The following is a 56,427-nucleotide window of genomic DNA, read 5'->3' as shown; positions in this document are numbered from 1 at the left end:
GCCACGACACCAATGGGCTGTTTGACAGTGATGATCCGCTTGTCCGGCGCATGACCGGGGGTGACATCACCGTAAGCACGACGCGCCTCTTCGGCGAACCACTCAATAAAACTGGCACCATAGGCGATCTCACCCTTCGCTTCGGCCAGCGGCTTGCCTTGTTCGGCGGTCAGGATGGTACCCAGATCATCCTGATTTTCCATCATCAGATCGTACCAGCGACGCAAGACTTGGCTGCGCTCTTTCGCGGTGCGTTTGGCCCAGTCTTTCTGGGCGCGCTGCGCATCGGCAATCGCCTCGGCCGTTTCTGCAGCACCTAGATTGGGCACCCGGCCAATCACCTCACCCGTTGCCGGGTTGGTTACGTCAATCGCGCTTTCAGCCTCGGTGGCATCCACCCATCTGGACCCGACCCGCGCCATTTCGGCAAGCAGGCTAGAATCGTTGAGACGCAGTTCAGTCATTCGAATTTTCCTGTCACCCCGGCCTTACACCGAGAAGCTGATATTGGTCTGACCCGTTCCGGAACTTCCGAAATACGGGGTGTAGATGTCGATCTTGCCCTTGTAACTGCCCCATCCAAGGGCGCCGAACAGCAAGGCAGTATCGTTCATGGCACATTCGCCGGCGCATTTCTTGGCGTAGTCGGGCAGGAGTTCCAGGAACTCTTCAAAACGGCCCTGTTCCCACAGGTCCAACACCCGCATGTCCATCTGTCGGTTGAACTCTCCATTCACCGAATTCAGACCATCGACCGAGCGTTCGTTGGGCGTGAAATCATGGCTCAGCGACCCCGAGGCCAGGATCGAGACGTTCCGGTCAGACCGTCGGATGCCTTCGGCAATTGCCTCACCCCAAACCCGGTTTTCGGCAATCGACGAAAACTGGTTGACTGCCACAGGCAGAACCCGCGCGTTCACGCCATCGTTGATAAAGTGCATCGGCAGCAAGGTACCGTATTCCATCCCCATATCGGGATGCGAATGACCAAGGGCCCGTTCACCACGCTCGCGCAGAACGTCAAGGATCGTTTCGCCCAGCTCGTGATCGCCGCGATAGTCAAACTCCATATCCGCCAGCATGTGCGGCAGTTCGTGGCTGATGAAACGGCCCTTGTGGTGCTCTTTCGTGTTCAGGTGGAAACCCTGATTGGTGATCCAATGGGTGTCGAAGATGACGAAGGTATCGACCTTGCGATCGATCGCGTCCTGACGCAGGCGCGCATAGCCATCAATGGCAGGCTGGCGGATGCCCTTGTATTTCGGCATCGTGTGGGACATCCAGATGCTTGGCACATGCGTAATCTTCGCGGCCTGTACAATCTTTCCCATGATCGACTCCTTTCCAAAGTGCGTTGCGCGCCTGTCAGCCCGTTCAGGTCACCGGGAAGATCACGTTTGTCTGCCCGGTGCCGGAGGATGGGAAATACTCGGTCACAACCTCGCATTTCTTGTCGTACGCATCCCACCCCAATGCACCATACAGCATCGATGTGTCGTGCATCGAACCTTCGCCGCAGCAAAAGTTAGCGTAATCACCCAGCATCTTGAGGAAGGTAGCGTGGTCGCCGCTCTTCCACATATCCAGAACGTGCAGATCCACTTGGCGGTTGAACTCCGAACTGATGGTGAATGTACCATTGTTTGCGGCGTAGTCCTTGTTCGCCCAAATCTTGTGCGACAGCGAACCCGACGCAACCAGCAGGACCTTTTCATCGCTGGCCTCGACCGCTTCGCGGATCGCCTCGCCCACAATGCGGCTTTCGTCGTGGCTGTGCACCGTGGCCCATGCCGCGACCGATACGACTTTCATATCATGCTCACGGCTCATGAATCGCATTGGAACCAGCGTGCCGTATTCCAGCTCGAGGCTGTCGAGGTGATGCGCCAGCGTATGGGCGCCCTTGTCCGACGCGATTTTGGCAATCGCATCGCCAATCTCGGGGTTGCCTTTGTAGGAATAAGGCAGGTCCTGAATGAACTGCGGGAATTCGTTCGAGGTGAACAAACCCTCGAACTTGTCATTGGCGTTGATGTGAAAGCCCGCGTTGATCACCCAGTGGGTATCGCAAATGATCGCCGTTGTAGCGCCGAGTTTTTTGGCGCGACGGGCGATTTCCCGGTGACCATCTATTGCTGCCTGGCGCTTTCCTTTGATCGGCCCCTCCTGTTCAGACATGAGCAACGTAGGCACGTGGGTCATTTTGGCGGCGAGTACTATTTCTCCCATAGTCTCCTCCTGGAGTTAGAGTTTTTCGCACGTTTTTTTGAGCCCGTCGGGATTATTTGCCCAACTGCATGATCTTGTGCTGACCGGTGGCAAAGCCGATGTGTTTTTGTTCCATATAGAACTCGAACGACCAGTCGCCGCCATCCCGACCGATGCCCGAGGCCTTGACCCCACCAAACGGCGTGGGCAGGTGACGTACATTCTCTGAGTTCACCCAGATCATTCCGGCTTCAAGCTTGTCGGTAAAGCGAAGTGCCCGTGTCAGATCGTTGGTCCACACATAACCGGTCAGACCATACGGCGTGTCATTGGCGATCTGCAGCGCTTCTTCCTCGGTCGAGAACGGGATCGAGGTCAGGACCGGGCCAAAGATCTCCTCACGCGCGATGCGCATCTGGTTGTTGGCGTCGGTGAACAGGGTCGGACGGATAAAGTATCCCTCATCGCCCAGTTTTACACCACCCGCCGCGATGGTCGCGCCGTCCTCTCTGGCGATGTCGAAATAGCTGGTGACCTTGTTGTAATGCTCTTCGGTCACCAGCGGGCCGATTTCGGTCGCCGGGTCCAGCGGGTGGCCAACTTTGATGTTGTTGACGCGCTCGATCAGCTTGGCTTCGAATTCATCCTTGATGCTGTCCTGCACCAGTAGGCGCGAGGACGAGGTGCAACGCTCGCCGTTGATCGAGTAGATCATGAAGATCACTGCATCCAGCGCCCGATCCAGATCGGCGTCATCGAACACGATGACCGGGTTTTTGCCGCCCAGTTCCAAGTGCATCCGCTTCAAGGTGTCTGCGCCCTGCTTGGTGATTATGCTACCGGTGCGGCTTTCGCCGACAAACGCGATGGCCTTGATCAGCGGATGTTCGGTCAGCGCCTTGCCCGCATCCAGGCCAAAGCCGTTCACGGTGTTCAGCACACCTTTGGGCAGACCGGCTTCTTCGGCGATTTCGACCAGCAGGCGGGCTGACAGCGGCGAATCTTCGGCGGGTTTGTGAACCACCGTGCAACCAGCGGCCAGAGCGGGCGCAATTTTCCAGGTCGACAGCATGAACGGCGTGTTCCACGGGGTGATCACGCCAACCGGGCCAATCGGCACCCGGGTTGTGACATTCATCAGAGTCGGCGATTTCAGATGCTGCCCGTCCCGCGCCTGCACCACCTGATCCGCAAAAAAGCGGAAGTTCTCGGCCCCACGCAGGGCCGCCTTGGACATGAAACGCAGGGTCTGGCCTGTGTCCCAGCATTCGCACAGCGCAATTTCCTCGGCGCGCGCCTCAATCGCATCGGCCACGTTCAACAATATGCGGCGGCGTTCGGTGGCGGGCATGTCGCGCCATTCGGTAAAGGCCGAATTGGCCGCTTTAGCTGCGGTGTCGATGTCATCCGCCGTGCCGTGGGCGACGTCGCAGATCACCGACTTGTCGACCGGCGATGTGGATTGAAACACACCGGCAGACCCGGCAACGTCTCTACCCGCGATGCGGTTTTTGATGCCCGTCTTTTTGAACCGCGCCAGAAATCCAGCCAGTTTTTCGATGTTTGTGTTCAGTGCGCTCATGCGTCAGGTCTCCTGCGTGGACGCGCCAAGGTGATTGCGGATTGTACCGGTCTTGGGCGAAAGCTTCGGGTCGATGTCACGCATCTCAAGCGAGAGCGCGATGGAATATTGCGAGAAGGCGAGGGCAAGATATGCTCTGACCGCCTCAAATATGCGCTGTGTGGCATCCTGCTTGACGTCGTCTGGCCGACCTGCGCGCAGGCGGATCGAGATGTCGATAAAGCCATGCGCCGGATTGCCGTCTGCAATGGCATAATGATCAACCCGAACGGCTCGGACGCGAATGCCCGGCTTCGGAAAGGTATCAATCTCGGCAGCCGTGGCCCGGATGCACTCGCACAGGCCACCCATGTCGACCTTGTCCTCCAGGTTCCCGGAATATTCGACGTGAAAATGTGGCATGCGTCCTCCCTTATTGCTTAACATGTTTACTATTTTGTAATCACGCTGTCAAGAACTTGCCTTGTTAATCTTTGCAATTTCAAAACTGGCGCTTTAGAAGGCGGCATGAGCACGCAAAGCCACACAAAAAGTACGTCCCGTTCCCTTCCGATTGCGCTATTGCGCGCACGGGAAACCGTCATGGCACCGATCCGGGATATGCTTCATGACATTCAGCTGACCGAACAAAAGTGGCGCATCCTGAGGGTTCTGGACGAGCTGGGCGAGATTGAACAAAGCGCTATCGCCCACGAGGCCTGCCTGCTGCTGCCCAGCCTCACCCGCATTCTGCGCACGATGGAAGCTGAAGGCCAGATCACCCGCCGCCAGGACAACGAAGACAAGCGCCGTACAATGGTTCGCATCACCGATGCGGGGCGCGCGGTACTGGAAGACAACCTTGCCACGTCGCTGGCGATTTCAAACAATATTGAGTCACAGATGGGCCGCGAGAAACTGGATCAATTGCTGGACCTGCTCGAAGAGTTGCAGGCGGTCAAAGTTTGACTTGGCTTCAGGCTCACTGAAGGATCTGATGCGGCCCTGCCCGTAGCGGTCTGTGCTATTTATGTGCTCACAGAGTTGCTAGACCAGTATCCAGTGCCGACAGAATCTTGGCTACATCTTCGGACGTGATGATAAGGGGCGGTGACAGGATGATGTTGTTCCCGGACACGCGCACCATCACACCGTCTTCGTAAGCCGCTTTCTGAACCTGCAGCGGCAGGTGCTTGGCTATAGGTGCCTTGGTCGCACGGTCTGAGACCAGCTCCAGCGCACACATCAACCCCTCGCCACCGCGCACATCTCCGATCACGTCGTATTTCTCAGCCAGCTTTTGCAGCCCGGCAAACAACTCATCCCCGCGCGCGGCGGCATTTTCCCAAACGCGCAGGCGCTTGATCTCGGACAGCGCAGCCAGAGCCGCCGCTGCACCAACCGGGTGACCGGAATAGGTATAGCCTTGATCCACCGACGCCTTGCCGGTTTGGTCTTTTTCGAATACCTCGGCGACCGCACCCGAGATCATCACCGCTCCAAAGGGGAAATAGCCGTTGGTGATCGCCTTGGCCGTGGTCATGATATCGGGCTGCACACCCCAATGCCGCGCACCGCTTTCGCTGCCTGTGCGACCAAAGGCTGTGATGATCTCGTCCGAGATCAGCAGAATACCGTGTTTCGAGCAAACCTCTCGTACCATGGGCATGAAGCTCTTGTGCGGTGGGATAACCCCCCCTGCCCCCAGAACCGGCTCCATGATAAAGGCGGCAACGGTATTTGCCCCCTGAAATGCGATCTCGGCCTCAAGCGCTTTGACGCAGAGCTGCGCCAGACGTTCAGGGTCAGTCTCATCAAACGGGTTGCGATAGGTCCAGGGGGCGGGCACATGAAAGCAACCTGGCATCATCGGCTCATAGATTGCGCGGAACTTTTGATTTCCGTTGACCGAGGCCGCGGCGAAATGGGTGCCATGATAACCCTGCTTCAAGCTGATGAACTTGGTTCGCCCGGCCTCGCCGCGCACCTTGTGGTACTGCCGCGCCAGTTTCAGAGCTATTTCAACCGAATCCGAGCCACCCGAGGTAAAGAATGCACGAGTCAGGCCGTCGGGTTCGAAGAACTGTGCCAGTTCATAAGATAGCTCAATCGCCTTGTCATTGCTGGTACCGCGAAAGGTCGAATAGTAGGGCAGTGCATTCAGCTGATCAGCGATGGCCTGTTTCACCGGTTCGCAGGAATAGCCCAGATTGACGTTCCAAAGTCCCCCGACCGCGTCCAGCGCCTTGTGACCATCGACATCGATAATGCTTACACTTTCACCACCGTTCAGAATGATCGGCGGGTTCTTCTGACTGTCAGCGGGGTGCGCCATCGGGTGCCAGAAGTAACGCGCGTTGTTTTCTTTCAGAAAGTTCGAGTCTTTCATGTCTCGGGTCTCCGGGGTTTGTGTACACCCGCTCAAGGGTGGAATTCGGTTGGAAATGTATCGGGAAGCTGACCGCCAAAACTTGCGGTCAGGTCAGTCGAGAGGGCATGCAGGGCGGTCAGGATTTCGGGCAGCCGTTCGTCGCCGGCACGGCCTTCGGGAACGGCAATCGCAATGGTTCCCAACGCCACCTGATCAATTCCGAATATGGGGGCCGCATAACCATAGACGCCATTTTCATAGCTTCCACTGCTGTTCGCCCAACCGACTTGGCTGATTGTCACGACCCGCTCTTTGATCTTGGCCGGGTCGGTCAGCGTAGTGTCCGTGTATCGCACTTGCTCTTCCTGCCCGAGACGCTCCAGCAAGAAGGATGGCCCAAAGCTAAGCATACAAAGACCAGATGCGGTCGCATTGATCGGAAGAACCTCGCTGGGGTCGAGGCTGACCCGTACGCTGTGGCGGTTCGTTTCGACCACCAGCGCGGTTTGAAGCGAATCCTTTTCAAGCAGCGAAAGATGCAGGCTTTCGCCAACGTCCTGCATCGCGACCTGCATTCTTTGGCGGGCACTCTCGATGCCGGGACGGGCGATCTGGCGCAACGCCGCCAGACGTAGCGCGGCCGGCCCAACCGCGTAGGACTTGGTCATAGGGTTCTGTTCGATCAACCCGTATTCCTCTAGCGCCCGAAGGTGGCGCAGTGCGGTGGCTTTGTTCAATCCGGACAACCGCGCAAACTGACTCAGCCCGATCTCCGGCCGAGCGTTTGAAAAGTAGTTAAGCATTTTCAAGGCGTTCAGGGCAGCACCCATATGACTCACATCCTCCCGTTAAGGTAATACTTGACAGAACACGCTTAACAAAGCAACATTATTCTTGTTAACGCGGATCAAATAATGAACCACTGACGGGAGGTGTCAATGAAGAAAGTTCTAACAGCCGCAGCACTTGTTGTTTCTGCAACCGCCGCACTGGCCGACTATCCAGAGAAGCCAGTCTCTTTTGTCGTTCCGTGGCCCCCGGGTGACCTGGAAGACGTGTTGACGCGTCTCATCGCTGACGAGTTCCAAGCCATGTACGGCGTACCCGCCGCAGTCGTGAACAAGCCCGGCGGCGGTGGTGGCCCCTTCCCTGGCGCTGTTGAGGTCGCAACTGCTCCGGCGGATGGCTACACGATCGGTTCTTTCGTCATCGGTGTGCCGGTCATAGGCCCGGAAATTGGCATTCCTGAGCTCAACCCCAACCCGTTCGAACCGATTGGCATCTTTCTGACCTATCCCTTCGTCATCGCCTCCAGCAAAGACGCGCCTTTCTCGACCTGGGAGGAACTGGTGGAACATGGTAAGGAGAACGACGTAGCGCTCGGTCATTTCGGTACGGTTCTACCGCCCACACAAGTGACCTTCGCGGCTGCGGTAAGCAGCGGATTTGATTTCGCCAGCGAAGCCGCCTTTGACGCGTTGGACTGCAACACCTTGGCTTCGGGCGACGTGGACGTGATCAACACAACGCTTCAGCTCGTACTTCCTTGCTTGGATCAGGTGAATGTTCTGGCCAGCATCGGCGGTGAGCGGATTTCGCTGGTCCCAGACACGCCGACCGTTGTCGAGCTTAACCCCGAACTGCCTTTGGCGCTGTGGAATGGGCTGTTTGTCCACAAAGACACCCCGGCAGAGGCGCGCGAAAAGATCACGGCGGCTGCACAGAAAGCGATAAACTCTGACAAGGCCACGAAACTTGCCGCAGAAACCGGAGCGCTGATCTACTGGCAGGACCCGGATGCCTCGAACGCGCAAATCGAACAGGACAAAGCCTCCTTCTCCAAAATCGAAGAGATTCTAGGCGAATAAAGCGAAACTGGCCCGGCACATTTAGATGGTGTCGGGCCTTTTTCTATCCAACAGGAGGCCAAAATGATCGCAAAGACATTGCAAGACATGTTCAAACGATACCGCCGACCCGGCGATGTTGTTTTTGCTTTAGCTTTTCTGGTTTTTGCCATTTTCCTTCTGACCCAATTGGATACACAGACCGAGGTTGTCAAACGCACCAAGTGGTTTGCGCAACCCGGCTTCTGGCCGAAAGTCTCGCTTTGGGCAATGTTCCTATTTGCCTTTCTGCACTGGCTCAGTTCGGCCATGTCAGACCGTATTCCGGGTCGCTGGCCCGAAGTCGCGTTCTGGTTTCGGTCTATTGAATACGTCGCTTATTTTCTGGTTTATGTCGCGGTCGTCCCGCTTTTGGGATATTTACCGTCGACCGTTCTGTTCGCGGTTTTCCTTGCGGTTCGAACCGGGTTCCGAACTGCCGGCGCCATTGGCCTTGCGGTGGCGTTCGGTGTTGCGGTGACGATCATCTTCCGTGCCTTTCTGCAGGTCAAAATTCCGGCAGGCGCCGTCTATGAATACCTGCCGGATTCCGTGCGCGCCTTTGCGCTGACTTATCTCTGAGGTTCGCTATGGAAACGCTTCTGTCCGGTCTTTCTATTCTGACACAATGGCAGGTGATCGCCGCTCTTCTGATCGGCTCGATCGGTGGGGTCATCATCGGTGCGCTGCCCGGTGTGGGAGCTGCGGTGGCCATCGCCATCCTATTGCCAGCTACATTCGCCTTTGAACCCATTGTCGGTCTGACGCTGTTGCTGGGTATCTATGGCTCGTCCATGTATGGCGGCGCTATTCCGGCCATTCTGATCAACACGCCGGGTACCGCGGTAAACGCGTTGACCACATATGACGGCTATCCGATGACCAAACGCGGACAGGGGCATCGCGCATTGTCGCTGGCCTATTCCGCATCTTTCTTTGGAGGAGTTTTTGCCATCATCTGCCTGATGATCCTGTCACCGATTCTGGCATTGGTCGCACCGCATTTCGGGAGCCGCGAGATTTTCCTGGCCGCCCTTCTGGGGATCATACTGGTGATCCTGGCCCATCGTGGACAGATTTTTGCTGCTGGCATGCTGGCGGCCTTCGGGATTTTCCTGAACACCGTCGGGCTTGAGCCTGTCAAATACACCCGCCGCTTTACATTTGACCAAAGCTGGCTGGCCTCGGGTGTCGATCTGATCGTTGTGGTGCTGGGCCTGTTTGCAATCAGTCAGGCGCTGCTGCTGTTACTGGAAAAGAACCATGCACCGGGCGAAGCGCACGTCAGCGGCAGCATTTTCGCCGGTCTCAGGGAACTATTGGGTATAAAACGTGTTGCCACCGTGTCCTCCAGCATCGGTGTGTTCATGGGTATGGTGCCGGGCACCGGCGAGTTCACCTCGCAATTCCTGTCCTACACCTATGCACAGAAGACCTCGAAAGACCCCGACAAATTCGGTGACGGCTCGCCCGAGGGGCTGGTGGCCTCCGAGGCCGCCAACAACGCCGTTCCTGGCGCTGCCATGATCCCGCTGCTGGCGCTGGGTATCCCGGGTGAAGCGCTGACCGCGATGATGCTGTCGGTGTTCTACGTGCACAACGTCATCCCCGGCCCGCAGCTGTTCGAAAACCAGATGGACTTTGTGATGGCGCTGTATATGGCGCTGATCCTGCTGAACGTCATCGTTCTGGTATTCCTGCTGTTCTCGACCAACTTGCTGCTGAAGATCATCCAGATCCCGACCCGGTTTCTGGGCATCATGATCCTGATCCTGGCCTTTGTTGGCGTCTACAGCCTGCGCAACTCGATCACCGATTGCGCCATTGCCGCCGGGTTTGGGGTGTTCGGCCTGATCCTCAAACGGCTGGACCTGCCGATTGTGCCGATCATCCTGGGCATGGTTCTGGGCGGCATCATGGAGGTCAAACTGCGCAGCGCCATGGCGCGGGTCAAATCACCTCTCGATTTCGTCGACCGCCCGATTGCGGCGATCCTGACAGCGCTGATCGTACTGATCCTGCTGCTTCATTTCCGCACGCTGTACTTTGAATTCCGCAACAAGCTGAAACCCCAGCCGACCGCGCTACCGGTCGATTCCGATCACCCCAATCAGCAAGGGTAACCCTGCCATGAACCAATCCGATATTGACGCCCTGCGATCTCAGGTTCTGTCCCCCCGTTCGCACTTCATCGGGGGACGCTGGGTCGATGCCTCGCAAGGCGGTCACCGGGATGTTCTATCACCGATTGATGGCACTGTTCTGACCCGGATTGCCGAAGGTACACCGGCGGATATGGAGGCAGCGATTGCCGCCGCACGAACAGCGTTCGAAGATGGCCGCTGGTCGCGCCGCCCCCCGGCTGAGCGCAAGAAAGTACTGCTGAAACTGGCCGAACTGATCGAAAAACACGCCCTTGAACTGGCAGTTCTGGGTGTGCGCGACAATGGCACCGAGATTACCATGGCCATGAAAGCCGAACCGATGTCTGCGGCCGGTACGTTCCGCTATTACGCCGAGGCGATCGACAAGGTTTATGGCCAGATCGCCCCCACTGCGGACAGCGTACTGGGTCTGATCCATCACGCGCCCGTTGGTGTGGTTGGCGCGATTGTACCCTGGAACATGCCGCTGATGATCGGCGCGTGGAAGCTGGCCCCGGCACTGGCCACCGGCAACTCTGTGGTACTGAAACCGGCCGAAAGCGCATCCTTGTCGCTGTTGAAACTGGCCGAACTGGCGGCCGAGGCCGGAATGCCCGACGGCGTGCTGAACGTCGTGACCGGTTCGGGCCGGGTGGTGGGTGAAACGCTGGCGTTATCGATGGATGTAGACATCATGGTGTTCACCGGCTCGGGCGCGACAGGTCGGCGGCTGCTGGAATACTCGGCGCGGTCGAATATGAAGCGATGCTATCTGGAACTGGGCGGCAAATCCCCCAACATCGTCTTCAACGACGCCCCGGACCTGAGCGAGGCCGCCAAAGTGTCAGCGGGCGGCATCTTCCGCAACGCCGGCCAGATTTGCATCGCCGGATCGCGCCTGCTCGTACAAGAGGATATTCACGACGATTTCGTTGACGAGCTGGTCAAACATGCCGAGGCGATGCGCGTCGGCAACCCGCTGGATCTGGACACGCAAATCGGCGCGGTTCATTCACTGCCCGAACTGGACTCTAATCTGGAATTCGTCGCCAGGGCCGAGGCAGAGGGCGCCGAGCGCCGTACCGGCGGAGGCCGCATTCTTGAGGAAACCGGCGGCTATTATATGGCGCCGACGGTGATGACCGGAGTGAAACCCACCGACAACCTGTTCCAGAACGAGGTGTTTGGCCCGGTCCTCGCCGTGACGCCTTTCAAGGACGAGGACGAGGCAATCCGGCTGGCCAATGACTCGGTCTATGGTCTTTCCTCAGGCGTGTGGACGTCGAACCTGAGCCGCGCGCACCGCATGATCGCAGGTATCCGCGCAGGTGTCGTTCACGTGAATACCTATGGCGGGTCTGACTTGACCGTACCGCTGGGCGGTGTGCGCCAGTCGGGCAACGGGCATGACAAGTCTTTGCACGCGCTCGAGAAATATCTCGACTTGAAAACCGCATGGATAAAACTCTTACCAAGGGCGACCGCATGACGCTTCCCCCGAAATCCGCCGCGCTTGTTGAACGCCGGGCCAAGCTGCTGGGCCCGAATGTTTCGACTTTCTACGATGAGCCGCTTCATATCGTGAAGGGCGACGGTGTCTGGCTGTGGAATGCGGACGGGCGCAAATATCTGGATTGCTACAACAACGTGCCGCATGTCGGTCACTGCAACCCGCGCGTGGTCGACGCGATCTGCCGTCAGGCGTCGACGCTCAACACCCATACCCGCTATCTGCACGACGGTATTCTGGACTATGTCGAAAAGCTGACCGGCACGATGGACGCCTCGCTGGACACCGCCATCCTGACCTGCACCGGGTCCGAGGCGAACGACATCGCCCTGCGCATGGCCGAGGGCATGACCGGTAAACGAGGGATCATTGCCACGGATGCGACTTATCACGGCAACACGTCTCTGGTCAGCCAGTTGAGCAAGTCGAACGTGCCGACGGTTGGCTTCGGCTTGGATCAGTATTTCCTATTTGTGGAAGCCCCAGACAGCTATCGCAATCCGGACCCGGACGGCACCAAATTCGCCGATGCCGTGGCCGAGCAGATTGCCGAGCATGAAAAGTCCGGCATCGGCTTTGCCGCTTTGGTGGTCTGCCCGTATTTCCTGAACGAAGGCTTCCCCGACCATCAAGACGGCTGGCTGAAACCTGTGGCCGAAGTGGTGCGCAAGGCCGGTGGCCTACTGATCTGTGATGAGGTGCAATCCGGCTTTGGCCGCACCGGCACCCATATGTGGGCACACCAGAAAATGGGTGTGGTGCCGGATGTCATGACGATGGGCAAACCGATGGCCAATGGCCATCCGGTCGGCGGAGTTGTGACGCGCAGCGAAATCCTGACCACCTTCCGCAATGGCTATCGGTATTTCAATACCTTCGGCGGCAACCCGGTCTCCTGCGCTGCGGCAATGGCGGTGCTGGAAGAGATTGAGGACAAGAACCTTGTCACCAATGCCAAAACGGTCGGCGATCATGCCCGCGCGCGCTTGGTAGCGTTGCAGCAGAAGTACGATTGCATCGGCGACGTGCGCGGCTCGGGCCTGATCTTCGGGGCCGAGATGGTGCTGGATCGGCAAAGCAAGGAACCGGCCAGCGAGTTCACCGACCGGGTAATCAACACGATGCGGCACCGGGGGATAATTCATTCGAAACTGGGACGTCACAAGAATACGCTCAAGATCCGCCCCCCCATGCCGTTCTCGAAAGAGAATGCCGATCTGTTGTTTGACACACTGGACGAGGTTTTGGCCGAAACCCCGCTGACCTTATGACCCGGATTGTCGAGCAAGCCCTGACCCTTTGGGGCATAGAAGATGCTGAGTGGTCGCTGGTCGCCGCCCGTGAAAACCATGTCTACCGGGTTCAGGCGGGTACAAAAAGCTTTGCCCTGCGTCTGCATCGCAAAGACTTGCACTCGGATGCTGCTCTGCGGTCCGAGTTGCTGTGGATTGCCGAGCTTGGCGCAAAGGGCGTCGGTGTACCCACGCCAGTACCGGCCACAGATGGTTGTTTACTGCATCTACTGGACGGGGTTCAGGTCGATATGCTGGACTGGTTGCCCGGTCGCCCACTGGGTTCGACAGGCGGTGGAATTGATCACGAAGACCGAACAGGGGTTTTTCGGGTCCTCGGGCGTGAGATGGCGCGGCTGCATAAGATCAGCGATGCCTGGGTCCGGCCAGTTGACTTCATGCGCTGGTCTTGGGACCGCACAGGGCTGCTGGGCGATGCCCCGCTGTGGGATCGTTTTTGGGAAAACGCCACGCTCACGGATGAGGACCGCGCCCTGTTCATCATGTTCCGCGAAACAGCAAACCGTGATCTGCAACACATCGAAAACAAGCTGGATTTTGGCTTGATCCACGCCGATCTGGTGCGTGAAAACGTGATGGTCCTAGGCGACAAGGTTTGGTTGATAGATTTCGACGATGCCGGGCTCGGATTCCGCCTGTTCGACATCGCGACGACTTTGCTGAAAAACCTGCACGAACCGGACTATGACGCTCTGCGAGGATCCCTGCTTGAGGGATACCGCACGGAACGGGCGCTCGATACCGGGCATCTCGATCTGTTCATGGCCCTGCGTGCGGTGACATATGTCGGCTGGATATCGTCCCGGATGGACGAAGATGGATCAGAGGCACGCAATATGCGGTTCGTCGATACCGCCCGGGGTCTGCTGACGCGTTACCTCGGAAAAAAAGTACAGACAGGAGAAAACCAATGACCAAGAAAACGATCCTGCTGATTGGGACATACGACACAAAAGAGCCCGAGATGCGGTTCATCGAAGACGCCGTGCGGGCGCAGGGAGCGGCTGTGCTGACGATGGACGTGTCTGTTCTGGGCAATCCGGAAACGCCGACCGATGTTTCGAAACACGACGTCGCCGCCGCTGAAAGAATGGCCATCGATGATGTGATCGCGCTGGGGGATGAAAACAAGGCGTTCCGCGTCATGTCCGCCGGAGCGGCGAAGGTTGTAGCAAAAGCTTATGCCGAAAACCGGTTTGATGGGATGCTAGCCACCGGCGGCACCATGGGCACCGACCTTGCGCTGGATTGTGCGCAAGCGCTGCCAATGGGAGTGCCGAAGTATATCGTCTCGACCGTCAGCTTCTCGCCGCTGATCCCGCCGCATCGGTTGGCCCCGGACATTCAGATGATCCTGTGGGCCGGCGGTCTGTATGGTATGAATTCGATCTGCCGGTCCTCACTGGCACAGGCCGCAGGGGCCGTGGTTGGCGCGACCAAAGCCGCAATCGCGCCGGATCGCGGCAGACCCCTGATTGGCATGACCAGCCTTGGGTCGTCCTGCCTGCGCTACATGAAAACCCTGAAACCTGCACTCGAAGAGCGTGGCTTTGAAGTGGCCGTGTTTCATTCGACAGGTATGGGCGGTATGGCCTTCGAGAAACTGGCTGCAGAGGGCGCTTTTTCCTGCGTGATGGATTTCTGCATGCAAGAATTCGGCAATATGCTGGCAGGCTCCGTTGTCTCTAGCGGAGAAGATCGCCTGACCAATGCCGGTTGCGTTGGCACGCCACAAATGGTCGCCCCGGGCGCACTTGACCTTTTGGACTTTGCCGGCTGGCAAGAAGTCCCGGACCAATATGCAGATCGCCCCTTTCACGAACATAACCGCCTGATCAAAAGCTCGGTTTTCAATGGCGAGGAACGCCGTGCCTGGATCCGAGAACTGGCGAACCGGCTGGAAGCTGCAACCGGGCCCGTTCACTTCTTCCTGCCGGTTCAAGGCGTCGAGGCATGGGACAAAGAAGGCGAGGAAGCTCATGATCCCAAAGCGCTTTCAGATATGGTTGACGAAGCCCGCAAAATCATGCCGGGCCGGGTGCCGATGACCGAATTGGATGTCCACATCAACGACACTGCATTTTGCGATGCGGTCTTGGCTCAATTTGATGAGTGGGTTGAAAGTGGGCTTGTAAGCCGCGACTAGCGATAATGGTGCTACGGGCAAAGCGGAAGCTGCCCAGATTGCATCCCCGCAACTGCAGCCTGCGGCTCAACTGCAAGTCTGTGTTAGGCGGGCGTTGCTGGATCGCAAGTAGCTACAGCTTTTGCGGTACAGCGAGGTTGATCCGGCGCTGTACTCCCGGCTGAAGATATTCGAGATCGAAATCAAACAGCGCCGCGTTCTGGAAGATGATCAGAGCGCAGATGCGTTGATGCAAGTACGGATGCGGGTATCCACTTTTCCAATTGGCATTCTGCGCCCTCCCTTCGCAATGAAGACCGAGATGATTTCCTGCATTGGCACGTGGAGTCGGATTCCCCTGATCTTCAAGGATGCATGAGGAAGAAAATTCAATTCCGCTGGACGCCAGAAAACTACGAACCGACTGTTTAGACATCTTACCAGCCGCACTTAATACCCGATCGAAGCTGTAACGGCGTGCCGCAAACTCCGGCTGAATACTTGTTGCAACGACTCAAGCTCACCCAAGCGAGCATCTAAAGGGGTCAGGCAAGTCATTGATAACAAGGGGATGGGCACCCCTGCATCATTTAGAGTCGGTTTATCGTTGACTTTCGTTTCAAATGAAACGAGATTGTTGCAAATGTAACGATGTAGCCGAATCCGCAAAAAACGAACCGAATTCCAGCTGCATCGCGTCTTTGGAGGATACTCATGGCCAAGGCATTCGCGTCCCAGGGGGACATGTCGGAAAAGAAAATATCGTTCACCGAGGTTGGCGAAGGGTTGTATGCCTTCACCGCCGAGGGCGATCCGAATTCAGGCGTTATTATCGGCGATGACAGTGTGATGATCGTCGAGGCGCAGGCCACGCCGCGTTTGGCCAACAAGGTGATCGAATGTGTGCGCTCCGTCACCGACAAACCGATCACCCATGTGGCGCTGACCCATTATCACGCGGTCCGCGTTCTGGGCGCCAGCGCCTTTGGCGCGCAACAGATCCTGATGTCGGACATGGCCCGCGCGATGGTCGTGGAACGGGGCAAAGAAGACTGGGACAGCGAATTCCAACGCTTCCCCCGCCTGTTCGAAGGGCATGAGAGCATCCCCGGCCTGACCTGGCCCACCACCACCTTCAGCGACACGATGACCGTTTATCTGGGCAATCGCCGGATCGATCTGATGCATCTTGGCCGCGCACATACCGCAGGCGATATCGTCATTCACGTGCCCGATCAGAACGTCATGTTCACCGGTGACATCGTGGAATACCACTCGGCCTGCTATTGCGGTGACGGGCATTTCAATGATTGGGGCGACACGCTGGACCAGATCAAATGGTTCGACGTCGATGCCATCGCACCGGGTCGTGGGGATGCTCTGGTCGGCAAGGACATGGTGAATGCCGCCATCGAAAACACGCGTGATTTCGTCGAAAGCACCTATCGACCAGCGTCACAGGTTGCGGCCCGTGGCGGGTCTTTGAAAGAGGCCTGGGACGCCGTGCGTGCCGAATGCGATCCGAAATTCGCCGACTATGCGATTTACGAGCATTGCCTGCCCTTCAATGTCGCCCGCGCCTATGACGAGGCCCGCGGCATCGACACCCCACGCATCTGGACCGCTCAGCGCGACCTTGAGATGTGGGAGGCCCTGCAGGGTTAAAACTGTCGGCCCGGCCATTCGGTCGGACGCCCAATCAAAGTGAAACGCGCGCAGCCAGAGGAAAAAACCGATGTTCGATGACAGATACACGCTTGCCTACAAGCGTTATCCCTATGAGAAATCGACCGATCAAGACGCCGTGTCACCGGTCCGTCATCCCGTCGTGGTGATGGGCGGGGGACCGATTGGCGTGGCCACCGCGCTTGATCTTGGGCGGCAGGGCATTCCGACACTGGTGCTGGACGACCACGAAGGTGTCGGCATGGGATCGCGCGCGATCTGTTTTGCTAAACGCTGTCTAGAGGTTGCTGGCCGCTATGGCTGTGGCAAGCCGATGGTTGACAAAGGGGTGGTTTGGAACCTCGGCAAGGTCTTTCACAAAGACGACCAAGTTTTCGAGTTTAACCTGCTGCCTGAGGAAGGCCATGAATATCCCGCCTTCATCAACATGCAGCAGCCCTATTACGAAAGTTACCAGCTCGACCGCTTTGAGGAGTTGCAGGCGCAAGGAGCTCCGATTGAAATCCGCGGCAAGAACCGCGTGGATGCCGTCGAAGTGCACGATGATCACGTCACCCTTTCCATCATGACACCGGATGGCCCCTATACGCTCGAAGCGGACTGGCTGATCGGGTGTGATGGGGCCTCGTCGCCGTTGCGCACGATGCTGGATCTGGATTTCACCGGCAAAGTTTTCCAGGACAGTTTCCTGATTGCCGACATCAAGATGAAAAACGACAGCTTTCCGACCGAACGCTGGTTCTGGTTCGAACCGACCCACGGGTCGGGTGCGTCCACCCTGCTGCACAAGCAACCCGACGACGTCTGGCGCGTGGATTTCCAGATCGGCTGGGATGTCGACCGGGCCGAAGAGATGAAAGAGGAGAACATCCGCCGCCGTCTCGACGCGTTCCTGGGCAAAGGTGTTGAATATGACATGGTCTGGTCGTCAATCTATACGTTCCAGTGCAAGCGCATGGACAGTTTCCGCCACGGTCGCGTGTTCTTTGCTGGGGACGCAGCGCATCAGGTTTCACCTTTTGGCGCACGCGGAGCCAACTCGGGCATGCAGGATGTCGACAATCTCGGCTGGAAATTGGGCATGGTGATGCGCGGTGAAGCCACAGAAAGCTTGCTGGACACTTACGACGTTGAACGCATCCATGGCGCGGATGAAAACATCCTGAATTCGACCCGTTCGACGGATTTCATCACTCCAAAGTCCGAAACGAGCCGCATTCTGCGCGACGCCGTGCTTTCGCTGTCCGAAAAGTACGAATTTGCGCGCCCCATGGTGAATTCCGGTCGCCTGTCGGTGCCTTGCACCTATGACGGGTCGCCGCTCAACTCTGCAGATGCCCTGAACGGCCCCGCACAATCGCGCCCCGGATCGGTTTGCCCTGATGCGCCGCTGGCCGACGATTTCCTGTTGTCCAAACTCGGCGACGAATTCATCCTTTTGACCATCGACGCCGATGCCCCTGACATGATCGAGGAAGACGGTGTTCAGGTCACGCGCCTGGCGCTTTCGGTCAAGGATGACAAAACCGGCGCTCTAAAAAAGCGGTATCTGGGCGAGGCCGACAGCGCGGTTTACCTGATCCGCCCTGATCAACACGTGGCCTCTCGCCGGCCTGGCTTTGACGAAAATGCAATCCGCGCTTCGATCCGGCGCGCGGTCGGCAAGGAGTAAGCCCCATGACTGATTTGATCCTGACCCCTAACATTGATGGCGTCGATGATTTCTACGCCGAGCTTCTGGCCGCTCATGACGGGCTGGAAAAAGACCAAAGCGACGCATTAAGCGCCCGCCTGATCCTGATACTGGCTAACCACATCGGCGAACGCTCGGTTCTGACCGAAGCGATCAAAGCTGCTGAAATCTGACACTTCATAGGGAGGAAACTATGAAACTGAACCTGAAAACCCGCGCCCTCGCCTGCGTCGGCGCAACTTCCATCGCCCTGTCGCTCGCATCGAGCGCGATGGCCGACACCACTCTGGCCCTGTCCAGCTGGCTACCACCGCGCCACCCGATCGTGACTGGCGCGATCAAACCCTGGGCCAAGCAGGTCGAAGAAGTCACCGACGGGCGCGTGACGGTCCGTGTATTGGCCAAACCGCTGGGCCCGCCGCCCGCGCATTACGACATGGCAGCCGACGGTATTGCCGACATCACCTATGGTCTGCACTCGTTCACCACCGATGACCGTTTCACCCGGTCGCGCATCGGCCAGTTTTCGTTCATCGGCGATGACGCCGTGGCTGGTTCCAAAGCGTTCTGGAACGTGTATTCCGGTCCGCTGGAAGCCCAGAAAGAGCATGAAGGCACCAAGCTTCTGGGTCTGTTCGTGCACGGCCCGGGCATGTTGCACAACAACGTCCGTCAAATTGAAACCGCCGACGATTTTGCTGGTCTGAAGATCCGCGTCCCCGGTGGCTATATTTCCGATCTGATGTCGGGCATGGGCTCAACAACGCTCTTCATGTCCTCGGGCGAGGTCTATGAGAAGCTGTCGCGCGGCGTGATCGACGGGGTCACCTTCCCCTATGATGCCTTGGCCGCGTTCAAGCTGACCGAAGACGTCAAATACACGATGAAAGTGCCCGGCGGTCTCTATAACACAACCTGGTTCATGGTCATGAACGAAGACAAGTGGAACGAGATTTCCGCAGAGGACCAGGCCGCGATCGAAGCGATCTCGGGCGAGGCTTTTGCCACGCTGGTTGGCGAGGCCTGGATCGGAGCCGACGAAAAAGGCAGCGCAGCTGCTGAAAAAGCTGGGATCACGGTTTACGAAGCTCCGGCTGCCGTGGTTGATGCGATCAAGTCCCGGGCGGCTGACGCCGAAGTTGCATGGTCCGAGGCAATCTCGGCTGATGGCTATGACGGAGCGGCAGCCCTCGAAGAACTGCGCAAGCAGGCTGGTGTGGATTTCTGATCCATGGAGCGGCTTCGCCATCGTTTCCCCGACCAGCCCCCGGAAGAGGGGCTGGACATCGGGCTGCTGCTTGACAGGACGCTTGGTGCCGGCGCCGCTCTGATCCTGTTCTGCCTCATTCTCATCACCTGTGTGGATGTGATCGGGCGCTACTTTCTGAATGCACCACTATCCGGTGCATTCGAACTTACCGAAATTCTGCTTGCAGCCCTTGTTTTTCTGGCTTTGCCGCTGACAACAGAGCGGCGCGAGCATATCGAGGTCGACTTGCTGAACATGGTTCTCGGCAAGCATACCCAACGTCTGCTTTCCGCCTTTGCCGGGCTGTTTTCCGCCGCCCTTCTGGCCACCTTCGCCTGGCGGCTGTTTACCCATGCGGCCAAGGCGGCCCATGACGGCGCGGTCAGTAACGCGCTGGAGATCCCGCTGGCCCCCTTTGGATATCTGGCGGGCGTGTCCTGCATGGTCTCGGCCTTCATCGCCTTTTTGCGCGGCCTGCAACCGCCGAAAGAGCGCAATTCCGATCAAGCGCCTCCGGAGGCTTTGCCATGATTGAATCACTCATCGGTTTTGCCGTCCTTCTGGGGTTGATCCTGTTGCGGGTGCCGATTGCCTTTGCCATGGCGGCGGTTGGTGGATTCGGCTTTGCCTATATGCGCGGCTGGGAACCGGCTTGGGCGATGACCGGCCAAGTGGCTTTCGATACCGCACTGTCCTACAGCCTGTCAGTCATTCCGCTTTTTATCTTCATGGGCAACGTGCTGGCTGGATCCGGCGTCGCACATGGCCTGTTTGCGGGTGCTGACCGGCTATTTGGCAAACTGCGCGGCGGCCTTGCCATGGCGTCCGTCTTCTCTTGCGGGGGCTTTTCCGCGGTGTGCGGGTCTTCACTGGCGACCGCTGCGACCATGTCCAAGGTCGCGATGCCCTCGATGCGCAAGTTTGGCTATGATGACCGCCTTGCAACCGGCTCCATCGCGGCTGGCGGCACGCTGGGTATCCTAATCCCGCCCTCGGTGATCCTGATCATCTATGGACTGCTGACCGAGACCAACATCGCCAAACTGTTCATTGCTGGCATCATACCAGGCATCATCGGTGTGCTCCTGTATCTTGGCGCGGTCATGGTTGCGGTGCGTGTAAACCCTGCGCTGGCGCCCGAAGAAGAAAACACCGAACCGATGAGCCGGACCGACCTGGTTGGCGTCTTCTGTGTGCTGGGCCTGTTCCTGTTCATCATGACCGGGATTTACGGCGGGTTTTTCACCCCAACCGAAGCGGCAGGTATGGGTGCAGGCGCATCGGTGCTGATTGCTGTAGCCTTGCGGTCCATGACATGGGGTGGGTTTTTCGCCGCCACGATGGATTCCATCCGAGCTACTGCGATGATCTTTGCCGTCATTATCGGGGCCGAGCTGTTCACCAATTTCATAAACTTCGCCGGGCTGCCCGATGCGTTGTCCAGTTTTGTGATCGACAACGAAATGCCCGTATGGGCGGTGATCGTGTTCATCATCGTGGTCTACATGGTGCTTGGCTGCGTGCTGGAAAGCCTGTCGATGATCCTGCTGACGGTGCCAGTGTTCTATCCGCTGATGTTCGAGCTGGAGTTCGCCAACGAACTGTTGCTCGATCCCGAAAACGCGCTGATCTGGTTCGCCATCGTCGTTGTTGTCGCGACCGAGATCAGCCTGATCACCCCCCCGGTCGGCATGAATGTCTTCGTACTGAAAGGTGTTCTTCAGGACGTGTCGCTGGCAACCATCTTCAAGGGCGTCCTGCCCTTCTGGATCGCCGACATCCTGCGGCTGGCCCTGCTCATCCTCATTCCCTCACTGTCGCTCTGGCTTGTGGGACTGATGTGAACCACCCAAACCCAACCCATTCGGAAAGGAAGACACGATGAAAATCGAAAAAATTCACCACGTCGCCTATCGCTGCAAAGATGCCAAGGAAACCGTCGAGTGGTATGGCAAGATGCTGAACATGGATTTCATTCTGGCCATTGCCGAGGACCATGTGCCCTCGACCCACGAGCCGGACCCCTACATGCATCTGTTCCTGGATGCCGGTGATGGCAACGTCTTGGCGTTCTTCGAACTACCGACCAAGCCTGAAATGGGCCGCGACCCGAATACTCCGATCTGGGTTCAGCACATCGCCTTCAAGGTCAAGGACCGCGCAACCCTGATCGAGTTCAAAGAACACCTCGAGGCCAACGGCGTCGAAGTTCTTGGAGTCACCGACCATTCGATCTTTCATTCAATCTATTTCTTCGATCCCTCAGGCCACCGGATCGAACTGGCCTGCCCCGACCCAGAGGAAGAAGCGATGCTGGCACGGATGGACGAGGTGAAATGGCTGATGCTCGAAGATTGGTCGAAAACCAAGAAAGCACCGAAACACGCTGATTGGCTGCACGCCAAAGAACTCAACAAAAGCGCCTGATGCACTTTCCCGCGCCGGGTGTCTGATCCGGCGCGGGACCTGAAGCCGTCAGGTTTTGACTATGCGCTAAGACTTGCTGGATGAGGTCATGAAACTTTACTCCTATTGGCGTTCTACGACCTCATACCGGGTCCGGATTGCTCTGAATCTCAAAGGTCTCAGCTATGAAACCTGCCCGGTCAATCTGGTCGCCGGAGAGCAGTGTGCCCCCAACTACGCGGCACTTAATCCCTGCAAGGGTGTTCCGACCCTTGTTCTTGAGGACGGCACTGTTCTGACCCAGTCGCTTGCGATAATCGAGTATCTGGACACTATCGTCCCTGAGCCTCGGCTATTGCCGACAAAACCGCTCCAACGCGCCCGCGTTCAGGCCGCTGCGCAGACCATAGCGTTAGACATCCACCCGGTGAACAACCTCAAGGTCCTGACCCACCTCAAGACCCACATGGGGCTTTCGGCAGATGGCCAGCTTGATTGGTTCCGCCATTGGATGACCGAAGGATTTACCGCCTATCAAGCACTGCTGCCAAAGGCGACGACGTTCAGTTTCGGGGATTTTCCCGACCTCGCCGACATCTGCCTCGTAGCCCAGCTTTATAACGCGCATCGCTGGGGCGTTGATATGTCCCCCTTCCCCCGCCTTCTCGGGATCGAGGAACGCGCCCTTTCCCTTACGGCGTTCAACAACGCCCGCCCCGAAAATCAGCCCGACGCGGCTTAAAGGTGTAACCATGACGAAACTCTTGCCCTCTTGGGTCGAAAGCGCCAACTCGGCCGCGACCGACTTCCCGCTAAACAACCTGCCCTATGGTGTTTTCAGAACCGGCGCGGGCGCGCCGCATTGTGGCGTGGCTATCGGAGACATGATCCTCGACGTGACGCAGATGGAGATGGACGGCAAACTTGATCTGCCCGAGGCGTTAGTGTTTTCGAGCGGGTCATGGAATGGGTTCATGGCGCTTGGGGCTCAGGTCTGGAGCCAATTCCGCGCTACTTTGACCGAGGCACTGGCCGCAGGATCTGACCGTCAGAACGAATTGACCGCCTATCTTGTTCCGATGGCCTCCGCCACGATGGCCATGCCGTTCGACGTCGCCGAGTACACGGATTTCTATGCAGGCCGCAATCATGCGTTCAATGTCGGCACCATGTTCCGTGGCCCTGAAAACGCCCTGCCCCCGAACTGGCTGCACATTCCGATCGGCTATAACGGACGTGCGTCATCGATCGTGGTGAGTGGCACGGACATACGCCGCCCGTGGGGCCAGCTCAAAAGCCCTGATATGGACGCGCCGATCTTTGCCCCGTCCCGGCGGTTTGATTTGGAGCTGGAGATGGGCGCAATCGTTGGGCAACCTTCGCACGGGCCTGTATCGGTTCAGCAGGCCGATGACATGATTTTTGGCTATGTTCTTCTTAACGACTGGTCCGCGCGGGACATTCAGGCATGGGAGTATCAGCCGCTTGGCCCGTTTCAGGCCAAGGCCACCGCGACCACGATCAGCCCGTGGATCGTCACCAAAGCGGCGCTGGAACCCTTCCGCACCTCAACACCCGAGCGCGAAAAAGAGCTGCTTCCTTATTTGCAGGAACCCGGCCCGATGCTTTATGATATCGCCCTTGAGGTCGGGCTGGCACCTGATGGTACGGCAGAGACGATTATCGCGCGTACCAACTACAACGAAATGTATTATTCCGCGGCTCAGCAACTTGCCCATCACACGACCAGCGGCTGCCCGATGCGAGTGGGGGATTTGCTGGGATCAGGCACAATTTCCGGCCCTGAAAAGGAAAATCGCGGCAGCCTGCTGGAGCTTAGCTGGGGCGGCAAAGAGCCTCTGACCCTGGACAGCGGAGACGAGCGCAGCTTTCTGGAAGATGGCGATAAGCTCACACTGCGCGGTGCCGCGCACGGTAAGGACCATCGTGTCGGGTTTGGATCCTGCGTGGGCACGCTGCTTTCGGCCCATGATCGGCCGTGACAGGTATGGGCAGAGGTCATTTTGACCTCTGTCCTTTATTTCAGTCGGATTTGGCCACGATCATAAGCGCCGATATTCCCTGCTCCAGCGCTTCGCGATCCTCGGGGGTCAGCGCATCAAGCATACGGTTGGCCCGTTCCCGCACCTTTGGCTCTAGATGCTGAAACTGGCGAAACCCCTCGGGCGTGCAGCGATAAACCCGGATTCGACGATCCTCGTCTGAGGTTTCACGAACGATCAGCCCCTTTTCATCAAGGCGTTTGGCCGCCCGGCTGACCTGTACTTTATCAAGTGTCGTCCGCCGTGCGAGGTCCAGCGACGTCATGCTTTCTACATTTGCCAGCAGAAACAGCAATCGCCATTCCTCACGCGAGAGGCCCAGTTCGCGCTCATAGACGTCCGTAAGGTTTCTTGAGAACGCTTCGGACGCGACAGCCAATCGGTATGGAAAAAAATCATCGAGTTGCATGCTTCGCGTAGAATAAGCCAATATCGTTTCACCTGCAACGATATGTTAGCAGGTATACCCATCAACATTCCATGAAATCGACCGCTTCGAGACGAGCGGCGGTGGGCGGGGCGGAAACATCTTGGTCGCCAGAGGAATAGGTGGCGACCACCCTGTCCTCGCGGCGGTCGACATCCAGTTTGATCGACCTCATCAGCGGCTTGAACACAGTCAGCCGGGTCAGGCTCATCTCGATACTCGAGATGCAGGAAAAGGCAAAAATCAGCGGCACGAAGGGACCGCGCCACTGTCTGCCCAAGGTGAATAGCCACATAAGCCTTGCCATATTCAGACTTGACCGCGCCTCACAGGGCAATGCAATCACGCAGAGTGGCGCCACGGATTTAGGCAGACAGATAATCATTGGGCAGGCCCGCACACTTGAGCACCTGCTACCAGCGAGATTTTCAACACCTGCGTCACGGTGCATGTGCCATCGACAGCGCGTCTTCATCGCTGGCCTTTGGAACCCAGCCTCGAACCTTCTCAATTCCCACACGAAAAATCAGAAGGGGCAAAAGGCTTTGGCGCAATTTGGTAACCCATTGGCAGGATTGGGCAGTCTTACCAGCGAAGTTTGTCAGCCAACGAACTAGACTCGCCACGATGATTCTCAGAGAGACTAGCGCACCCGGATATCACTCAGGGGTCTGCCGCAAGCATAGCCCGCCTGGAAACCTGTCCCTATGTATCAGTTTCCTTGGTCACACAAACCTGTTCACGTAATTCTCTAGTATTTCCTGGCGTCCTGATTTTGGCTCAGGATTGATCCCTTCATGAACAACTCGAGCGGCGATTTCTTCCAGGCTGCAGTCCAACATTGACGCCGCCCCGGGTGCGCTCCAACCAGAGTACCGTTCTGACAGCGCTCGATCCAAACCACCGTCTTCAATCATTGCAGCCGCTGCTTTCAAACCACGCGCACATATGTCCATGGCGCCGATATGAGCTGCCAACAAGTCGGTGGCGTCAATCGATTGCCGGCGTATTTTGGCGTCAAAGTTTGTGCCCCCGGTTGTAAATCCACCAGCTTTCAGAATGTAGTAGTATGCCAAAGCAACCTCTGGCGTGTTATTCGGGAACTGGTCCGTATCCCACCCAGATTGGTAATCGTTGCGGTTCATATCTATCGAACCCAACATACCCTCTGAAGAAGCAACCGCGATTTCATGCTCGAAGCTATGCCCCGCAAGGATCGCGTGTCCCTGCTCTAGGTTCAGCTTTACTTCGTTCTCCAACCCGTATTTCCGAAGAAATCCGATGCAGGTTGCCGCGTCATAATCGTATTGATGCTTGGAAGGTTCCTGAGGTTTGGGTTCCACAAGAATGGTGCCCTTGAACCCAATCTTGTGTTTGTATTCCACGACCATGTTCAGAAACCGGCCCATGTGGTCCAACTCGGTTTTCAAATCCGTGTTCAGCAGGGTCTCGTACCCTTCACGTCCGCCCCAGAGCACATAGTTTTCGCCACGCAGTTTATGGGTCGCATCCAAGCATGACTTTACAGTTGCTGCGGCAAACGCGAAAACGTCGGGATCAGGGTTAGTGCTGGCGCCAGCCATCCACCGGCGGTGACTGAACATATTGGCCGTCCCCCAAAGCAACTTAGTACCAGACACGCGCATCTTTTCACCAATATAATCGGTGATTTCTTCCAGGGTTCTCAGATTGTCGGCAAAATTTCCTTGTTCGGGCCGGATGTCGGCGTCGTGCCAGCAAAAAAACGGCTGGCCCAAAATCTCAAACATTTCGAAAGCGATGTCTGCCTTCAGGCGGGCTCGCCCCATATTATCCTGCGGATGCCATGGGCGTTCCAGGGTCGCCCCTCCAAAGGGGTCTCCTCCCTCCCAAGCAAATGAGTGCCACCAAGCCACTGCAAACCGCAAATGGTCTTCCATACGCTTACCCATGACAATTTCGTCCGGATTGTAATACCGAAAGGCCATCGGGTTCTTGCTTTCAACACCTTCAAACTGGATCTGCTCGATCCCTTCAAAAAATCCGCTTGGCATTTCTGCCCCCTACTCTGCTTTTTGTGCTGGCTGTTTGCCGAGAATGATCATCGACAACAGATCGTCGTCTGTGACGTCTGCAATTTCCACGGTGCCAACCAATTTCCCGTTTTTCATGACCGAGGCGCGATCGCACAGTTCCATAACCGCATGCACGTCGTGATCGATCAGGAAAATTCCGATGCCTTGTGCCTTTAACTGGTGTATCAGATCCGCCACCATCTGCGTTTCATGCGGGCCTAACGCCGCCGTGGGCTCATCCATGATCAGTATGCGGGCGTTGAAATAGACGGCCCGAGCAATCGCCACAGATTGTCTTTGCCCCCCCGACAACGCGGAAACAGGATCGTTGAACTTCTGAAAGTTCGGGTTGAGCTGCGCCATGATCTTTCGGCACTCGGCCTCCATAGCCGCGTCGTTGACCAACCCAAAAGGCGTCGTCATCTCGCGCCCCAGGAAAAGGTTCGAAGTTGCGTCCAGATTGTCGGCCAGCGCAAGCGTTTGGTAAATGGTTTCGATATTGTTTGCTCGCGCATCACGGGGATTGCCGATCTCGACCGGTTTGCCATCAATCAAAATTTCGCCGTGATCCATTTGATAGGCGCCGGACAGAACCTTAATCAAAGTAGACTTTCCGGCCCCGTTATGTCCAAGCAAACCAACGACTTCACCCGGAAAGAGATCGACCGACACATGGTCTACTGCCTTGATTCCACCGAAAGAAATCGAGATATCACGCATCTCGACCAATGGCGGCGCGCCAGAACCACGACCAGAGTTGGCGGGGGATTTCTGCGTATCCTGAGCTTGCATCACTTTGCCCCCAGTCGCTTGCGGTAGACGATGTCGATATAAACGGCCAGCACGAGAACACTGCCGACCACGATGTTCTGGAAAGGCGCGTCAACGCCGACCATGGCCATGCCTGATTGAAGCGCTTGCATGATCAGTGCGCCGAGGATCGCACCGTAGATGGTGCCGATGCCACCTGACAAAGCGGTCCCACCGATAACTGCGGCTGCGATGACCCTCAGTTCGTCCAGCGTTCCAATATCGTTCGAGTGGTTTGCCAGACGCGCCGAGGCGACGACAGCGGAAACGGCGCACAGGAAACCCATAAGAGCAAAAATCTTCACGGTCAGCAGCCGTGTATTGATGCCAGAAAGCTCTGCTGCATCCGGGTTGCCGCCGGTGGCAAAGATGTATCGGCCAAACCGGGTTTTCCGCGCCACGATCGTCAGAGTCACCGCAACGATAATCAATATCAGCACCGAAATTGGAATGCCGTACCCTACAACAAGCCCTTCGGGCATCGTCTCTCCGCGCGCTTCGAACATACGTTGCAGTCGACGCGTTGGAATGGCGTAGCTATTGACGATGAAAACGTATCCGAGGATCGCAATCGCGATTATCCCAGCCATGGTGGTCTCGGCCCAGATCGGTTTGACAGGGAAACCGTGTGCAGCTTTTGCCCGTCGTCCGCTCCACAAGGCCCATATAGCGATTGCGGTAGCGAAAAGCCCGAATAGCCAGCTTGTCGTTGCACCCAATGTTCCGTTTGTACCGCCGAACATTAGGAATGTGCTGTCCAGCGGACCAATGGTTTGACCACTGGTCAAATACCACGCCACATTTCTCCAGACTAAAAACCCACCGAGAGTGACAATGAAGGCCGGTATCGTAAGATAGCCGACCATCCAGCCGTGGAATGCACCAATCAATGTGCCCACAAACAGCCCGACCACTATCGTAATCGCCCAAGTTGCCGGGTTGTTCAAACCCATTCCCAGCATATGCGGCAGCAGCTCGGTTTGTGTCATCGCCATCACTGCCGAGGTTGTTGCCAACAGCGCTCCGACCGACAAGTCGATGTGCCGCGTGACGATGATGAACACCATCCCGCACGCCATGATGGCGACCGAAACCGTCTGGATAGACAGGTTGAACAAGTTGCGAGGTGTCAGGAACCGCCCATCCGTGACGATATTGAACCCAATGCAAAGGATGACAAACGCGCCGATCATTCCCAAAAGCCGCATATCCAGTTCCAACTGTTGGAACAGGCTGGGTTTTGCTTTTTCTGGTATCGGCTGAGACGAAGTTTCGGTCATTTCCGATCTTTCATAGTCAGCAAGGGTCCCCGGCCCCACAAGGGCCAGGGACTGTGAAGTTTAGTTGCAGGGAGCAGGGCCGTTTTCCACGCCCTGGCATAGATCTTCAAGTGGGATCCATCCTGCATCTACAACTACTGAAAGGTTGTCCTTGGTGATCGGTACCGGTGCAAGGAAGACCGAGTTCATCTCTGTGCCCCCGGGTGAAGTCCAGCTGACTGCGCCGTCGACATCTGCGGGACTTGTGCCTCCGATGAGTGCGACCGCGATTTCACCGGCTGCCTTACCCAACTCACGGGCGTCCTTCCAAACCGAAACGGTTTGAGTGCCCAACGCGACCCGATTCAATGCAGCGTGGTCTCCGTCCTGACCCGACACGGGAATTCCCTCCATGCCCTGCGCGGTCAGAGCGGCCACAACGCCACCTGCCGTGCCGTCATTCGAAGCGACAACCGCGTCCACGTTGTTTTCATTGGCCGTCAAAATCTGCTCCATGTTCCGCTGAGCATTGGCGGGCAACCAGCCATCTGTGTAGGCTTCACCAACAATCACAATGTCACCGCTGTCCACTGCTGCGCCGATGATCTCTTGCTGTCCGCCACGAAGGAAATCCGCGTTCGGGTCGGTGGGAGAACCTTTGATCATGACGTAGTTGCCCTTGGGCATCGCCTCAAAGACTGCGCGGGCCTGCATTCTGCCAACCTCGACGTTGTCAAACGTTAAATAAAAGGCACGATCATCTTCGATTAAACGGTCATAGGCGATCACCGGGATACCTTCGTCGGCAGCCGCCTGAACAGCTGGTCCAATCGCCTGTGAGTCTTGTGCCAGAATGATAAGCGCGTCTACACCTTGGGCGATCAGGCTTTCAATGTCCGACAGCTGCTTTGCGGGAGACGACTGCGCATCTGCCGAGGTGTATTCAGCACCACCTGCTTCAAGCGCCGATTTGATGGCTGCTTCGTCAGTCTTCCAACGTTCCTCCTGAAAGTTGGACCAGCTTACACCGACGACCGGCTCTGCGAATGCAACCGAGGCCAATAAGGTGGCCGCAGTTGAGACACTGAGAATTCTTTTCATGATTTCCTCCCATTTGCTGAGCCATCGCATCACGATTCGCGGCTCTCACAGTTCTGAATATCATATTTATTTCAGTCGGTAAAATATTTAGTCTACAAGACGCGCGAAATCTCAAATAGATTAGACCAACAAATAGATTCGCGAGTACAAGATGCTGAAAAGCAAAGCCTCACCGATTTCTTTGGAACAAAGAAACACAACCCGCCTGCGGGTGTTGGAGCACATCAGATCAAAGGGTGCCGTTCCGCGAATCGAGATCGCAACGGCCTTGCAGACCAGCCCTGCAACCGTGACAGCGGCGACTGCCGATCTCATCTCAGCGGGGCTAATCAAAGAGATTGAAGCCGAAGCGCAATCAAAGTCCGGAAAAAGAGGCCGACCCAAGATCTTGCTGCAATTGGACGGTCAGTCTTTCCTTGTGGCGGGGCTAAAGGTGGCACGGCAGATGATATCGATCATTCTGGTCGATTTTGAGGGCAACGAAGTCACTTCGCACAAGTTTCCCCTAAACAACGCCAGAATGCCGCCTGCAGAGTTTGTTTCGACCATCCACAATGCGCTTACGGAAGCCTGCGCAAAAATCGATGGCTCAGTCGAACAACTGGCGGGCATTTCTATCGGGGTAGCCGGCCAGGTCGATGCAAGCAGAAACTTTGTCCACTGGTCATCATCGATAACCGAAAGAAACATTGATTTCAGCAACTTACTCTCAAACCAATTGCCCTGCCCCGCATTCGTAGAGAACGATGCCAACCTTGTCGCGAAAGCCGAACAGTTGTTTGGGCTGGGTAACGGTCTGAAAAACTTTCTCGTCGTCACGATCGAACATGGTGTTGGTCTTGGCATCGTTCTCGATGGCAAACTGTACCGTGGAGAAAGAGGCTGCGGGGCAGAGTTTGGACACACAAAAGTGCAACTTGACGGAGCCCTGTGTCAGTGTGGTCAACGCGGATGCCTTGAAGCCTATGTCGGGGACTACGCTTTAATCCGGGAAATGACAGTCACAGGACAAAACAACGAACTAAAGACAGTGTCCGACATACAGGATCGCGCAGTTTCTGGAGATGAAAGAGCGGCTTCGGTGCTTGCCCGAGCGGGTCAGATGTTCGGACTTGGAGTGTCCAATCTGATCAATCTGTTCGATCCAGAGTGTATCATCGTGTCAGGCCCGCAAAAGAGCTTTGAACACCTTTGTACGGATGAGGTCATGACCCGCATTCGAAGTGGCGTCGTCAGCGTAGACGCGCCTTTGCCTGATATCAAAGTGCACCATTGGGGTGACCTGATGTGGGCCAAAGGCGCAGCAGCGTACGGGATTGAACAAATTTCGATCCTCAGAGTTAAGGAACTTGCAGCAAATGCGATTTGATCTTGCGGCATTATCGGTTTTTGCCACAGTCGCCAACGCGGAGACAAGAATCCCCGAGTTTGTGAGCATTGAAGTTCCGTCGCATGTTTACGATGGCGGCTGGGAGCATTTCGTTGGCGGTGGCTTGGCCGTTTTCGATTGCAACGGTGATGCACTGCCCGAATTGTTCCTGGCAGGTGGATCAAATCAATCTCAACTGTTCAAAAATACATCGCGGGAAGAGATCTCTTTTAAAGCTCAAACGCCTGACCAACTGTCCTTGACCGGGGTAAGTGGGGCGTATCCGCTGGACGTGGATAGCGATGGCCTAATAGATTTAGCGATCTTGCGTGTAGGCAAAGACCTCCTTCTCAAAGGCCATCCGGGCTGCCAATTCAGCCCTTTCGAAAACCTTGGTTTTAAGTCCGAGGATCACTGGACGACGGGTTTCTCGGCAACTTGGGAAGATGGGCAGTCTTTACCTACCTTGGCGTTTGGAACTTATGTTGATCGGTTCGACCCCGAAGGCCCATTCCAATCTTGCGGGCCGACCCTGCTTTATCGCCCCCAAGGGCGCAGTTATCGACAGCCACAACAGCTTGCACCCGGGTTTTGTTCGCTTTCCATTCTGTTTTCTGATTGGGCACGAAACGGGCGCGCGGACCTTCGTGTCAGTAACGACCGCCACTACTACGTGCGGGGCGGGCAAGAGCAACTTTGGGCCATGGAACCGGAACCACGGCTGTATGCGCTCGAAGAAGGGTGGCTACCCTATTCAATCTGGGGAATGGGGATCGCCTCACGAGATCTGACCGGAGACGGTTTTCCCGAGCTCTATCTAACGTCTATGGGCGACCAAAAACTTCAGGTTTTTGATCCTGAAACTAACGGCCCAACTTGGCGCGACGCTACTTATGAAATGGGCACGACAGCCCATCGGCCTCATCTCGGTAATGACGGAAGGCCATCAACCGGGTGGCACGCGCAGTTTAGTGACGTGAATAATGATGGTCGAGACGACATATTCGTCGCCAAAGGCAATGTTGAGCAAATGCCGGACGCCGCCCTGAACGATCCCAACAACCTGCTCTTGCAAAACTCTGATGGTTCGTTCTTTGAAGCCTCGGCAAGCGCCGCCGTTGCGTCGATGGCGAAATCTCGCGGGGCAGCCCTTGCAGACTTAAATAACGACGGGAGTATGGACCTTGTTGTCGTCAACCGTGGTTCGGAACTGGAAGTCAGCCAGAACACGTCACAGGGAGGAGATTGGTTGTTGCTTGATGTCGCACAGAACCAATCCAACCGTGCAGCAGTGGGCGGGTTTATCGAAGTCAGAACCTCGCAGGGTGTTCAAACTCGCGAGATAACAGTTGGCGGCGGCCACGCCAGTGGTATCGCCGGGCTCCACCATTTTGGACTTGGGCGTGAGGATCGAGCGCAGGTTCGCGTGATCTGGCCGGGTGAAGAGGCTAGCGAATGGCTGGAACACCCCTCTAATCAGATCATTCGAATTCACCGTTGATCATCGATCCACTGGCAGTCCGCTTGGAACCTGATCGGGTATCCCTAGCCGTTCGGCTGGGTCTTCCAAGCTTTTCAGAAAGCTGAGAAGTAAGACTACCTCTCGATCCGTCAGTGCAACTTTTGGCAGGCTGTTGCTTTCAGCGATCGCATTCAAGTGCAGTTCGTCCAACAACGGATTACGATCTTCAGATCCCGGAAAAGCAGGTAACAGGGCCATCTCTATCGAGTAGATTCGCAAAGACGTCACCGGGTCCAGATGGTGGCGCACCATGTCCTCAAGCCGGGCGTATGCTCCACTATGGCCGTATGGAGCCGTCAGAGTCACGTTGCGTAGGGATGGCGTTCGAAACGCAAACCCATCTTCGGGGTCACCGGTTACACGAAGACGGCCGTCGTCCCTGACGTGGTTCTCAAATCGCGCCGCTTTACCCGGACCGATCTGCGGCAGCGCAATCGAATGAAACTTGTGATCCGTCTGAAACCAACCCGAGTGGCAGTTGCTGCACCCAGCTTTTCCATAGAACAACTCCATGCCGAGTTCTGCTTCTTGCGGCAACTCGGCCTCGCCGCGCATTGCGCGGTCGAACGGGCTGTTATCCGCGCGCCATTCGAAGGCTATAAAATCCGCGATTGCATTGGCAATTGCCGTGAATGTGATCCCATCATCCGGCGAAACACCTTCAAACCTCTGGCGGTATTCAGGAACTGCTGCGACCCGCGTCGCTATCAGGTCCCACGCACCGCCTTGCTGTGTCAGAAAACCAAGGCGAACCGCTTTGCTCACGTCATTCTCGGAGTAGTGACCAGCCATTTCGTCCGCCGATAAAACCGGAAACATTGCTTGTGCCGCCAGCGCCGACTTGAAACCGGATCTCATGTGTGTGCCCAGCGGAGTTCTAATACCCTCAGGTTGCGTTGGGTCTGCCTCTAGTCGGCCATCATGGAAAAACGTCTGAAATTCAGTGGCCCCGAGGTTCCACAACCCGGGTGAATTTCGCGGAATACGTTGTTCAGGAGTGTTCTCTGGGTCCAACCTTCGCTCTTCGCCCAGCCCAATCCCCCCTTCCCCAATACCAAGGGAAAGGCCGTCTGAAGTGCCAAGCCTGGGATGATGACAGGTCGCACAGCTGATATTTTCGTTCCCTGACAATATCGGGTCATAAAACAGCAAGCGCCCAAGCTCGACACTCGCGAAATCTGGCTCAAGAAACTCTGGCAGCGGGCCAAACGTCTGAGCGTTCGCGCCACCAAGGTTTGCGATCGACGCGCTGATAGCCAAAAACAGCGAGCTAGCTCTCATTTTGATCCTCAGAGATTTCTAAAACAAGCACCTGTCGGTAGGGTGCCTCTGGGGTGCAGATAACTGAGGGAAACAATGGGATATTGGGTGCGTTAGGGTAGCCCGATGGCTCAATGCACAAAGCGGACGAAACACAAAGTGGTTTTGCCTTTTTGTACCCCGAATAGATCTGTGCTCCGGGTTGGTCGGAATAGGCATTTAATGTAAGACCAGAGGGTGCCGTGAACTTAGCGGCCGGAGCCGATGGGTCATGATCGTGATCGAAGCAGAAGTAGTGATCGATCGCCTCCGAAACACTTCCGATTGTTCTGGGTTTTGAAAAATCCAGATCGCTTTCTTTGGTGGCACGCACTTGGCCCGAAGGAATTCCCTGATCGTCGATTTCCAAGTATCGGTTTGAAGCTAGCTTCAGCTTGTGCGCATCAATTCCTTTTGAGCCACCCAAAGTGTAGTAGTTATGTTGCGTCAAGCTTATCGGTGTTGGCCGGTCAGGCTGCGCGACCATCGAATAAACCAAACGCGGAAACTGCAGGCAGATTCTGACCTCAAACCTGATCTCGCCGGGAAAACCGCTTTCCCCATCGCGTGAAACGTAGCTTAGCAAAACCTCATTCTGAGCAATCTGTTCGAGGTTCCAGAATTGTTTGGAGAGCCCATCCTCTCCGCCATGCAATGTGTTTTCGCCTTCGTTGGCGCTCAGCTGGAAACTGGTGCTTCCCAGGTTAAACTTTGCACCTCCGATCCGGTTTGCAACCCGCCCGACAATTGCGCCCAGGTAACGGGTATCGGTCAGATACGCTGTTGGGTCTTCGAACCCAAGAATGAGCGGTTCGCCCTTGTACCACCAGCCCTGCGATACGGCCCCGTAGTTCAGGATAGAAAGGCGCATATCCCCATCGGCAAGAAGAGCCCTTTCAATCTGATCAAGCGTATTCGTTTTTGGTTTCATCTTGCTGCAAGTGGCTCTAGCGCCGTGTAGAATTGCTTATAGCGCCTGTATTCGTTTTCGTAGGCGTCAATCAGGTCGTTGCGCGGTTCGATACATTCTTCGATTTCCGGAGGCGTCATGACTTGCGCCGGTTCAGCGCCGTTGGCAGCACAAATTGCGAGGCGTGCAGCGCCCATTGCTGCACCGAATTCGCTACCTTTGGGCACTTCCAATGGAACTTGCAGAACTGTGGCCAAGGTTTCCAACCAAAACCGGGATCGCGCGCCTCCCCCAACCGCCATTAGGCTTCGCGGCTGGGTTCCGGTGCTTTTCAACGCTTCCAGACAATCTCTCATTGCGAATGCAACGCCTTCCATCACGGCCTGGGTTAGGTCATTAGGTTCGGACGACACGTCCACGCCCAGAAATGCGCCCCGGATCTGGCTGTCGTTATGCGGTGTCCGTTCTCCTGAAAGGTATGGCAGAAAGGTGATCGAAGAAGGCCCATTCAACCTGCCGGGTAACGCTGCAGCGAGTTTTTCCACTGGTTCACCCAAAGTTCGCGACAACCAATTCATACTGTTAGTTGCGGAAAGTATGACGCCCATTTGTATCCACCTTTCGGGGACGGCATGACAAAAGCAGTGCACAGCAGTTTCCGGAGCAGGCGCATAGGATTCCCTCGCAACCAGCAACACACCGGATGTTCCAAGTGAAACGAACCCCGCGCCGTCGTTAATGCTCCCGATTCCGCAAGCTGCCGCAGCGTTGTCACCCGCGCCGCCTGCAAGGACAACCGGAGACGAAAGCCCCCACTCCTGTCTCAACTCATCCTTCAGCTCTCCACCGGGATCACTGCCCTCAACCAAGAGAGGCACTTGTTCGACCCGCATGTGACCCATGGAAAGAGCTTTTTCCGACCACTGCCGATTCTGGACATCCAACCAGGATGTTCCCGCGCTGTCTGACACGTCCGAAATGTATTCTCCTGTCAGCCAAAACCGCAAATAGTCTTTCGGCAACAATACTTTGTCTATCTTTGAGAACACATCTGGCTCGTGCGTACGCAACCACTCGAGCTTTGGTGCTGTGAACCCCGGGAATACTATGTTTCCTGAGATTGTGCGCATCCCCGGCGTTTGATCCAGTATCGCTGCCTCGTCAGCTGACCGCGTGTCATTCCAAAGAATGCAAGGTCTTAGCACTTCACCTCTTTTATCCAGAAGTGTCGCACCATGCATGTGCCCGCTTAGGCCAATACCGCGCAGTTTTGAAAAAGCCTCCTCGTTGTTTGCGCGGATTTGCCTAACAACCTCTTGGCAAGCATTGATCCAGTCCAGGGGGTTCTGCTCGGACCAGCCGGATTTGGGCGACAAGGTCAAAACGCTGACTTCGGCGTCACCGAAGACAAGACCGGTGTCATCTACCAGAAGCCCGCGGAGACCCGACGTTCCCAAATCCAATCCCAAGTACATTCGACACCACCCCAGGAATTTATTTTACCTGATAAAATTAATTAATGCAGAGGTCTTGTCAAGGTGCTGCCAGAAAGGTGCTGTCAGACAAAAATAGACCACCCTTAGCCGCATCAGTCAGGCCGCCCATTATGCCGAGCTAGCTTGCACCACTCGGCATATGCAGCAGAGCACATCTTCTTATGAAATACATACCGGTTGAATGCATACATGGCAGCTCGCTAGACCACGAACAGCAGACAAAAACGGAGCCGGCAATTCAGCTCCGCTCGCCACCAGCTTCATCAATACATACCGCATTAGGGTTTGCGTTCACCTGCTCCAACATCCTCAACACTTCGGCTTTCCAACCTGCTTTGATCTTTAGTGCCAGCTGAGACGGTGGTCGGTGGTCGGGCTCAAGGAGCGCATATTCGTATCTGAGCGGTTTCTCGAAGGGCAAGAACGCAATCTTTCCGTTCGAAAAATTTAGCTCCAGCTCAGTCGCCACAGTCAACGGATCCACGATCGAATAACACTGACCGGAACTCACAAAGGGTATCAACGGAAGAAAGTACTGACAGGTCACCGTTGGGTTGTAGTTAGCAGATACATCCTGAAACTCTTGCCGAATTTTACTTTGGAATGGATGAGTGGCATGCAGCCCCCCCATAGGAGCCCCGTCGAGATCGGAGATTGTCAAGATCTTGCGGGAAGCAAGCGGGCTGTTACGATCGACGGCACAAAAACAGTCCGCCCGGATCAGCTCAGCCGAATACTGAGGCTCTTTCCCGGCCGAGTGTTCGAAATCCGCGAAGCCAAAATCTATGTTCTGCGTCCCGGCAAGCTCCATAATCTGCGGCGAGCTACGCGTAGACAACGTGATGCGTATCTTTGGGTTTTCACCGACCGATTGGCTAATAAACCGCGGGAACAAAAAAGCGGATGGACCCGGCATTGTTGCGATGTTGAGGCTGCCGGAATGCCCTTTTATCAGCCCTTCCATTGTGCTGGATATCGTCGCAAGTCGGTCCAGGATGCCGGTGGTCTCGGCAAGCAGATAATGCGCCTCGGGCACCGGCACCAGCCGCCTTCCCTTGCGTTCGAACAATGGCAGGCCCAGCGTCTTTTCAAGGTTCTTCAACGCAAGACTTATAGCGGGCTGTGTGCGGTTCAGTTTCTTGGCGGTCTGAGAGATGGAGCCGGTTTCCATCACCTCTCGGAATACAGTGAGCTGCGTCAGGTTCATACCCAATACATAAGGAAAACCTTAGTTTTATGAAATATAAAAAATTTGTTTTTATGCGATTTGCCTTTAGGCTTTCAGGATCGAAGTTCGGACCAACCGAATCCAACGAACCAACAACGGAGACGACAATGAAATTTGTGAAATGCTTGACTGGCCTTGCTCTGGCAGGCGCACTGGCCGCCCCCGCGCTGGCACAAGACCCGACCTTTTTCCGTATCGGCACTGGTGGTGCCGGCGGCACCTATTTCCCCATTGGCGGCACCATCGCCAACGGCATCTCGGCTCCTCCGGGCTCACGCCCGTGCGAAGAGGGCGGGCAGTGTGGCGTTCCCGGCCTGATCGCCATTGCGCAGTCCACCACCGCGTCGGTCTTCAACAACGCCGCCGTGCAAAACGGTGAGCTTGAGGCTGGTCTGGCCGCGGCCGACGTCACGCGTTCGATGTATCTGGGCGAGGGCAAATTCGAGGGTAAGCCTCATCCCAATCTGCGCATCGTGGCCAACCTGTTTCCTGAAGACCTGCATCTGGTTCTGCCAGCCGGACAGACGATCAACGATCTGGGCGATCTGGAAGGCAAACGTGTTGGTATTGCTCAAGCCGGTTCGGGCACACAGGTTGCCGTGCTGCAAATGCTGGACGCATGGGGCGTCAACCGCGACAACATGGACGAAGCCGAGCTGAACAACAGCCAGAGCGCCGAGCGTCTGGCCGATGGTCAGCTGGACGCCTATTTCTATGCTGCGGGCTGGCCAGTTGCCGCTATGGTGCAACTCTCCTCGACCAAGGGCATGAATTTGCATTCGTTCAGCGATGAGGATCTCGCCAAGATCAACGAGATCATTCCCGCCTATATTCCCTCGGCCATTCCGGGTGGTGTCTACGAAGGTATTGACGGAGAAACCAAGACCCCCGCGGTCAGCGCGATGCTGGTTGTTTCGTCGGACCTGTCAGAGGATCTGGTGTATCAGTTGACCAAGGCCCTGTGGAACGACAACACCCGCAAGCTGCTGGATAACGGCCACGCCAAGGGTAAGCAGATCACTCCGGACACAGCCCTGGACGGTGTCGAGGCGTTGGGTGTTCCGCTGCATCCTGGCGCCGAGAAGTTCTATAAAGAAGCCGGGCTTCTACAGTAACCACACCTCACTGACACCTGTCGACGGTGCCCCTGCGAGGGGCACCGTACTCTGGAATTTTGCAAAATCGGGGGGCCATCATGTCCGAGACCCAGAAACTTGATGACCACGAACTGACGGCCGAGGAACTGGCCGCTATTGAGGAACAGTTCGACGAAGGCGCCGCCGTTCGGCAGGTTACGCCCACCACTGGCAAAGCGCTGCGTGTCGTTGCCCTGATCTTTGCGTTCTACGAATTCTTCACCGCAGGTTTTGGCCTGCCTGCCGATCACTGGCACATGGGTATCTATTTGGCCCTGTTGTTCATTCTGGTTTACGCGACAATCCCTATTATCGGGGCCAGAAGCCTCTATGCCCTCAAGGTCAGCCGGTTCCGCATCGGCAACATACCCCTTTATGATCTGGTCTTCATGGCGCTCGGCATCGTTGCTGCGCTCTATGTCGGTATTGCCTGGCGTGGAATCCCGGCACTGGGAATTGAGGAACAAACGTTCCGCATGGGCAACCCAAACGCATATGACGTGTTTCTCGGTGTCGTCATCATCCTTCTTGTGCTGGATATTGCGCGCCGCACGCTAGGCTGGGTGCTACCGCTGATCATCTGTGTGTTTATCTCATACGCTCTGCTGGGGCCGTATTTCCCCGGCTTGCTGCAGCATCCCGGTGTGAATTTCAAAACCTTCGTATCATCGATGTATTTCCCGCAAGAAGGCATCTACGGCGTCACACTCTGGGTGGTTTCGACCATCGTGTTCCACTTCGTCCTGTTCGGCGTGATCGCGCAGCGCACTGGGTTGGGACAGCTTTTCATCGACAACGCAACCATTTTGGCGGGCCGCTATACTGGCGGTCCGGCAAAAGTGTCGGTGGTATCCTCGGCCTTCTTCGGCACGATCTCGGGTTCTTCGGTGGCCAACACCGTATCAACCGGCGCGCTGACAATTCCCAACATGAAGCGCCTTGGATACCCCGGCCATTTTGCAGGCGGGGTCGAGGCCGCGTCTTCGGCGGGGGGACAGATCACGCCGCCGATCATGGGTGCCGCGGCCTTTATCATGGCTGAGTTCCTTGAGGTCCCGTACACCACTATCGTGATCGCGGCGATCTTCCCGGCTATCCTGCACTATGTCGGCGTCTTCGCCGTGGTACATTTGATGGCGCGCAAGCTGAACCTGCAGGGTCTGGCGAAAGAACAACTGCCGCAGCTCAAGGCCGTTTGGGCCGAAGGCTGGGCCAATATCGTACCGCTAATCGGTCTGTTGGTGGTACTGTTCACAGGCTATACGCCGTTCATGTCCGCCTTCTGCGGTATTTCTCTTGCCGTGATCGCGGGCATGTCGCGCATCAAACAGCCACCAACGTTGATCTATGCCGCAGCATTTCTCGCCTTCGTGCTGTGGAAATTCTCAGATGGTGGATTCGACCTGACCATGACGGCGATCCTGTGTGCCCTGTCCGTGGTTGCGACACTCAACCCGCAGAAACGGATCGAAGTGCCCGAGATGCTGGCTGCGGTGGAACTGGGTGTGAAATACTCGCTGGCTGTGGGTGCGGCGGCTGCCGCGGTGGGCATCGTGGTTGGCGTAATCAACACCACCGGTATCGGCTTTCGTATCGGCTTTATGGTAACGCAAGGCGCGGGCAATCTGGCGTCCGATCTGTACAACATGATCTCGTTCGGTAGCTTCCAGCTGTTTGCGATGGAAGACCTGCAGCTTTTCATCTCGCTGGTATTCATCGCCATCGTATGCATTCTGATGGGTGCAGGTATCCCGACCACGGCTCTCTACATCATGCTGGTTTCGGTCGCGCAGCCTGCGCTGGCGCAACTAGGCGTTCCGCCAATCGCGAGCCACTTGTTTGTACTTTATTACGGCGTGGTATCCGAAATCACGCCTCCGGTCTGCACCTCAGCCTATGCGGCGGCGGCGATTGCCAACTCGAACCCGTTCCGAACAGGGTTGTCCGCCTTCACCCTTGGACTGGGCAAAGTGATCGCGCCAATGGCCTTTGTCTACGCCCCGGTTCTGCTGTTTGTGTCCTCAACCGGGTTTAATCTGTGGGAGTTCACATATACCGCGGCTAGCTGCATAGCCGGTGTTATTGCCCTGTCCGCTGCAGTGGTAGGTTACTGGCTGAAGCCACTGAACCTCGCGTCGCGTGTTCTGATGGCAATCGCCGGGGTGATCTTCGTTGCCCCGAGTCTGACAGCTGACCTAATAGCGTTGGCAGTGGCCTCGCCAGTCATCGTCACCCAGTTGATCGCGCGCAATCGCAGCCAATCTCCAGCCTGATACGATGACAGAGCAAGTTACCATTATCGGCGCAGGGATCGTCGGAATCTGTTGCGCACTGTCTCTACAAGAGCGGGGCATACCGGTCCGTCTTGTGGACCGGGGAGAACCGGGGCAAGAGACCTCGTTCGGTAATGCGGGCGTGGTGTCACCTTGGTCGATCATTCCGCAGGCAGTTCCAGGTATTTGGAAGAAACTACCCCAAATGCTGCTGGGCCCGAAAAGCGCACTGTCGGTCCGGGCGGGTTTCTGGCCGAAGATGATCCCATGGGGTTTGCGCTTTCTGGGTAAGTCCAGCGAAAAGTCTGTTCGCGAAGTCTCGGACGCGATGGAGGTTTTGTGTCGTCCCTCCATTGATTTGTACCGTCGACATCTGGATGGCACCGGGCACGAAGATCTGATCGCCGATAGCTACTATATCCACGCATTCCGCAACCCGGAAGAGGCCGACCTGGATGGGCTTGGCTATTTGATCCGCCGGGAAAAAGGCGGCGATTTGGAGCGCATTGGCGGTGCGGAGTTGCGGCGCATGGAACCCGCACTGACAGAAGAGTTCAAGGCCGCGATTGTGATCAAAGGCCAGGCCCGCGCGACCTCTCCAGGGCGTGTGGGTGCAGTTCTGGCTGAAAAAGCGCGCGCGCAAGGCGCCGAGATTGTAAGGACTGAAGTCACCAAGCTGACCCGCGGCGAGGACGGCGATTGGCAATTGGCCACGTTGGGCGAAACACTGCGCGCGCGCCATGTTATCATTGCAGCCGGAGTGTGGTCCGCTGACCTGCTAAAACCACTGGGGCTGCCCGTGCCCCTGGCTGCTGAACGAGGATACCACGTTGAGTTTCCCATGCCCTCAGCCGCTCTGAACAATTCGGTCATGGATGTCGACGCAAAGGTGGTTGCAAGTTCAATGCAAGACGGCCTGCGGATCGCTGGCACGGCCGAGTTTGCCAGCATAAATACCCCTGCCGATCCGCGCAAGGAAACGATACTGACCGAACAGGCCAAATCCATGGTTCCGGATCTTGATACAAGTCAGGCCCGATTCTGGATGGGACGGCGCCCCTCTTTCCCTGACAGCCTGCCTGCAATTGGGCCGCTCAATGGCAACGACCGGCTCTACGCTGCATTCGGGCATTCTCATTACGGGCTTATGATGGCCCCGAAGACCGGTGAGCTTGTGGCCGATCTTGTGTCAGGGCGCAGGCCGAATATCGATCTGGCGCCATATTCGTTGGCCCGGTTTTAACTTCCGCATCGAAAGGACTTGAGCACCATGCCAATTTACACGGGCGGCCAGAATATCTGCGGGGCTTCAATCGGGGTCTTGTGCCTTGAAAGCTATTTCCCGAAACCACCCGGGCACATAAAGAACCCGTCCAGCCTGCCGTTTCCGGTGCTCTACGAAATGATCGACGGCGTCACCGTCCCTACCCTGCTAAACAATCCAACCCCCGAATTGCTCGCTCCGTTTATTGAGGGCGCAAAACGGCTCGAGGCCGAGGGCGTTCGGGCCATCACCGGAAGCTGCGGTTTTCTGGCATTGTTTCAAAAGGAACTGGCGGCGGCAGTCTCGGTGCCTGTCTTCGCATCCAGCCTGATCCAGGTGCCTCTGGCATTCCACATGACCGGAGCGAATGCTCCAGTGGGCGTGCTGACCGCTGATGCGTCAGCGCTGACGCCGAGGCATTTCGAAGGTGTCGGGGCCGCCGATATTCCCGTCGCGGTGCAAGGGTTAGAGGATACCAGCGAATTCGCAGAGGTGATTTTGCGAAACGCGCGCACCCGCATGGATACTGATCTGATCGAGGCCGAAGTCCTTGAGGCCGCGCTGCGATTAAAGCGCCAAGCACCGGATATTCGGTCGCTGGTACTGGAGTGTACAGATTTGCCGCCATATGCCGCGCGCCTTCAGGAAGTGCTGCAACTTCCAGTCTTCGATTTGACGACACTGGCGCAGATGGCGCATACCGTTGCGACGCGCAATGCCTACGCCGGAATCATGCCTTGGGCGTAAAGGGACAGCAGTACCGCGCGGGACCTTGGGGGTATAAGTGTCCGTTGACCTTGCCATCCTGATGGCTGCCATCGGCCTTGGCGCAATGCTGCAAGTCGGCGTGGGCATCGGGTTTAGCATTATCGCAGGGCCACCAATGATGATCCTGCTTGGTACTTCGACGGCTGTTCCCGTGCTGCTTCTATTGAACACCGTTGTTTCAGCGGTAGCGACAGACCGGCACGTGCTGAAAGCCGACGAGCAGACAATTCGCACGGCGATCATCGGATGCCTCGTCGGAGTGATTGCAGGTCTCGCCGTCTACCCCTTGCTGAGTGAGGCATTTGTCCTTGGCTTGACGGCCAGCCTGTTGCTGATCGGGCTTCTAACGACCTTGCTGCCCTTGCGCCGCTCAATTGGAACAGCGGGATTTTCGATTGTTTCGGGGTTGTCTGGGCTGGCAACCGTTTGGGCGGCTACACCGGGTCCTCTTATGGTTTTCGGTTTGATTGCAAAAGGCCGCCCAGCCAAAGAAGTTGCAAAGCTGGTTCAGCCCATTGCGCTGGTGGCGTATGGCATCGCATTTCTGTTGCACAGCGTTTCAGAGACGCAAATTTTCACTTATGGCGCGCAACTATGGGGCTTCCTCGTGCTCACGCTGATTGGCAGCCTTCTCGGACGCTCGGTAGGCCCTTGCTTACCACAATCGCTAGTCACAACGGCTATCCGCGTGGTTTCGTTGATAGCCTGCAGTGTTCTCTTTCATCGCGCATTTACGATCGCGTAAAATCGAAGGGCAGACGATGACACAAAAAAATTTTCTGGACAGATTTCCTCGGGCCCAACTCATGACAGGTCCAACCCCGTTGGAGCGATTGGATCGACTGTCTGCGGAATTGGGCATAGACCTTTGGCTGAAACGCGATGACCTGACCGGGCTTGGCTTTGGTGGAAATAAAACGCGGCAGCTTGAGTTCTACTTTGGCGATGCACTTCAGCAAGGTGCTGATACCGTTCTGATTACCGGCGCCGTTCAGTCCAACTTTGTTCGATCTGCGGCAGCAGCAGCGGCCAAATTGGGCATGCAATCCATCCTGCAACTGGAAGAACGTGTGCCGGATATGGGTGAGGAGTACTACAGTTCAGGAAATGTGCTTCTGGCAAGGATCCTGGGCGCCGAACATATGAGCTACCCCGAAGGCGAGGACGAAGCCGGTGCCGACGCTGCGTTGCATGCACGCGCCGAAGAACTGAAGGCTCAAGGGCGCAAACCCTATGTCATTCACCTGGGACTGAACCATCCACCCTTGGGTGCGCTCGGCTATGTCGTCGCCGGGCAAGAATTGTGCCAACAGATGCCGAGTTTCGACGCAGTCGTCGTACCGTCAGGTAGCGGCGCAACGCATGGAGGCTTGTTGACTGGAATAGCGCTGGAGGAGAATGCCGCCACTGTGTTCGGCGTCTGCGTGCGCAGGAATCGCGATCGGCAAAAGGTCCGAATGAATACTGTACTGCAGAAACTTGCAGACTTGCTGGATATCGACGCGGCGCCATTGCAGGACAAGGTCAACGTTCTGGATGATGCGCTGCCGCCCGGCTACGGCAAACTAAGTGGAATGACAAAAGCTGCATTGGAAAAGATGGCACGCACCGAAGGAGTTTTCCTTGATCCTGTCTATTCTGCGAAAACCTTTGCAGGGTTGTTGCATTTGGTGCGCGCTGGAGAAATTCAACCCGGGCAGAAAGTTGTCATGCTCCACACGGGTGGGCTGCCTGCATTATTCGGGTACCAAAGAGAGTTGATAAACAACCAATCCTAAGAAACAAATCGCCCAATACAGCATCGCCAGCGACCACCGACTTTTCTCCCAACCCCTGTCAGCGCTTCGGTGCGTGAAGCAATTCCTCGTCATCCGTTACCAATGTCTCTCCAACTGCTTGCATCAGTTGCGTAGCGAAATCTAAATGACTAGTGGTCACGAAGCGAGTTTCGTGTCTATTGCACCGAATAATATCATCCAAGCTACCATTGATTGGCGCTGGCAGAGGTGGTCCCACTTGCGTTCCTTACCAATCCACTTATGAAAGAGCCGTCAATTGACCTGAGGGAAATTTTGCGATGCGCATGCGCGATACGTTCATCAAGCCGATGCACCCGGAAGGTTTTCGGTTTGTCGCAATCTTTGCCGCCATAACGGTCGGCCTTTTTCTTCTGTCTGACGTACTGGGCTGGATTGGCGTCGGCCTTACGGTCTGGTGCTACTATTTCTTTCGTGACCCGGAACGGGTGCCGCCGTCAGAAGAAGGGTTGATCGTCAGTCCGGCGGACGGGGTGGTTTCGCTGATCGAAGCGGCGGTGCCACCGAACGAACTTGGGATGACCGATGCGCCTCTCACCCGAGTCAGTGTGTTCATGAGTGTATTCAACTGTCACGTGAACCGGACGCCCATTGAAGGTGAAGTTACCGCGGTTGCTTACCGCCCCGGCAAGTTTTTCAACGCATCCCTGGACAAGGCCAGCGCAGACAACGAACGCAATAGCCTGCGTATCCGCATGACGAACGGTCAAGACCTTGCCGTTGTCCAGATTGCCGGCCTGGTGGCCAGACGGATCGTCTGCTTTGTAAAACCCGGCGCCGCGCTGCAAACCGGAGAGCGATTTGGATTGATCCGCTTCGGGTCTAGGCTGGACGTCTATCTTCCCGATGGCGTGGACCCGCAGGTGCGTGTCGGGCAAACGATGATTGCCGGCGAGACCGTCCTTGCCAGTTTGCACAAACCCGTAGAAAAGTAGGTAGTTGGATCAGTGGCAGAACCATCCGAACAGGGAGAGAAAGGGTTTGCGCTGATCCATTTGCTTCCCAATGTGTTAACCATAACGGCTATTTGCGCGGGTTTGTCAGCAATCAGATTTGGAGTTCAGGGCAACTACGTGCTTGCGGTTCAGCTCATTATTGCCGCCTGTGTTCTGGATGGGTTGGATGGACGTATTGCCCGCCTGCTCAGCAGTGACAGCAAACTGGGGGCCGAGCTTGACTCACTTGCAGATTTCCTGAACTTCGGAGTGGCTCCGCCGCTCGTTCTCTATTTCTGGGCCTTGCAGGACATACGCAGTGCTGCGTGGCTTGCAGTCCTGTTTTTTGCGGTGTGCTGCGTCATGCGCCTTGCCCGGTTCAATGTGGGTAGCAAATCTGAGACCTGCGATCAGGACAGCGCCTATTTCGAGGGGGTCCCCGCCCCTGCAGGAGCCCTGCTGGTCATGATGCCAATGTATCTGTCCTTCGCTTTCGCGGATGCCCCATTGCTGCCCAGTATTTTTATTTGCCTCTACATGGTGACAATCGGTCTTCTACTTGTCAGCCACATACCGACTTGGTCATTCAAGACCACAAGGATCTCCCGTGAAAACGTAAAATACTTCCTCATTGGCGTCGCCGTTGCAGGTGCCGCGCTCCTGACCTTTGCCTGGGTCACGCTGATCGCACTCTGTCTCACATATGTGGTGATGGTCGCGTGGGCATGGCTCGACAGGGAAACTACTTCTAACCGTTAAGGACTCGATATGGACATTAAAGCCGTTCAAACCTCCTATGCTCGTTGGGCACCCGTCTATGACAAGACGTTTGGAGCTATCACCAATGCCGGGCGGCAACACGCGGTTGAATATATAAACAAAAGCGCTGGAAAGGTTCTTGAAGTTGGCGTCGGCACCGGGCTGTCACTGGAGCACTACGGGCCGGAGACGCAAGTGACCGGGATCGATTTCAGCGAGGAGATGCTGCAAAAAGCCCGCGACAAGGTAAAAGCTATGTCACTCAGCCATGTCACAGAGTTGAGGCAAATGGACGCCCGCGCGCTTGATTTTCCAGAGAACCATTTCGATACGGTTGTGGCAATGCACGTTCTGTCCGTCGTTCCGGAACCGGAAAGGGTGATGACGGAGATAGCGAGGGTCTGCAAACCGGGTGGCAAAGTAGTGATTACGAACCATTTCCAACGAGAGCGGGGACTGCTTGCTTCTCTGGAAAGGGTGTTTTCGCCACTTGCAAATACAATCGGCTGGCATTCCGATTTTGAGATTGAAACGGTGCTGAAAGAGGATGCGCTCTCAGTCGAAGAACAAAGACAGATTCCCCCGCTGGGCATGATGACTTTTTTGGTACTGAAAAAAACAATGGTCGCGTAACAGCCTTCTAAAGGAAGGTTTTGCGGCCCTAAATAAGGAGCCGAGCAACATCCTTTCGGCCCAATGCTTTAACAAATTCTCTCTTTTATGAGTCGGATTTGCAGCCGCGAGATGCGTGCATTGAAGTGTCATAATTTGGCGATCTTCTGCGAAATAATACGACATTCGTGGAGCGATGATGCTTTACCGAAGAAAATGCTGGATTTCTTGAAAAGCTACACGCCAATGGGTGTCAGCGCTGATTATTCGGCATCTTCCATCTTGGTGGCGTTCAGTTGAGCAAACAACTCGGGTCCGACGCGGTCATAGAGTTCCAACTGCGTTTCGAGGAAATCAATGTGGCCTTCTTCGTCTGACATCAAGCTTTCGAACAAACCCATGGAAACATAGTCACCTGCGGCTTTGCAGACATCTCGCGCTTCCTTGTAGAGGGAACGAGCGCTTTGCTCAGCAGCCAAATCGCATTCCAGAGTTTCACGTGGATTCTCTCCGATCCTTAGCGGGTCCAGTTTTTGCAGGTTGGGATGGCCCTCAAGGAAAATGATCCGCTCGATCAATTTGTCGGCGTGTTCCATCTCCTCAATGGATTCTTCCCGGCTTTTCTTGGCCATGCTCCCAAGTCCCCAGTCATCCTGGAGGCGGTAGTGAAGCCAGTATTGGCTGACGGCTGTCAGTTCGTGCCGAAGCGCTTTGTTCAGATAATCGATTACCTTTTTGTCACCCTTCATAAATGGTCTCCCTGGCTTCATGTTCGTCTTGCTTGGACGAGGTTTTCGGTGGTTGATCTTAACATTTTTTAGAACTGTTCCAAAATCGAAGGATTACCCTTTGCCTTCAGTTAACTAACCGAAATCCCGACGATTCTTGTTAGTTTTACCCTGGGAACTGGCAAAGCGCGTTCGTTATTGCTTCCGGTCTGAGTAGGGTGCGAACCCGGGACCGCAATGCCGTACCTGCCGGGTTTTCACATTTTGCAGATCAGTGGCTGTCCGGATTATGCCTTAGTACTATTGTAAGGCTTTGCGTTTTGAAGTGGTCCCATATCATGATGCAGGCAGGCAGTTTAAATAAAAGGGAAGACGTCCACCCTCTCGGTGCGCCCGAGTTGCAGGAGCGGGCGATGCAGTTCGTCAATCATCTACGCGTGGTTGCACTGCAGACCCGATCATCCTCGCGTGTTGAATTGGGTCAGGCCTGCGCTCTGCTGCTGGCTGACCCGGCAGATGCTCAGATACGCCGCAGAAACCCTGATGCGCGGATTTCGTCGAGCCGTTACCAAAGGATCTGTATTCTTCCGGCGCGGAACCGCCGACTTATCCTTTGATGAGGCTTGGCTGGGCCGTTTGTTCGAAGCGGTTGATAAGGGTGACGACGACAGTTTCCAATTCCTCATTCGATCCCGTGCCCCTTGCTGAACGCAGCAAAACCTGTCCCTTTTGATCCGAGCAAGTTCATCGACTTTAGAATAAATCCAAGACTATCTTGGAGTTTTTCTTTGATTGTAAAAAATATGATGGCGCACTGGTTTTGCTATCGAACAAAACGATTAACCGAAGGGCCAAGGGAACTATTATGTCCAGACAGCTATCGATTTGACGACCGATTCAAGCACCTCATTTTCCGATGCACTGAACCAATGTATCAGCGAGACGGACGTGACCGCAGTACTTGCACAAGTTTTTATCGTAACGTACCCTCGCGGTTCTCAAGACAGCAGGAGTGTGACGGTCGCCATTCAGGTGTCGCGCGACGGCCGGCTTCTGGGATATCGCATGCGCGCGTCGTCGGACAATGCGGTTTTGGACAAAGCTGCAATATCCGCCGTTACCCGGGCAAAGCGCTTTCCGAAAGCATCGAAAAAACCTGTCGGGACAGACATTCGATTTTGCAGTCACTTTGAAGCTCTCACCCTGACGACAAGCGCTATGATTCAAAAGGCGCGCCTGACTCTGACACAGGCATGTACACCTGATCGAAATCCCCAAAGACCATCAGGATCGACAATTGGGCTGCTGCTCTAAGCGACGGTGCTAAAGTTTTTAGGGATTCGGCCAGAACGTCACCAAGTACCCGACCAAGAACCTGCGCCCTTGGTCAACAACCGGGATGTCTTGCCCGCTTAGCTGATGTTTCCGAACGGAACGGGTGGCGAGATTCTACTGATCGGTGTCGAACAGGTTGCTGATTGCGATACTGAAATCAACCAGGCTGAACTGTTCAGCCATACGCGCGCTGACCGTTGTGGTGCCTTCATCTCACGTTAGGAGAACGGTCGCCTTTGGCCAGGGATCATAAAAAAATCGTCCAGCCTTCCGTTGTACGACTTCTTCTTGTGTAAAAAGGCAGTTTCGCACTGCACCGGCAATGTCTCCAACCCATCGCGATCACCGATATCAGTCAGAAAGCAGTGGCAATCTCCGAAATCAGCGGAGTGTTTTCAAACGACGCAGCAACTCCGTGCATTCCTTCGGCATTAAGTTCAGGCCGTCATCCTTCAGTGTCGCGGCCATCCAATAACTGGCTGTGGGCTTTGAATGGACCGATATGCATCGACAGTTTTCATGGGCAATATTCCTCAGGCAAGTCCGAGACGCCAGAACGAGGTTCGCATGCTTTTCCTTCGCAGATTCGGTGGGCGGCTCCAGCGGAATCGGCAGTGTTTTCGCATTCCGATTACGGGGACATGAGGGTTCGGTCCTTAAGTTCGCTAATTCGGGAAAACGGCGGCAGGCCCTCTTCATTCCTTCCGGACGGGCACCCGAAGCGAGTTTTTTCGTGCCTGATGACGTTGAAAGCGATCCATAGCTCGTGGCGTAAGTGCGGCCGCCCTTGTTGGGTTTCCTGCCCAAAACCCACCGCTAGACATGATCTGAAAGGCCCAAATCGCGCCCGGAATCTGTTCTTTCAAACAACCCGTCAGCCTGGTTGTCCGAGTTCCCAGCGATCATCAAGACAACTTAGCACGTTCAGACCCTTGCAAAAACCAGTGAAATGCAGGAATTCGACTAAGAAAAGATAAACTCGTCGGTCAGTAGAAACGGCTTCTGCGGCTCAAGTTCTGAAGCCATTTGAAAGGGTGCTTTTAAAGGCGCAACATCCGATGAGGCAACTGATTTGGCCTGACTTTTTCGAAGTTCGAGTTGGTTCAGCAGGAAGAATAGACCGGCCCTTTTACCCTTCAACGCCTCAGGCACCTTCACTGGCACAACCTGTGTTTTCATTGGCGAGTTCTTCATCAAAGGAACCTTCGGGACCAAGCAGCGTTGCAGCATAGTATGGAAAAAGAAATGCACATTGGATGAAAAAATGCAAATTTTGCGAGTAGAGTGTCTTTTCCGCCAACAAGCCAAAACCACAGCATTTGAGTCGATTTGGAAACTACCAACGGAAGCGATCGGCCTGAACCGCCCCCCATAAAAACGCATGTGAAGAATTCACTGCGCGCTATCCCTTAAGAAGCCCAAAACACTTTTTTGGCCTTTGGCCGAACTTGGCGAAAGAAGGATTGAGCGAACACCGATCAGCTTTCCAGAAAGACATGCTTTAATTGATCCGTCAGTGTTTTGAGAGGGAAGCACAGAACCAAAGGGGCTCTTGTGTTCAAAAACGCTTTGACCGGCATACCCGGTATAAGCTCGAACAGTCCTAAGCGGACCAGTTCTTCGGGTGGAAACGTGACTTCTACCCAATGGAAATGGCGATCTGTTTCCAGATCTTCGACTCTGTCCGGGGACACGCCAGACACCGTGCCATAAAGTTCCGGGGGCGAGCGTTGATCGAATGTAGGGAACCGAATCCTGGCGCAGCTTGAGCACCACGTAGTCCTGGAATTCCTGGCTGGCCTAGTTGATCTTAAGTTCTGAGTCTTGAATCGCGTTGCGCATACCTGTCAGGTCATACTGATGCACCGCAATTCGGTCCGCCCGCCTTATAGTTCTAACAATAGGCTCTCGTGCACGAGACCCTGATCAAACAGGGTGCAGACATTGCCTACCTCCCGATCGACAAGGACAACCCGATCCTTAGTGGCATCAAATTGTGCCATAATGCCGTCGATTTGAGCTTGTTGCTGTTGGATCTGCTCTCTGAAATGTGCCTAGCGCCCTTCCAAGACGGCGCGTCGGGACTTAAAAGCCTCGTTCTGACCTTGCAACTGCCTCTGCACCGCCGCCGGTTCAAGCGCGACCTCGGTTTCGATCGGCTGTATCTCGCCCAGTTTCAGTCGTTCATTCTCTCGCCAAACCTTGCGCGCTGTCAGCCCGGTCAGGACACCGTGTAAGATATCCCGATTGATCTCCGCCAGCTTGGGATCAAGCTGCGGCACGACCTCCCTGTCCCGACAAGGTAGCGGTTCTTAACCTAGTTATCCCTAACAATGCCCCCTTCCGGCCACTGAGCAGGCTCTGGATCGACTTGCGCTACGACCTGACTAGAGGAGATGACCACACCGCGAATGGTCACGTAGTGAGAAAGAGTGACCAACAGCGGTTTGGCGTCAGCTTCAACAGGACAGTTTAGGTTGATTTGACAAAAGGGGGTTTGGCTCATCAGGTTGCATTGATGGTGCGGCGGATCTGCGGTGAAGTAAGAGCTGGGCCTCGATGGTCTTTCGCTTGATCCTTTCTCGTTTTTTCAAAGTATTCTGGCCTGGTCCGAAGCAGACCTTAGAAGATGTAAGGTTTTGCAGGCTGTCGTGGTATCGACAGTAACTGCAACGCTTGACCTTGCCTTGCGTCTGCGGATGATCTGGCGCGCCACACGCGTGATCCATTTGTGAACCTATTCGCCTTTCGGACAGTTCGCCGGAAATGTAGGTGGACAGGTTGTCGCTGAGCGGACGCTGTTTATGCAGTACGGTTGCCTGATAACAACCCGGCGCCTTTAACGCGAGGCCCTGCGTTTCTGTCACAACCTCGGTCTTCATCGTCGTACAAGGCTTTGAGGCAATGATGTATCGGCTATAGTAACCCAAGAACGTATTGAGATAAAACCAATACCAGTAGATGATCTTCAAACCGGTGAAACCTGTCGGCCAAAGCTCGGTCGGCCACGGCTACTTGTCCTGCAACTCATCCGCAGCGGACAGAATCACATAAGCCGAGCTAACGATCTGATCGAAGGACGTGAGGATGCGACAGACCTAAGACTCTGATTATGGGCATGTCGGCCAGGTGACAGAGCCAAAATACTACTGAGACGCAGCGGATGCCGATCTTCCGATGTCATCCAAAACGGTTACTTCCGCATCAAGCGAAACAGGATGGCAGACCGTCGATCCGGCAACACCGAAAAACGCATCCGATGGTGAGCGGTTTGTGGTGTCCTATGACACAACTCAGAACCACGGGGTTTCTAAGAGTTATTAGACCAGCGATTACGGCCACCTTTACAGCCAGTAATCCGGACGCGAACACCTTTGTATTTGCTATCGCCGGAGAGGCGGACGCAAATGCGTTCAACCCGACTGTCGAGCTAGTGGCCACAGTCACCATAACTGAGGTCGTGGGCGAGAGTGGCTCAACGGTTTCAACACTGTTTTGTCCGACAGACTCGCCAGATCAGCTCGTGACATTCGACCCGACCGATAATGATTTGGGAGTTGAGTTCACTGTTGCCTCTGAAGGGCAAGTCCCCGGTCTGCGCTATTACGGCGGTGCAGTTGACGCGGTTGACGCAGATGACACAGATGTGCGCGAACTGAACCTGTGTGTCGACGTTGGCACCAAACTTGCCAGTGTCATGGTGCAGTCCGATCCCGGTGAAAGTGGTTGGCAGGTCGGCACCCTTTCGACATCAGTCGACCTGCAGGCAGGCTCATCCTAGGTTGTTTCCTACGGCACGACTAAGAATTATGCACTTGGCGGAAGCTTCTTCAGAAGCGATTGGTCCGGGTCGGACGAGCAACTGACAGCTCTCGCCGACAGTGGTCAACCCAGCAATGGTGTATGTGCTGCGAGCGTAGTCAATCAATTCCCAACGTAAAGCTTCAACGCCTCCAACTATTGGGTCGACGTTATCCTTGAAACATGTGTCGCCGCAGCGCAAGAGGACGAACCTATCTTCTTTACCCAAGCCCTTTTGGCCAATGTCAAATCGTACTTTGCCTTCCGTTTCGGGGTTGGACCGAACGGAGAGTAAAGGGGGCATTGTCGCAGGCTTTTTCGAAGCGTGAACTTGTATCGAGGCTCGCGAAGTTTTTTAGGCTAACGCGGGAAACAGTTTGAATTGACAGGTTCTGACTCCGAACTGGCCCTTTCAGATCACCCGAGCATCGGTCGAAACCGAGGTTTGATGATAGTGTGTTTTGCGAGTTCCTCGAACATCCCGGGCGCGTCAAAGCCTCGCCACCATACGTAATAAAGGCCAACTAAGTTACTATGAGGGTCCTATCGGAATGTCGAAGTGAAGAGCCTACTATCCAAGAAGCAACGGGCGTTGCTGAAGGCTCGGGAACCCTGAAAGGCCCGCCCAATTGACCGGAACCTCGACACCTTCAGAACCATTTTTGTTACTCAGACAAATCCCGAATGACAAAGTGCTTTGTCGTTGTCTCGACAACTTCCCAGTAGCCTTGAAAGCCGTTTGGGATCATGAAGCTGTCTCCGGTGCGAAAATCCTGCCGCGTCCCGTCTTTGTGAATCAAGGCGCAATGCCCATCAACGATATAGCAATACTCATCCTTGTCCGTGAACGCGTGCCATTTTCCAGGAGTTGATGTCCAAGTGCCTGCCGAGAGTGCTCCGTCGGGGCTGGTGAAGTGCATCCCCACCTTGTGGAAGGGATCCCCCTCTACCACGCGATCTGGCAGATCGGAAAGGCGGCGTTCGCTGCGGGTTGCGGGTTCGTCGAACAGGTTGATGACATGTATGTTCATCACGAAACCTCCGGGTTCGGTTGCGTCTTTGTTTCATTTGCTTCGGCTTGGGCGGCAGTTACGGCGATCATGTGCAAAATATCCTCTGCTGAGCATCCGCGGGACAGGTCATTGGCGGGCTTGTCCAGCCCCTGCATGATCGGACCAATTGCCACTGCCCCTCCGACCCGCTGCGCAATCTTGTAAGCAATATTGCCGGTTTCGAGGTTGGGGAAGACAAAGATGTTTGCGTTGCCGCCCAGTGGTGAATCCTCGGCCTTTTTCGCCGCAACCTCGGGCACGAAGGCTGCGTCAAACTGCAGTTCACCGTCGATGAGAAGGTCGGGTGCAGCGTTCTTGGCCAGTTTTGTGGCCTCAACGACTTTGGACACGGCTGCACCGCTGGCGCTGCCACGGGTCGAGAAGGACAACATCGCAACACGCGGAGTATCCTGCGTCAACGCCCGGAAACTATTGGCTGAATCCAACGCGATCTGAGCCATTTCTTCTGCCGAAGGATCGACAACAAGACCGCTATCCGCAAAGACATGCGCACCTTTTTTGACGTGATGACCTTCGCAGAACAGCATAAGGAAAAAACTGGATACAAGCTTTTCGCCGGGTTTCACACCGATGACCTGAATGGCAGTTCGCACGATCTCGGCCGTGGTTGCCACAGCACCGCCAAGGGTTCCGTCCGCAAGTCCTTTCTTCACCATCAGTGCTGCGAATACATGCGGCTTACGCGTTTCAACAATGGCCTGTTCCTGCGTAATGCCTTTGTGCTTGCGCAACTCAAAAAGCAACGCCGCCAGTTCATCAAAATGTGCTGACGAGGCGGGGTCTGCGATTTCTATTCCGTCATCTGGTTGGGCGCTCAACGATGCGAATTGGCCCAAGATGACATCTTCGTCCCCCGCCAGCACAACGCGTGCGACACCCTTTTTCCTGGCTTCAAGCGCGGCTTCGACGACACGGGGGTCAGCCCCTTCTGACAGGGCAATTTTCTTTTGAGATTGCGCTGCATTCCTGAGCAGTTCTTCCAACGGCTTCATGGTATTTCCTTTCAAAAATGCACGAGGTAAACGCCCGCCAGAACCAGAACGGCGATAAAGACGGTCTCAGCAACGATCAGTGCGATGGCCTGCCCCCCCACATCCAGAATACGTTTGAGTGAGGTTTTCATCCCAACCGCTGCGATCGATACCAGCAATGCCCAACGGCTTAGGCTGGCCATCGCTGACGAAACGACATCGGGGATGAAGCCCAGTGAGTTCAGGGTGGCGAAGATCAGGAAGCCCACCACAAATAATGGTAGGATCGGGGGTCGCTTACCTTCTTCTTCACTGAACTCTGCGTACCGGCGTACGAGCGCCGAAATCACCAGAACGACTGGCGCCAGCATGGCAACGCGGATCAGCTTAACCATCGTCGCGACTTCACCGGCTTCGTCCGAAACCGAAAAGCCCGCGCCGACAACCTGCGCGACGTCGTGTATGGTACCGCCCAAAAACACGCCCGAGATTTGATCGTCGAAATCAAAAGTTTCAGTCAGGATCGGATAGGCGATCATCGCAACCGTGGATAAGACAGTCACCGACAGGACGGTAAAGATCAGATTGCGCTCGGAGTGTTCGTTCTTTGGCAAAATGGCGGACAGCGCCATTGCAGCGGAGGCACCGCAAATCGCAACCGAACCGCCGGTCAGAATGCCAAACCGCCAGCCACGTCCAAGCAAACGCGCACCGAGCAACCCAAACAGGATTGTCAGAATGACGCCCGTGATGACAACTGCGATCAGTTGCGGCCCCAGGCCGACCATTAGTTCAACCGAAATACGTGCGCCCAACAGCGCAACACCAAAACGCAGGACGGTACGTGCGGTAAAATCGATGCCGGCTTTGCAGCTTCCGGTGTCTTCCTCGGCCAGAAAATGAAACGCTATGCCAAGCAAAAGCGCCATCAGCATTGCCGGTGCACCGTAGTGTTCTGACAGAAACTGCGCCGCCACAGCCACGACAACGGAAATCAGAAATCCATGGCCGTTCTTGCGAACGAAATCTTGCGCCCACGACAGGGGCGTCCGGGATGCATTTAACGCCTGCATCATGTTTCCTTTGTGCGAAAATTGCGCCCTCCTGGCCGGAAAGCTCAATGGAACCCGGGCCCGATTAGGCCCGGGTTTGACATCTGCTTAGGCGACCCCGACCTGTGGTGTCATATCGTTTTCGCTGATACCGGCGACTGCGACCGGTTTTTTCATCGCGTCACGACGGAAGGGCTCGCCCAGTTCCTGGTT

At 55.8% G+C, this 56,427-nt stretch carries 56 protein-coding genes (1 of these 56 only partly in view); 31 read left to right on the top strand and 25 right to left on the bottom strand.

The annotated features are described in order from the left end of the window. The 5 genes in view from ACR0IK_RS21960 to ACR0IK_RS21940 are tightly spaced (at most 52 nt apart) and all read right to left on the bottom strand, a layout consistent with a single transcriptional unit that may run on beyond the window. Positions 1–464, bottom strand: partial view of an NAD-dependent succinate-semialdehyde dehydrogenase gene (locus ACR0IK_RS21960; RefSeq protein WP_480643284.1) — the start only. 1,018 nt of this gene lie to the left of the window's left edge; the window shows 464 of its 1,482 coding nt (coding positions 1–464); its start codon is at positions 462–464; its stop codon lies beyond the left edge, outside the window. A gap of 24 nt (positions 465–488) precedes the next feature. Continuing rightward, positions 489–1,331, bottom strand: a complete 843-nt coding sequence (hpaD, locus tag ACR0IK_RS21955; protein WP_480643283.1) for a 3,4-dihydroxyphenylacetate 2,3-dioxygenase — start codon at positions 1,329–1,331, stop codon at positions 489–491. A 43-nt stretch (positions 1,332–1,374) separates the two neighbouring features. Then, the gene (gene hpaD, locus ACR0IK_RS21950; protein WP_480595892.1) at positions 1,375–2,229 is read right to left on the bottom strand and encodes a 3,4-dihydroxyphenylacetate 2,3-dioxygenase; all 855 of its coding nucleotides are present in this window, start codon (positions 2,227–2,229) and stop codon (positions 1,375–1,377) included. Between the two features lie 52 nt (positions 2,230–2,281). Beyond that, positions 2,282–3,790, bottom strand: coding sequence for a 5-carboxymethyl-2-hydroxymuconate semialdehyde dehydrogenase (gene hpaE, locus ACR0IK_RS21945; protein WP_480643282.1), 1,509 nt, complete (start codon positions 3,788–3,790; stop codon positions 2,282–2,284). A gap of 3 nt (positions 3,791–3,793) precedes the next feature. Continuing rightward, the gene (locus tag ACR0IK_RS21940; protein ID WP_480643281.1) at positions 3,794–4,192 is read right to left on the bottom strand and encodes a 5-carboxymethyl-2-hydroxymuconate Delta-isomerase; all 399 of its coding nucleotides are present in this window, start codon (positions 4,190–4,192) and stop codon (positions 3,794–3,796) included. A gap of 105 nt (positions 4,193–4,297) precedes the next feature. Between ACR0IK_RS21940 and hpaR the strand changes: the two genes are divergently transcribed. Further along, positions 4,298–4,738, top strand: coding sequence for a homoprotocatechuate degradation operon regulator HpaR (gene hpaR / locus ACR0IK_RS21935; RefSeq protein WP_480595886.1), 441 nt, complete (start codon positions 4,298–4,300; stop codon positions 4,736–4,738). 67 nt (positions 4,739–4,805) lie between these two features. Here the strand turns inward: hpaR and ACR0IK_RS21930 are convergent, their stop codons facing one another. Beyond that, positions 4,806–6,158: an aminotransferase class III-fold pyridoxal phosphate-dependent enzyme gene (locus ACR0IK_RS21930; RefSeq protein WP_480643279.1), complete on the bottom strand. Its 1,353-nt coding sequence runs from the start codon at positions 6,156–6,158 to the stop codon at positions 4,806–4,808. A 32-nt stretch (positions 6,159–6,190) separates the two neighbouring features. Further along, positions 6,191–6,970 (bottom strand): IclR family transcriptional regulator, encoded by a 780-nt coding sequence (locus tag ACR0IK_RS21925; protein ID WP_480643277.1) that lies wholly within the window; start codon positions 6,968–6,970, stop codon positions 6,191–6,193. 108 nt (positions 6,971–7,078) lie between these two features. On the opposite strand from ACR0IK_RS21925, the gene ACR0IK_RS21920 reads away from it, so the two are divergent. The 7 genes from ACR0IK_RS21920 to ACR0IK_RS21890 all read left to right on the top strand — a co-directional run bounded on the left by ACR0IK_RS21920 (position 7,079) and on the right by ACR0IK_RS21890 (position 15,139). After that, positions 7,079–8,008 (top strand): tripartite tricarboxylate transporter substrate-binding protein, encoded by a 930-nt coding sequence (locus ACR0IK_RS21920; RefSeq protein WP_480643276.1) that lies wholly within the window; start codon positions 7,079–7,081, stop codon positions 8,006–8,008. A 63-nt stretch (positions 8,009–8,071) separates the two neighbouring features. Then, on the top strand, positions 8,072–8,608 hold the full coding sequence (locus ACR0IK_RS21915; protein ID WP_480643275.1) for a tripartite tricarboxylate transporter TctB family protein: 537 nt from the start codon (positions 8,072–8,074) through the stop codon (positions 8,606–8,608). An 8-nt stretch (positions 8,609–8,616) separates the two neighbouring features. Next, complete coding sequence (locus tag ACR0IK_RS21910) at positions 8,617–10,149, top strand: tripartite tricarboxylate transporter permease (RefSeq protein ID WP_480643274.1); 1,533 nt, start codon at positions 8,617–8,619, stop codon at positions 10,147–10,149. Positions 10,150–10,156: 7 nt separating this feature from the next. After that, complete coding sequence (locus tag ACR0IK_RS21905; protein ID WP_480643273.1) at positions 10,157–11,659, top strand: aldehyde dehydrogenase; 1,503 nt, start codon at positions 10,157–10,159, stop codon at positions 11,657–11,659. Next, the gene (locus ACR0IK_RS21900; RefSeq protein WP_480643272.1) at positions 11,626–12,951 is read left to right on the top strand and encodes an aspartate aminotransferase family protein; all 1,326 of its coding nucleotides are present in this window, start codon (positions 11,626–11,628) and stop codon (positions 12,949–12,951) included. Before ACR0IK_RS21905 ends, ACR0IK_RS21900 begins: the two co-directional genes overlap by 34 nt. Next, a complete protein-coding gene (locus ACR0IK_RS21895; protein ID WP_480643271.1) occupies positions 12,948–13,907 on the top strand; it encodes a phosphotransferase enzyme family protein in 960 nt (319 codons plus the stop codon). The genes ACR0IK_RS21900 and ACR0IK_RS21895 overlap by 4 nt, the downstream gene beginning before the upstream one ends. Then, complete coding sequence (locus ACR0IK_RS21890) at positions 13,904–15,139, top strand: Tm-1-like ATP-binding domain-containing protein (RefSeq protein ID WP_480643270.1); 1,236 nt, start codon at positions 13,904–13,906, stop codon at positions 15,137–15,139. The genes ACR0IK_RS21895 and ACR0IK_RS21890 overlap by 4 nt, the downstream gene beginning before the upstream one ends. Positions 15,140–15,251: 112 nt before the next feature. Here the strand turns inward: ACR0IK_RS21890 and ACR0IK_RS21885 are convergent, their stop codons facing one another. Further along, on the bottom strand, positions 15,252–15,554 hold the full coding sequence (locus ACR0IK_RS21885) for a hypothetical protein (RefSeq protein WP_480643268.1): 303 nt from the start codon (positions 15,552–15,554) through the stop codon (positions 15,252–15,254). A gap of 278 nt (positions 15,555–15,832) precedes the next feature. Here ACR0IK_RS21885 and ACR0IK_RS21880 point away from each other — a divergent pair, with 278 nt between their 5' ends. The 9 genes from ACR0IK_RS21880 to fahA all read left to right on the top strand — a co-directional run bounded on the left by ACR0IK_RS21880 (position 15,833) and on the right by fahA (position 24,155). After that, positions 15,833–16,783, top strand: a complete 951-nt coding sequence (locus ACR0IK_RS21880) for an MBL fold metallo-hydrolase (RefSeq protein WP_480595864.1) — start codon at positions 15,833–15,835, stop codon at positions 16,781–16,783. 70 nt (positions 16,784–16,853) lie between these two features. Continuing rightward, positions 16,854–18,476 carry an FAD-dependent oxidoreductase gene (locus tag ACR0IK_RS21875; RefSeq protein WP_480643266.1) on the top strand — a complete coding sequence of 541 codons (1,623 nt, stop codon included), beginning with the start codon at positions 16,854–16,856 and terminating at the stop codon, positions 18,474–18,476. Between the two features lie 5 nt (positions 18,477–18,481). After that, positions 18,482–18,670: a DUF2783 domain-containing protein gene (locus ACR0IK_RS21870; protein ID WP_170406772.1), complete on the top strand. Its 189-nt coding sequence runs from the start codon at positions 18,482–18,484 to the stop codon at positions 18,668–18,670. A 20-nt stretch (positions 18,671–18,690) separates the two neighbouring features. Then, a complete protein-coding gene (locus ACR0IK_RS21865; protein WP_480595860.1) occupies positions 18,691–19,725 on the top strand; it encodes a TRAP transporter substrate-binding protein in 1,035 nt (344 codons plus the stop codon). Positions 19,726–19,728: 3 nt separating this feature from the next. Further along, positions 19,729–20,277 (top strand): TRAP transporter small permease, encoded by a 549-nt coding sequence (locus ACR0IK_RS21860; protein WP_480643265.1) that lies wholly within the window; start codon positions 19,729–19,731, stop codon positions 20,275–20,277. Next, positions 20,274–21,590: a TRAP transporter large permease gene (locus ACR0IK_RS21855; protein ID WP_480595856.1), complete on the top strand. Its 1,317-nt coding sequence runs from the start codon at positions 20,274–20,276 to the stop codon at positions 21,588–21,590. Before ACR0IK_RS21860 ends, ACR0IK_RS21855 begins: the two co-directional genes overlap by 4 nt. A 37-nt stretch (positions 21,591–21,627) precedes the next feature. Then, positions 21,628–22,173, top strand: coding sequence for a VOC family protein (locus ACR0IK_RS21850; protein WP_170516642.1), 546 nt, complete (start codon positions 21,628–21,630; stop codon positions 22,171–22,173). Positions 22,174–22,261: 88 nt separating this feature from the next. Next, complete coding sequence (gene maiA / locus ACR0IK_RS21845) at positions 22,262–22,894, top strand: maleylacetoacetate isomerase (RefSeq protein WP_480643263.1); 633 nt, start codon at positions 22,262–22,264, stop codon at positions 22,892–22,894. A 10-nt stretch (positions 22,895–22,904) separates the two neighbouring features. Beyond that, the gene (fahA, locus tag ACR0IK_RS21840) at positions 22,905–24,155 is read left to right on the top strand and encodes a fumarylacetoacetase (protein ID WP_480643261.1); all 1,251 of its coding nucleotides are present in this window, start codon (positions 22,905–22,907) and stop codon (positions 24,153–24,155) included. Between the two features lie 40 nt (positions 24,156–24,195). On the opposite strand, the gene ACR0IK_RS21835 is transcribed toward fahA, so the two are convergent. The 6 genes from ACR0IK_RS21835 to xylF form a co-directional block, all read right to left on the bottom strand. Then, positions 24,196–24,624: a MarR family winged helix-turn-helix transcriptional regulator gene (locus tag ACR0IK_RS21835; RefSeq protein ID WP_480643260.1), complete on the bottom strand. Its 429-nt coding sequence runs from the start codon at positions 24,622–24,624 to the stop codon at positions 24,196–24,198. 61 nt (positions 24,625–24,685) lie between these two features. Continuing rightward, positions 24,686–24,895, bottom strand: coding sequence for a hypothetical protein (locus ACR0IK_RS21830; protein WP_480643258.1), 210 nt, complete (start codon positions 24,893–24,895; stop codon positions 24,686–24,688). A 472-nt stretch (positions 24,896–25,367) separates the two neighbouring features. Further along, complete coding sequence (gene xylA, locus ACR0IK_RS21825) at positions 25,368–26,675, bottom strand: xylose isomerase (RefSeq protein ID WP_480643256.1); 1,308 nt, start codon at positions 26,673–26,675, stop codon at positions 25,368–25,370. Between the two features lie 9 nt (positions 26,676–26,684). After that, complete coding sequence (locus ACR0IK_RS21820; protein ID WP_480643254.1) at positions 26,685–27,488, bottom strand: ATP-binding cassette domain-containing protein; 804 nt, start codon at positions 27,486–27,488, stop codon at positions 26,685–26,687. Then, positions 27,488–28,786, bottom strand: a complete 1,299-nt coding sequence (locus ACR0IK_RS21815) for a sugar ABC transporter permease (RefSeq protein ID WP_480643253.1) — start codon at positions 28,784–28,786, stop codon at positions 27,488–27,490. Before ACR0IK_RS21815 ends, ACR0IK_RS21820 begins: the two co-directional genes overlap by 1 nt. A 60-nt stretch (positions 28,787–28,846) precedes the next feature. Then, positions 28,847–29,866 carry a D-xylose ABC transporter substrate-binding protein gene (gene xylF / locus ACR0IK_RS21810; RefSeq protein WP_480643252.1) on the bottom strand — a complete coding sequence of 340 codons (1,020 nt, stop codon included), beginning with the start codon at positions 29,864–29,866 and terminating at the stop codon, positions 28,847–28,849. 151 nt (positions 29,867–30,017) lie between these two features. Here xylF and ACR0IK_RS21805 point away from each other — a divergent pair, with 151 nt between their 5' ends. Together ACR0IK_RS21805 and ACR0IK_RS21800 are read left to right on the top strand one after the other, a co-directional pair. After that, on the top strand, positions 30,018–31,235 hold the full coding sequence (locus ACR0IK_RS21805) for an ROK family protein (RefSeq protein WP_480643251.1): 1,218 nt from the start codon (positions 30,018–30,020) through the stop codon (positions 31,233–31,235). Further along, entirely contained in the window at positions 31,225–32,736 is a 1,512-nt protein-coding gene (locus ACR0IK_RS21800; RefSeq protein WP_480643250.1) for a CRTAC1 family protein, read from the top strand. Before ACR0IK_RS21805 ends, ACR0IK_RS21800 begins: the two co-directional genes overlap by 11 nt. Here ACR0IK_RS21800 and ACR0IK_RS21795 read toward each other — a convergent pair whose 3' ends face one another. The 4 genes from ACR0IK_RS21795 to ACR0IK_RS21780 form a co-directional block, all read right to left on the bottom strand. Further along, positions 32,737–34,038, bottom strand: a complete 1,302-nt coding sequence (locus ACR0IK_RS21795; RefSeq protein ID WP_480643249.1) for a cytochrome-c peroxidase — start codon at positions 34,036–34,038, stop codon at positions 32,737–32,739. Further along, positions 34,028–34,987 (bottom strand): aldose epimerase family protein, encoded by a 960-nt coding sequence (locus ACR0IK_RS21790; RefSeq protein ID WP_480643247.1) that lies wholly within the window; start codon positions 34,985–34,987, stop codon positions 34,028–34,030. Before ACR0IK_RS21790 ends, ACR0IK_RS21795 begins: the two co-directional genes overlap by 11 nt. Beyond that, the gene (xylB, locus tag ACR0IK_RS21785) at positions 34,984–36,441 is read right to left on the bottom strand and encodes a xylulokinase (RefSeq protein WP_480643245.1); all 1,458 of its coding nucleotides are present in this window, start codon (positions 36,439–36,441) and stop codon (positions 34,984–34,986) included. The genes ACR0IK_RS21790 and xylB overlap by 4 nt, the downstream gene beginning before the upstream one ends. A 259-nt stretch (positions 36,442–36,700) precedes the next feature. Further along, complete coding sequence (locus tag ACR0IK_RS21780; RefSeq protein ID WP_480643243.1) at positions 36,701–37,669, bottom strand: LysR family transcriptional regulator; 969 nt, start codon at positions 37,667–37,669, stop codon at positions 36,701–36,703. Positions 37,670–37,797: 128 nt separating this feature from the next. On the opposite strand from ACR0IK_RS21780, the gene ACR0IK_RS21775 reads away from it, so the two are divergent. The 9 genes from ACR0IK_RS21775 (at position 37,798) to ACR0IK_RS21735 (ending at position 47,275) form a co-directional block, all read left to right on the top strand. Further along, the gene (locus ACR0IK_RS21775) at positions 37,798–38,805 is read left to right on the top strand and encodes a TAXI family TRAP transporter solute-binding subunit (protein ID WP_480643241.1); all 1,008 of its coding nucleotides are present in this window, start codon (positions 37,798–37,800) and stop codon (positions 38,803–38,805) included. A gap of 80 nt (positions 38,806–38,885) precedes the next feature. Next, entirely contained in the window at positions 38,886–41,099 is a 2,214-nt protein-coding gene (locus tag ACR0IK_RS21770) for a TRAP transporter permease (RefSeq protein WP_480643239.1), read from the top strand. A gap of 4 nt (positions 41,100–41,103) precedes the next feature. Continuing rightward, positions 41,104–42,342, top strand: coding sequence for an NAD(P)/FAD-dependent oxidoreductase (locus tag ACR0IK_RS21765; RefSeq protein WP_480643237.1), 1,239 nt, complete (start codon positions 41,104–41,106; stop codon positions 42,340–42,342). Positions 42,343–42,369: 27 nt separating this feature from the next. After that, complete coding sequence (locus tag ACR0IK_RS21760) at positions 42,370–43,110, top strand: aspartate/glutamate racemase family protein (protein ID WP_480595819.1); 741 nt, start codon at positions 42,370–42,372, stop codon at positions 43,108–43,110. Between the two features lie 61 nt (positions 43,111–43,171). After that, complete coding sequence (locus tag ACR0IK_RS21755; protein WP_480595817.1) at positions 43,172–43,876, top strand: TSUP family transporter; 705 nt, start codon at positions 43,172–43,174, stop codon at positions 43,874–43,876. Positions 43,877–43,937: 61 nt separating this feature from the next. After that, the gene (locus ACR0IK_RS21750; protein ID WP_480643235.1) at positions 43,938–44,909 is read left to right on the top strand and encodes a D-cysteine desulfhydrase family protein; all 972 of its coding nucleotides are present in this window, start codon (positions 43,938–43,940) and stop codon (positions 44,907–44,909) included. A 299-nt stretch (positions 44,910–45,208) separates the two neighbouring features. Beyond that, a complete protein-coding gene (locus ACR0IK_RS21745) occupies positions 45,209–45,883 on the top strand; it encodes a phosphatidylserine decarboxylase (protein WP_480643234.1) in 675 nt (224 codons plus the stop codon). 12 nt (positions 45,884–45,895) lie between these two features. Then, complete coding sequence (gene pssA, locus ACR0IK_RS21740) at positions 45,896–46,642, top strand: CDP-diacylglycerol--serine O-phosphatidyltransferase (RefSeq protein ID WP_480595811.1); 747 nt, start codon at positions 45,896–45,898, stop codon at positions 46,640–46,642. A gap of 9 nt (positions 46,643–46,651) precedes the next feature. Then, positions 46,652–47,275, top strand: coding sequence for a class I SAM-dependent methyltransferase (locus tag ACR0IK_RS21735; RefSeq protein WP_480643232.1), 624 nt, complete (start codon positions 46,652–46,654; stop codon positions 47,273–47,275). A gap of 242 nt (positions 47,276–47,517) precedes the next feature. On the opposite strand, the gene bfr is transcribed toward ACR0IK_RS21735, so the two are convergent. Continuing rightward, positions 47,518–48,003, bottom strand: coding sequence for a bacterioferritin (bfr, locus tag ACR0IK_RS21730; RefSeq protein WP_480643231.1), 486 nt, complete (start codon positions 48,001–48,003; stop codon positions 47,518–47,520). A gap of 927 nt (positions 48,004–48,930) precedes the next feature. On the opposite strand from bfr, the gene ACR0IK_RS21725 reads away from it, so the two are divergent. Further along, complete coding sequence (locus tag ACR0IK_RS21725) at positions 48,931–49,296, top strand: TonB family protein (RefSeq protein WP_480643230.1); 366 nt, start codon at positions 48,931–48,933, stop codon at positions 49,294–49,296. A gap of 984 nt (positions 49,297–50,280) precedes the next feature. Here ACR0IK_RS21725 and ACR0IK_RS21720 read toward each other — a convergent pair. Both ACR0IK_RS21720 and ACR0IK_RS21715 read right to left on the bottom strand, forming a co-directional pair. Continuing rightward, entirely contained in the window at positions 50,281–50,496 is a 216-nt protein-coding gene (locus ACR0IK_RS21720) for a hypothetical protein (RefSeq protein ID WP_480597211.1), read from the bottom strand. A 299-nt stretch (positions 50,497–50,795) separates the two neighbouring features. After that, the gene (locus ACR0IK_RS21715; protein WP_480643291.1) at positions 50,796–51,071 is read right to left on the bottom strand and encodes a beta-barrel domain-containing protein; all 276 of its coding nucleotides are present in this window, start codon (positions 51,069–51,071) and stop codon (positions 50,796–50,798) included. Between the two features lie 156 nt (positions 51,072–51,227). Between ACR0IK_RS21715 and ACR0IK_RS21710 the strand changes: the two genes are divergently transcribed. Beyond that, positions 51,228–51,554: a hypothetical protein gene (locus tag ACR0IK_RS21710; RefSeq protein ID WP_480597209.1), complete on the top strand. Its 327-nt coding sequence runs from the start codon at positions 51,228–51,230 to the stop codon at positions 51,552–51,554. Between the two features lie 222 nt (positions 51,555–51,776). Here ACR0IK_RS21710 and ACR0IK_RS21705 read toward each other — a convergent pair whose 3' ends face one another. After that, positions 51,777–52,289, bottom strand: coding sequence for a hypothetical protein (locus ACR0IK_RS21705; protein ID WP_480643229.1), 513 nt, complete (start codon positions 52,287–52,289; stop codon positions 51,777–51,779). A gap of 311 nt (positions 52,290–52,600) precedes the next feature. On the opposite strand from ACR0IK_RS21705, the gene ACR0IK_RS21700 reads away from it, so the two are divergent. Continuing rightward, positions 52,601–53,098 carry a DUF4082 domain-containing protein gene (locus tag ACR0IK_RS21700; protein ID WP_480643227.1) on the top strand — a complete coding sequence of 166 codons (498 nt, stop codon included), beginning with the start codon at positions 52,601–52,603 and terminating at the stop codon, positions 53,096–53,098. A gap of 685 nt (positions 53,099–53,783) precedes the next feature. Here ACR0IK_RS21700 and ACR0IK_RS21695 read toward each other — a convergent pair. From ACR0IK_RS21695 to ACR0IK_RS21685, 3 genes are read right to left on the bottom strand one after another with little or no spacing between them, the layout of a single operon-like run. Further along, a complete protein-coding gene (locus ACR0IK_RS21695; RefSeq protein ID WP_480643225.1) occupies positions 53,784–54,149 on the bottom strand; it encodes a cupin domain-containing protein in 366 nt (121 codons plus the stop codon). After that, entirely contained in the window at positions 54,149–55,183 is a 1,035-nt protein-coding gene (gene pta / locus ACR0IK_RS21690; protein ID WP_480643224.1) for a phosphate acetyltransferase, read from the bottom strand. The genes ACR0IK_RS21695 and pta overlap by 1 nt, the downstream gene beginning before the upstream one ends. Positions 55,184–55,194: 11 nt before the next feature. Continuing rightward, positions 55,195–56,238: a YeiH family protein gene (locus ACR0IK_RS21685; RefSeq protein ID WP_480643223.1), complete on the bottom strand. Its 1,044-nt coding sequence runs from the start codon at positions 56,236–56,238 to the stop codon at positions 55,195–55,197. Between the last annotated feature and the right edge of the window lie 189 nt (positions 56,239–56,427).

Source organism: Ruegeria sp. BF7 (assembly GCF_056538605.1).
This window is presented reverse-complemented; position numbering and strand designations above follow the sequence as displayed.

Excerpts from the sequence above, each read along its gene's own strand:
- hpaD (WP_480643283.1), bottom strand. The coding sequence starts at position 1,331 with ATGGGAAAGATTGTACAGGCCGCGAAGATTACGCATGTGCCAAGCATC.
- hpaD (WP_480595892.1), bottom strand. The coding sequence starts at position 2,229 with ATGGGAGAAATAGTACTCGCCGCCAAAATGACCCACGTGCCTACGTTG.
- hpaE (WP_480643282.1), bottom strand. The coding sequence starts at position 3,790 with ATGAGCGCACTGAACACAAACATCGAAAAACTGGCTGGATTTCTGGCG.
- ACR0IK_RS21940 (WP_480643281.1), bottom strand. The coding sequence starts at position 4,192 with ATGCCACATTTTCACGTCGAATATTCCGGGAACCTGGAGGACAAGGTC.
- hpaR (WP_480595886.1), top strand. The coding sequence starts at position 4,298 with ATGAGCACGCAAAGCCACACAAAAAGTACGTCCCGTTCCCTTCCGATT.
- ACR0IK_RS21930 (WP_480643279.1), bottom strand. The coding sequence starts at position 6,158 with ATGAAAGACTCGAACTTTCTGAAAGAAAACAACGCGCGTTACTTCTGG.
- ACR0IK_RS21925 (WP_480643277.1), bottom strand. The coding sequence starts at position 6,970 with ATGGGTGCTGCCCTGAACGCCTTGAAAATGCTTAACTACTTTTCAAAC.
- ACR0IK_RS21920 (WP_480643276.1), top strand. The coding sequence starts at position 7,079 with ATGAAGAAAGTTCTAACAGCCGCAGCACTTGTTGTTTCTGCAACCGCC.
- ACR0IK_RS21915 (WP_480643275.1), top strand. The coding sequence starts at position 8,072 with ATGATCGCAAAGACATTGCAAGACATGTTCAAACGATACCGCCGACCC.
- ACR0IK_RS21910 (WP_480643274.1), top strand. The coding sequence starts at position 8,617 with ATGGAAACGCTTCTGTCCGGTCTTTCTATTCTGACACAATGGCAGGTG.
- ACR0IK_RS21905 (WP_480643273.1), top strand. The coding sequence starts at position 10,157 with ATGAACCAATCCGATATTGACGCCCTGCGATCTCAGGTTCTGTCCCCC.
- ACR0IK_RS21900 (WP_480643272.1), top strand. The coding sequence starts at position 11,626 with ATGGATAAAACTCTTACCAAGGGCGACCGCATGACGCTTCCCCCGAAA.
- ACR0IK_RS21895 (WP_480643271.1), top strand. The coding sequence starts at position 12,948 with ATGACCCGGATTGTCGAGCAAGCCCTGACCCTTTGGGGCATAGAAGAT.
- ACR0IK_RS21890 (WP_480643270.1), top strand. The coding sequence starts at position 13,904 with ATGACCAAGAAAACGATCCTGCTGATTGGGACATACGACACAAAAGAG.
- ACR0IK_RS21885 (WP_480643268.1), bottom strand. The coding sequence starts at position 15,554 with ATGTCTAAACAGTCGGTTCGTAGTTTTCTGGCGTCCAGCGGAATTGAA.
- ACR0IK_RS21880 (WP_480595864.1), top strand. The coding sequence starts at position 15,833 with ATGGCCAAGGCATTCGCGTCCCAGGGGGACATGTCGGAAAAGAAAATA.
- ACR0IK_RS21875 (WP_480643266.1), top strand. The coding sequence starts at position 16,854 with ATGTTCGATGACAGATACACGCTTGCCTACAAGCGTTATCCCTATGAG.
- ACR0IK_RS21870 (WP_170406772.1), top strand. The coding sequence starts at position 18,482 with ATGACTGATTTGATCCTGACCCCTAACATTGATGGCGTCGATGATTTC.
- ACR0IK_RS21865 (WP_480595860.1), top strand. The coding sequence starts at position 18,691 with ATGAAACTGAACCTGAAAACCCGCGCCCTCGCCTGCGTCGGCGCAACT.
- ACR0IK_RS21860 (WP_480643265.1), top strand. The coding sequence starts at position 19,729 with ATGGAGCGGCTTCGCCATCGTTTCCCCGACCAGCCCCCGGAAGAGGGG.
- ACR0IK_RS21855 (WP_480595856.1), top strand. The coding sequence starts at position 20,274 with ATGATTGAATCACTCATCGGTTTTGCCGTCCTTCTGGGGTTGATCCTG.
- ACR0IK_RS21850 (WP_170516642.1), top strand. The coding sequence starts at position 21,628 with ATGAAAATCGAAAAAATTCACCACGTCGCCTATCGCTGCAAAGATGCC.
- maiA (WP_480643263.1), top strand. The coding sequence starts at position 22,262 with ATGAAACTTTACTCCTATTGGCGTTCTACGACCTCATACCGGGTCCGG.
- fahA (WP_480643261.1), top strand. The coding sequence starts at position 22,905 with ATGACGAAACTCTTGCCCTCTTGGGTCGAAAGCGCCAACTCGGCCGCG.
- ACR0IK_RS21835 (WP_480643260.1), bottom strand. The coding sequence starts at position 24,624 with ATGCAACTCGATGATTTTTTTCCATACCGATTGGCTGTCGCGTCCGAA.
- xylA (WP_480643256.1), bottom strand. The coding sequence starts at position 26,675 with ATGCCAAGCGGATTTTTTGAAGGGATCGAGCAGATCCAGTTTGAAGGT.
- ACR0IK_RS21820 (WP_480643254.1), bottom strand. The coding sequence starts at position 27,488 with ATGCAAGCTCAGGATACGCAGAAATCCCCCGCCAACTCTGGTCGTGGT.
- ACR0IK_RS21815 (WP_480643253.1), bottom strand. The coding sequence starts at position 28,786 with ATGACCGAAACTTCGTCTCAGCCGATACCAGAAAAAGCAAAACCCAGC.
- xylF (WP_480643252.1), bottom strand. The coding sequence starts at position 29,866 with ATGAAAAGAATTCTCAGTGTCTCAACTGCGGCCACCTTATTGGCCTCG.
- ACR0IK_RS21805 (WP_480643251.1), top strand. The coding sequence starts at position 30,018 with ATGCTGAAAAGCAAAGCCTCACCGATTTCTTTGGAACAAAGAAACACA.
- ACR0IK_RS21800 (WP_480643250.1), top strand. The coding sequence starts at position 31,225 with ATGCGATTTGATCTTGCGGCATTATCGGTTTTTGCCACAGTCGCCAAC.
- ACR0IK_RS21795 (WP_480643249.1), bottom strand. The coding sequence starts at position 34,038 with ATGAGAGCTAGCTCGCTGTTTTTGGCTATCAGCGCGTCGATCGCAAAC.
- ACR0IK_RS21790 (WP_480643247.1), bottom strand. The coding sequence starts at position 34,987 with ATGAAACCAAAAACGAATACGCTTGATCAGATTGAAAGGGCTCTTCTT.
- xylB (WP_480643245.1), bottom strand. The coding sequence starts at position 36,441 with ATGTACTTGGGATTGGATTTGGGAACGTCGGGTCTCCGCGGGCTTCTG.
- ACR0IK_RS21780 (WP_480643243.1), bottom strand. The coding sequence starts at position 37,669 with ATGAACCTGACGCAGCTCACTGTATTCCGAGAGGTGATGGAAACCGGC.
- ACR0IK_RS21775 (WP_480643241.1), top strand. The coding sequence starts at position 37,798 with ATGAAATTTGTGAAATGCTTGACTGGCCTTGCTCTGGCAGGCGCACTG.
- ACR0IK_RS21770 (WP_480643239.1), top strand. The coding sequence starts at position 38,886 with ATGTCCGAGACCCAGAAACTTGATGACCACGAACTGACGGCCGAGGAA.
- ACR0IK_RS21765 (WP_480643237.1), top strand. The coding sequence starts at position 41,104 with ATGACAGAGCAAGTTACCATTATCGGCGCAGGGATCGTCGGAATCTGT.
- ACR0IK_RS21760 (WP_480595819.1), top strand. The coding sequence starts at position 42,370 with ATGCCAATTTACACGGGCGGCCAGAATATCTGCGGGGCTTCAATCGGG.
- ACR0IK_RS21755 (WP_480595817.1), top strand. The coding sequence starts at position 43,172 with ATGGCTGCCATCGGCCTTGGCGCAATGCTGCAAGTCGGCGTGGGCATC.
- ACR0IK_RS21750 (WP_480643235.1), top strand. The coding sequence starts at position 43,938 with ATGACAGGTCCAACCCCGTTGGAGCGATTGGATCGACTGTCTGCGGAA.
- ACR0IK_RS21745 (WP_480643234.1), top strand. The coding sequence starts at position 45,209 with ATGCGCATGCGCGATACGTTCATCAAGCCGATGCACCCGGAAGGTTTT.
- ACR0IK_RS21735 (WP_480643232.1), top strand. The coding sequence starts at position 46,652 with ATGGACATTAAAGCCGTTCAAACCTCCTATGCTCGTTGGGCACCCGTC.
- bfr (WP_480643231.1), bottom strand. The coding sequence starts at position 48,003 with ATGAAGGGTGACAAAAAGGTAATCGATTATCTGAACAAAGCGCTTCGG.
- ACR0IK_RS21720 (WP_480597211.1), bottom strand. The coding sequence starts at position 50,496 with ATGAAAACACAGGTTGTGCCAGTGAAGGTGCCTGAGGCGTTGAAGGGT.
- ACR0IK_RS21700 (WP_480643227.1), top strand. The coding sequence starts at position 52,601 with ATGACACAACTCAGAACCACGGGGTTTCTAAGAGTTATTAGACCAGCG.
- ACR0IK_RS21695 (WP_480643225.1), bottom strand. The coding sequence starts at position 54,149 with ATGAACATACATGTCATCAACCTGTTCGACGAACCCGCAACCCGCAGC.
- pta (WP_480643224.1), bottom strand. The coding sequence starts at position 55,183 with ATGAAGCCGTTGGAAGAACTGCTCAGGAATGCAGCGCAATCTCAAAAG.
- ACR0IK_RS21685 (WP_480643223.1), bottom strand. The coding sequence starts at position 56,238 with ATGATGCAGGCGTTAAATGCATCCCGGACGCCCCTGTCGTGGGCGCAA.